A 57,671-nucleotide genomic window follows, 5' to 3' on the forward strand; every position below is an offset into this window, starting at 1 on the left:
GGTTCGGGGGGTGAGAGTAGGGGGAGGGGGAAGTTAAAGTGTTGGAGTAGGGGAAGAAGAGGGATAAAGAGCAAGGACAAGAGCAATGCGACGGCACTCCCTCCCGACCCCCACTTTTCATTCCCCAAGCCCCAGAATTGATGAATGTAGCAATGATTTAGGAGGGTACTTAGAAAAGGAGGGCAGTCAGTAACAACTTGGAAAAGTAGAGGGGTGGAGGGCGAGGAAAAATTTATCGGTTATTTTTCAGCAGAAAGGGGAGACAGCTTGATTTTTACAGGGGGTGAATACGCAATAAAGTCAGGTTTTAAGCGGGTTTTTCAAGTTCTTTTGGTCAGAGTGAAAAAAATTACAAGAAATTATTCATTTCCTCTTGAAATCCAATTTAGGATGCTGTATAGTAATAAATGTGATCGACGTCCGGTGCGATTGGGGCCCTTAGCTCAGTTGGTCAGAGCGGTCGGCTCATAACCGATTGGTCGTAGGTTCGAGTCCTACAGGGCCCACCATTAAGTGAGTACATACGTTTCACAAGGTCACATACATATCCCATGATCCGGTAGCTCAGTTGGGAGAGCACCATCTTGACAGGGTGGGGGTCGCTGGTTCGAACCCAGTCCGGATCACCATATAATGAATGCTGAAACCTCTTGGTAATCAAGGGGTTTTTCTTATTGTTGTCATTTGGTTGTTTCATTGGTTTTGATACGAATTTGTATTTTGATACGAACCTAGGCTATTTTCGGGTTTTGTAGAATATATTACCAAATCCATCCCGGGTGTCTCTCTGGAGATTAGGCAAAGGTTTCTATATGTATCTAATGTAATACGGACATTGGCCTGATCTAGCATTTCTAATACAACCTTTTCGAATTTACTCCTTGTTTCAATAGCAAGCTTGCATGAGGATGACGGATATCATGGAATCGAATTTTCCGCAAAGCTGTCTTCTGAGTGAGGATGCCAAAAGACCTATTCAACTTGCGTAGGGATAGTGAAGTGCCACCAGAGGTACAAATGACCCACCCAAAACCTCAATACAAAGGGCGGCGGTTAGCCACCATTTTCTGATAAGATCGATAAGTCGCCAACTGTTCGTTTCCCACCTGCTTTTCATTACTGTGATATAATGAAAATAAAAACAATGGGGTGTATTGTTGAAGAGACAATTTTTGATGATTGTAAGTGATGTAACCAAACCACAAATAGATAGCGCCAGCGAAGCAGTAAAAGATTTTAACGAATTTATTGACTTGATTCCAATTGAGTCTAAATCTGATGGAGGCTATAGCCTGTACCTCGATATTCAAAAAGGCGATGTTCCGATAACAGTTTCAGATACACGAAAATTCCTGAGAAATTGGTTTATGCCTTTAAAAATAGAATGTGATTCAAATCCACGAGACTTTTATTAAAAGTCTTTTTTTATACAAAGTAAGTAAAAGTAAGTAAGAGGTGTGGGGCGCTGGTTCGAACCCAGTGAAAACTTCTTTTGACTGTTCCTTGATGAAGCTGATTGTCGAGTGGCTCCCCGATTTATCCAATCGGCTGTTTTGTTATCACTTGCTACGTGGATTCAAATGTTGCATTCAAATCCTGTAAATATTTACGCTTAATTGGCCCGTTGTAAATCTCCTTTGTTATCCGTTGATGGAACGCCGTGTGTAATGTCCATCTAAGTGGATTGACTCCTGGCAATACCAACTACACTCTTGCTGAAGATGCAGCTCACAATGCTTCTTCGCCTATCGGTTTGCCTTTCTATACTGGTACTGCAGATTAGACAGCACTCTAATAGCCATTACTTTCGAAGTCGCTCAACCGAGCGGCTTTTTCTTTTGGAAAGGGGGAAGGAACACGGTTGTTCTAGAATCACTTGGAAGTTGGGTGCAAAATACGAGTAAAGTCTTGGATCAGGATCATTTTATTTACTTGTTCACTCATCCAGGCGCGGACTGTAACAGTGCACCTGTCACATTCTCACCAGACGGGCCAGTAATGGCAGCAGGACATGACGCTTCAACAACTTATGCATTGATTCCGCTAAGTGCTAGTAGAATTGTGTCACTTGGATCACTCAGCAGAAGCGTTTTCCAGAAGATATGGAAGACGGGTGACGTTGCTGACCCAGTGTACCCGCATAATTTGATCAAGTTTGATTGAGACGGATAGGCCAGATAAGTATGATGTTGATAAGCCTGACAATTTTATCGATAAAGAAACGTCTACGGCCTTGAAGCTGGAGGGCTGGAAACGTGAAGCCGGCTTGAAGGCAATTGACAGTGTTTGACTGCCAAAAGACTACTGAACAACTCGAACGCCTGGAAAAAGCGATTGACTAACGATCCAGCAGGCGGACTGAGCGAGTTGCCCCCTGGCTCATGTTTACGATGCCTGACCGGACGACAGAAAAAACAACGCGACAAAAACACAGCCCTCCGTCCGGGGGATAACCGGGGAGGGCTGTTGCCTGTTTGAACAACTCCATGAGCATTTCATCTATCTTTTGGCAACCATTGAAAACAACCCTAAATAACCTCAAAGTGGCAAGTGTAATGTATAAAATCAGGTATCTCAACCATAATAAAACAGCCTGAAAAGACTTATTTTCTATGAACAGAGGAGCAGATGAATATGAAAATCAAACGGATGCTTGCGTTACTGTTGACCTTGGCACTCGTTTTTAGCATGATGCAGGCAGTAGTATCCGTGCAAGCCAAAGAGGGGAAGGCCGCTGATTCAGTTTGCCTCAGTCCCAAAATGGTGCAGTTGAAGACAGATATGCAGAAAGTCTGGATCGACCATACAATATGGACGAGAAGCTACATTGTCAGTGCCATATCGAATCGTCCAGACCAGAAGGACGTTTTGGACCGACTTTTGCAGAACCAGCAGGATATCGGGAATCTGATCAAGCCTTATTATGGGGAAGCCGCCGGAAATAAGCTGGCTGATCTTCTCAGAGAGCATATTTTGATCGCTGGGAAAATTGTAGCGGCTGCCAAAGCGGGCAATCAGGCGGATGTGAAAAAGCTGGAGGCGGACTGGCATAGAAACGCTGACGATATTTCGAAATTTTTAAGTGCAGCGAATCCGAACTGGCAGTTTAAAACGCTGCAAGATATGCTTTATGCGCACCTTCAATTGATTACGGAAATAGTTCTGAACTGTCTCAAAGGAGATTGGAAAGCGGATATTGCAGCAACGGACAAAAACGAGATCCATATGATTCATTTGGCGGACATTTTGACAGAAGGCATCGTCAAGCAATTCCCTGAAAAATTTTAACCGGGTAGCTATAGGGCAGTTCGACGCTTCTGCAAAGCTCCACAAGTGTGGAGCTTTTTTTATTTGCATATTCGTATTATGTTCGCATATAATACAAACAAACGTTCCTATATGGAGGCGAACAGCATGAAAAGGCAACTGCAAAGAGCCATACAACAGCATCAGTACATCCGGATTATTTACCTTGGCAGTGACGGCCGCACTACACAGCGAACTTTGCGTCCCATCGAAATTTCAGACGACCGACTAAAAGCGTACTGCCTCACGAGAAAAGCGCCGCGTGTCTTTGTAATCGACAACATCCTTGCGGTACAGTCAGTGGCGAACCGCCATGCTGTCTGATCTCTTGTAACATATGGAAGGGTTGGTGTGTTGAGAGGGCATTCCAGATAGACAATCCGTTCTCGATCCGATTTGTTCTGCCGAAGCAACGAGAAGGGGTCCTTCAGCTGAAGAAAGACAAGAAACTGGTAAAATGCCTTCTTTAAGTGGGGTACTTCGCGTCAGCAAGGTTCATATTTTTTCGGATCTCGACCTGGTCGTTCCACTACGGGAGCGTCTCTGTGATGTACTTCTTATCTATGTAACGGCTGGACATTTTTGTGATGCTCTGAAAGTGGATTAGTTCCAGCTGTGTAACATCGCCGCTGAGGATGTTTCGCGCTGCGATTTTGAAAAAATTTTCCGCTCACGCTTCTTCATGCCTGTTACCGGTTACCTCTCGTCGTTTATTAAAATCTTTCTCCCGATGTCCTTACTTAGCGAAGGCGCTATTAAGCGCTAAACTAAGGAGGAGATTGTGATGATGAAAAAATTTCTGAATTGGGCCCGTCGTTATGGCAATTGAAATGATCATCCATTGGTTTAACTGATCTTCTGGCATGGGGCTGGGAGATTCAATTATCCCGCCATTCATCAAATCGCGCGGGTTGAAACGATAACTTTAGTTAGCTGCAAGATAAGCTTGCTCCCTTTACCCTAAATCTGCCCGTTGTAAATCGTTATCTTCTTATTTGTTGATGGAACGCCGTGTGCGATGAAAGTCGCTCGCACGGTGTAGGTCCAGGGCGACCTGGAAATAGCTTATCAGTAACAATCGAACAGACAGCACTAAGTGCGGAACAAGTCCAATTTAGATGGAGGTGGTCAGATAGCGACTATGCCGATTACATGGTGGCTTATGTAAATGGGCAGGAATACAGGGTCTTCAATTACGGAGAGACTTATGGATTTGGTGCTATTAAAACATTACGTGCGGATACAAGCTATGACATCACGCTTCATTTTTACAAGAATAATGTCAATATCGCCCAAGGCGAACTGCATATCGTTACACCGCACGATGATACAATTGCTCCAAACGTGAATGCAATGCTTGGAAATCACACATCGACCACGGCAGATTTTGAGGTTTGGTCAGATGAGCCCGGGACTATTTACTATATCTTCGTTAGGGACGCGGATTTTAACGTTATGCCTAATAAAAGTTTGATTATGGCCGGGAATGATCCGCGAATCGTACGATCTGGACAATTGAATGTAACAGCCGATCAACGGAAACAGGTGCTTTTGGATGGATTTACTATTACCGAGCCAGGATATTGGACACTTTATTTAGTATCGGAGGATTCGGCGGGTAATATTTCAAGTATCCAAGGAGCAGGGTTTTCTCTGTGAAAAACGTCGATACTTTTTTCAGCAAACGGGATGTGACTGTTTGCGGTCAACAAAACGGTCATGTCGTTTGTTGATCCAAACAAATTAGTCGTTGGCGGCTGATCCTTAGGATTTATCCTGGGGTTTTTTCTTGGAAAAGCTTGAGTAAAGTGCGGAAGAGTCGGTCAACCGAGCGGCTTTTTTGACAAGGAAGATGAATAAGGTAATGAGGACATTTGCCAATAACTGCCCTAATCACCAGAGGAGCAAGTCAGAGAGAGGCACAATCGAGCTGGGCTTCCTTCCTTTATGGCTTAGGCTCGCAACGATTTCGGTCGTGCCAAACATCCCAAATTGAACAGCCTGAAGTGGCTGAACGTCTAATCGAGTGTCAGCTAACGGGTAAAGATTTTGGCGAGAGAATTTTTACATTCGTACCGCAAACAAGGGGGCAGGAAACAGGGCAGGCAAGACAGCAAATGTTTTGGCAGAACGGAACAGCGGGTGTTGAGCATTCAACAACTTTTGCATTACGGCAAATCTAGATAGGTTCTTGATGCCCCTACCGAGTTATTTCATATTTGACTTCAGAATAATTGTGAATCATCAATTCTTCATGCAGAAGATTCCCGGTTCGTTTATCAATGACTCTCCTCCATATTTCGTTCTCTCTAAAATTTTTCCCGTCTATATGATGGAATTGATGATTTCTTTCTTCCAAATGGTAGGAAATGATGATGTCTCTCCGTGATTTCTAACGGTGTATGCAAGGCAAGCCAAAAAAGCAAGTTCGCTAACTGACACAACCCTCCCCCAACACCTGTTTTCACTTCACCTTGCGATAACAGCAATCCGTCAATATACCCTTTGCTCGATGTAGGTTTCCCAATTAAATGCCAAAACGAAAAGGTTTCACCTGGCTTCAAAACAATCCCGTCCATGGATTTTAGGGCAATGCGTAGATTAGTAATTTTATTTTCCTGTAACATCGGATCGGATGTACCCAATTTTCTCCTTAAAAGCGATTGATGTCGTTTGACTACATGGGGGAAGCGATCAACCATTCGCTCATTGGCAAAATTCACAAACAGATTGCGAGTCGTTCTCTTTAAACGAAGCTGAAGGATTCTGAGTTTGTAGACTAAAGGCATTTTAACTGCGAGCTGTTTTATCATTGAGCGGTCACCCATTACCAATTTGATTTTTGCGTGCGATGGAGTTGCGGACAACTTGAACGGACAACTTGAACGATTGCGAAGGTCGGGAGTAATCCCAGACTGCTCCTGCCAACCGGAAATTATACCATAATATGGATTCCTGATGTTTTCCATTTCGCGCTTCTTGCGATACAAAATTTTGAGCGCGGCGATCACTGACTAAAATGGGACTATCCGGACAGCAAACAAAAGGCAGCCGAGCTTGAAACGAGAATGAAAAGTCCGAAGCGCCAGCTGCCTTTTTGCAAAATACGCATGTCTTCCGGCTTGACGATCGTTGCTTATTGCGCGAACAGGCTCGGGCATTGCGGCGGGAATGCAATGGGCGGGCAACGGAAAGATGGGGGCGGGACGGGAACCGGGAACGAGTTCGGACGAGGTGCACAAAGTTTGGCGAGCACTTCCAGCTTCACATCCGTTTCCACCTGGATCTGCACGCAGATGACGATGTCCATGGCGATCCTGCCGTCCAACAGTACATGGCTGCTCGGCGTACACTCGCTGGCGACGATGTGGCAGCGGATGTTGGAGGCATTCAGTGGCTCGGGCAAACAAAGCGCGATTTCGCTGTCGAGCTGGGCAGGAGCCGAAAATTCGCACAGCAGCGCGCTGTCGGCAAATACGCGGATCAACTGCGTGGAGCGAAGCAGAAAGTGGACGATGCCCATGCGCACTGCGTTTCCGTAAACGAGACTGGTGTCGCGGTGGATGCTGATAATCGAGCAAGCAGCGTCTGAACAGCACGGTGGCTGGACGTGTCCGGATGATGGCGGAACAAGCGGCGTTGCACATTGGATATCGATACGCTGACCGGCCAGGATTGCGGCTTCCACCAGCGGGCGGCACTCGTCTGGAATCCGGACTTCGTTTCGGCCCGAGAGCGCAGTGTAGACCCAGTCGTATATTTTAGGGACGCGGATGCAGACTTCGAGGACGTTGATAGGGATCGGCGGAGCTGGCACGATGATTTTGACGATAAATGCGTCCAGATTCCCTCCAAATAAAGTCTGCGCTGCCCCTGGAGTAATGGGAAACGGAACCGGATCTGTTTCAGGAGTGGAAGTAATGCCTGTCACGTAGGCGTTTCCCGATCCATCTACGGAGATGCCGAAAGCTTGGTCGTCTTGCCCGCCTCCCAAGTAGGTGGAATAGCGGAGAGCGTTGCCTGCGGTGTTCAGGCTGGTCACGAATGCATCGTGGCTGCCGCCCCCGTAGTTGCGTTGAAAGGCATTCAGTGTGATCGGAAAAGGGACGGGTGCTGTTTGAGGTGTGTTGGTGATACCCGCCACGTAGACGTTTGGCAAGGAATCAAGTGCGATCCCGAAAGCCTGATCGTCCTGACTGCCGCCTAGATAGGTAGAAAACACAAGCGCGCTGCCTGTCGGGTTCAGCTTGGTGACAAACGCATCTAAGAGCCCCCCTCCGTAGACCGTCTGGAAGGCGCCCGGGGTGATTGGAAAAGGGGCGGGATCGGTCTGGGGGGTAGCGGTGCTTCCGGCCACGTATGCGTTGCCTGCCGTATCCACCGCGATGGCAGCTCCTGCATCGTTTTGCCCGCCGCCCAGGTAGGTAGAGTAGACAAGCGTGCTGCCAGTGGCGTTCAGTTTGGCAATAAACGCGTCAGAGCTGCCTCCCCCGTAAAGCGTTTGGAAGGAACCCGAGGTGATCGGGAAGGGAACGGGATCGGTCTCGGGAGTAGAGGTACTTCCCGTGACGTACGCGTTTCCCAAGGAATCGACCGCGATGGCGGCCCCGGAATCGAACGATCCTCCGCCCAGATAGGTAGAGTAGATGAGCGCGTTGCCCGCGGCATTCAATTGGGTGACAAACACATCTGTGTTCCCTCCAAACGACGTTTGAAACGCGCCGGGAGTAATGGGGAAAGGTGTGAAATCCAATTGAGAAGTTGCCGTAGTGCCGACGATATAGGCGTTTCCGGCGGCGTCGACGGTAATACCCGAGCCGAAATCGATGGAATCCCCGCCAAGGTAGGTGGAGTAAACGAGGGCGTTGCCCGCAGGGTTCAGTTTGGTGACAAATGCATCCAACGCTCCGCCAAAAGTCGTTTGAAAGGCCCCCGGAGTGATGGGAAATGGAACAGGATTCGTTTGAGAGCTGTTCGTGTTGCCTGTGATGTAGGCGTTTCCCAAGGAGTCGACGGCGATCGCCGAACCTTGGTCGATCCCCCCTCCACCAAGGTAAGTGGAGTACAGGAAAGTGTTTCCGGCGGGATTCAGTTTCGCGACGAATGCATCCGATGTCCCACCAAATGTTGTTTGAAAGGCTCCGGGAGTGATGGGAAAAGGAACTGCAGCCGTTTCGGGAGTGTTTGTAGAGCCTGTCACGTAGGCGTTCCCCGCTACATCGACCGCGATCGCAAAGCCGATCTCGAAATTCCCTCCGCCCAAATACGTGGAGTACTCCAGCTCAGGATCGATGACGAGCGGGTAATGCGGATCGTAGTCAGCTCCGATCCGAAAGCGAATGACGGGTGCGCCATCTAGTTGCTGTTCGAGCAAAAAGGAACTGCTGACGTTTGCCTTCCGCCCGCCGATCTGCTGGTAACTGAACGGACGTGCTTCGCGAAGCTCCCCGATTTCGGTGTGTATGAGGAGATTCCCTTGCTCATCCAGAGACAACGATTTTGCTCCGCGATAGGCAAAACGGATGTCTGCCACCTTCGCACCGGGCTGAACGACAAATTCGTATTTGATCCGGCCGTTATCACTGTGAAACACGAGGTCAATTCCCGGCCACAGCTTCGGATAGACGACGTGCTCATACGTAGGAATATTTGTATGCCATTTGGAAGAATCGTTGCCCTTCAAATAGTTGACTGTCCTTGTAGCGAGCTTGCGGCCTGTCGGCTTTGCTGCCGGATTGGAGTCCAAAAACGCCAAAGACAGCCGGACTCCGCGTACCTGCTTGTTCCATTTCTCCGCGGATTGAGGAAAAATAGAGCCGAGGGCTGCAGTGGGCGAAAAATCTCCGGCAGGCTTCTCTTGAAACGTCAGGAGAACTTCTCCCGGCATGAAGTACGCTTCATAATCGGCTCCTTTTACGTAATAATGAAGTCGGGAATCCGCCTGGCCGACATTCGGGACAAAAAAAGGACGACTTTTTCCGAATGTCTGCAAAACCTGCTGCCTGTTGTCATTCGCGATGGGCATCGAATCACTCCTTCCGTAAACGAGGTGCCTTATTGCTATACGTATGTACTGTTGTAGGTGTGTGGACTGGGCGAGTGTTTATTTTTGCCGCATGGATGATTTGTAACATCAGGGACTCTCTTTTTCAGCTTTGCCAAAAGGGCATGGGATGGAGTTTTTAATTTTCGAAATTCTCACCAATAAAGTAATTAAATCTTCCGTGTTTCTTACCCTCCATGAGAGAATGAATATAGCTACCCGTTCGTTCAGGGGGCATCATGATTGCATCACAAAAAAATCAAGCGAGGCGAGCATGGACCAAATCCAAATTTACGTTACAGATAATTCTGAGTGTCTTGAGTTTGAGGCGGAAAGCAGAGGTTGCCGATTTGATGTCTACGTTAAGTTCAGCGATGAGTTATTCAGTATTAAAATTTATGATATTGTGCGGCTAACCCAGGACTTTGAAAGCGAGGTTGCTTCAAAAGGCTTTTACTCTGTTGATCCTAATGTAGTATTAGTTCCAGCGGTGACTAATACGCATATTTGCACAACTGTAATGTCGCTTGCAAAACAGAAGTATTTCAGTCAAATCAAACCGCTTTGTGCTCAGGAAGTGGAAAAAATCATGAAGGATCTCTCACCGATATCTCTGCCAACGTCGTTTTACGATAATGGACGATCGGATAATCGGGAGGGGCAGACAGCGAAAGTGCCAAGCTGATTCAGGGAACGTGAATGCAAGCGAGCAGCCATCGGTACATACGTGTCAAAACATATGATTGTTGTGTGTGGCATTGCGGCTGAAGACGACGAGGAACGTAGATAGCTGCGATCAAATGGGGGGCAGTTCGGCATGAAAGCAATTACCATTCACCAGCCGTGGGCGACGCTGATCGCTTTGGGCGAAAAAAGGTTTGAGACTCGGAGCTGGAGCACAAAATACCGCGGCTCCATCGCGATCCATGCTGCCAAGAAGGTAGACAAGGAGATTTGCTTGCTGGAGCCTTTTCGTAGCGTACTAGCAAAGCACGAATATACGGCGGACAACCTGCCGACAGGCGTAGTGGTAGCGACAGCAAAACTTGAAGAATGCCTAAAGATTGTTACGCTTGGAACGGACAAAGTGGCAGCTATTCGTGAAGCGGATGAAGTAATGATACCAATCGAAGGAAACGAGATAAGCTTCGGGTGGTTTGAACGAGGAAGGTTTGCTTGGCAGTTGACGGAGGTAAAACGGATTGCTCCGGTGCCCGCAATAGGCAAACAAGGGCTTTGGAATTGGGAAGGAGAATAAGGTCAAGGCGTAGTAGTCGATTGGGTAAAGACATACCGCTTCACTAAGGTACGTATAGTCGATGAAAAGTGGCTTATTTTGCTTTCGCCGTTTGCGACAAAAGCTGACGTCGTTACAAGCGAAAATGGTAATATTTTCATTAATCAACATGTAAGGGGTGTCTCAAATGAAGTTAAATCCTTATAACTAAAAAATGGAAAGTGAGGGATTGCATGTCATTTGAGATGATAGAACGTCCACCTACTCTTGAAGAGTTTCAGCAGTTGTGCGTTTCTGTCGGTTGGGAAAAGATGATGAATTTCAAAGTGATCAACCACTCACTTGAAAATTCTTTGCATGCAGTTGTTGTTCGCTTCGAAAGCAAAATAATTGGTATGGGCCGAATTATTGGCGATGGGCACGTTTATTTTTATGTGCAAGATATTGTTGTGCGTCCGGAGTTTCAAAAAATGGGGATAGGGACAATGATTATGGACAATCTCATGCTCTATCTAAAAGAGAATACTCCCGACCAAGCTTTTATCGGTCTCTTTTCGTCTAACGAAGGCAAGAAACTGTATGAAAAATACGGCTTTCAGCAGTACCCTGCTTTAACCGGAATGTTTCGAGTAGCGCCAATTTAGCTAGTTGTAGGCTCCTCCAAGGTTGGGGGAGTCTTCGTTTTTATCTGTTTTATCATAGTCGTGAGGCTGCTGCGTGGGAAATATTCCCCGAAGTCGCACTTGTTTATCTATGGTTAACATCCTACATCGTCTGCGGAATAATTCATGATCAGCCGCTAAAACTTTGTGCAATGTTGAGTGAATTGATCGAATCGATAGGAACTTCAACTGTTAAATGATGAGGAAATCTAGTGAATATCCATGAATCATATAATAGCTGTAAAGGCGTAAGTACATAAACGGCGCCCTCATGGAGGGTGCCGTTTATGTTATTTGCTATATTCCATGACTTCAAAGGATTGGATTTTGTTGAAGGCTACGTAATCTTTTCGTGATGTAAACGGCCCCTTATTAAAGTTCTTTTCAAATATGTATGTTTCGTTGCCGCGTCCATCTGCACGATTATTATACCAATTAATGAAACTTTCTACTTCAGTTGAAGATAAATCAAATTCTTTTTCAAGACCACTAATCATTTTAATAACAAGTAATGCACGCTCTCCAGCTGGCGTAGGATCGGGAGTTGGATCAGGATCAGTGTTTATGAGTGTGTCTCCGATCATTTCCAATTCCATAATTCCTACAGAACTCCCAGTCGGATCATAATAACTATTTAAAACGTTGATACGATAGTATCTAAAGTATTTCTTATTATTCGTTTCTACTGTTACTGGAATTCTATCATTTTCTAACTTCCCTTCGGTAACAAGGGCCCATGTTGTATTATCATTTGACCCATATAATTTCCAGTCCTTGATAAGTGACTTTACGGAGTCATTGTGGAACAAAGGGGTTATAGTAATTTGATTAACCTTCTTTTTTTCAGTTGAACCGAAATCAACTTTTAAAAAATGGCCGCCTTCAGGCGGTGTTGTTGCATAAACGTACCAAAAATCTAAGTGATTAAAATCAACAGAATCATCAAATGCTTTCCATCCATAATCATTACGTCCACCAGACCCATAATGGGCGCTTTCACTAATGACGATGGGAGCAGGTTTATCGAAGTCAGTCATTGCTGGAACAAGATCTTTAGTAGGCTGTTGATCTTCTGCTAAAGCAATGTTTTGTCCCGAAAATAAGATAGAAAATGCCAGTACAAGACTTACTAAAATTGAGTTATACCCTTTTGCAAGACGCACAAGAACCCTTCTTATTTTTCAAAAAAAGATAATAGGAACCAATAAAAATATAGAGCACTGAGTTAGTTTTTGCAAAACAAAATATGGAAATTTTTTGAGCCTAAGGTAGAGAGTTTTTCTTAGTTAAGTCTAAGCAACATTGTTGCCGAGATGATTTTATGGACGGACGATTACAATCAAAGTCAGGGGCGGATCAGGCAACTGAATAGGGCCTTATTGCATCATCGTCACAAGATGAGAAATGCTGAGCGGATTCACTGATCTAGCAAGTAACCCACTTAGCAGTAATTAAGAGAAAAGAAGCCCCAAAGGGACTTCTAACGATGCCCTCATCTTCTAGCTACATGCTTTGCATTTGCTATACAAGCAGAAGAGGGGGACACTAAATAAGTAGGTTTAATATTCTCGCTATTATTACGAGTGCTCCAATAGCAAACATCAAGAATCCAATGATTTTAAATAACCAATAATCAAATTGGCTATGAGGATCGCTTGCTGATCCAATTATTCTAGAACGTAATTTTTGGACGTCCTTGGTTCTGAACGCAGTGAAAAAACCTATAGTGGAAAGGATTACAAGTGCGATTAATATCCAAGGCGAGTCATTCAAGAAATATACACTCCTACTATTGATGATTTAATTTGATTAACCAAAAATAGATCGAATTACTCTTTCGACAATATTTCTATCGTTACTCTCCTTTTCTTCTCGGTCTCTTGATCTTTTTTCTCTAAATAGGTCCTTTACGTCCTCAACAATGTCTTTAACAGGCTCTACAATGTCCCTTTTAATATCGAGAATTTCTTTAGTTCCTCCGTAAGTAATACTGCCACCAATTGGTACTTTTCCTGCTACACCAACTTCGAGTCCCGTTGGAGAACTACCTGTAGAACTGTAAGGTTTAGTGAGCCCTCCTGAAATTGGTCCAAGTTGTATGCTTTCATTTATTGCAGTTCCTGAGATGAAATCTTCTGGTTTAATATCATCAGGTATGTAACCAGCTTTACCACTGAATCCGACGTCAAAGCCAATCCCGATATTTCCTCCTATGTATACCTTTCCGTTTTTGTCAATTGTGATTGCGGCACCACCACCACCGCCTGCAATTGCACTTCCACCAAATGAAATATAATCAATTTCTCCAACAGGACCTTCAAAAGTATTTGTTGAGACCTTTTTCTCTTGTTTTATGTATTCAGACTTAGAATTTGTTATAGAAGGCTGAGAAGGTTGATTGCTAAGTATTTTGATTAGATTCTTATTGGGGAGCGTAGTCTGTGCTTTCAGCTTAAGTATGGCATAGGGGTCATAGGTGTCTTTGTTAGATTTCGGTTTAGTATTGGTATAACCATGTAAATCTTTATCCTTATCTCTATGGTCTTTCACAACAACACCATGTGCTTCTTTATCTTTGTCAATACGTTCTTTTACAACAGGCTCTTGTTTTGAGGATTTATTATCGGTGGTTATTGAGCCTGAGTTCCCGCTATGAGTGCCTTCTGGAATGGATTTGGCGATTACTGTTGATTTCGGTTGGACAGTCGGATTTTTTTCATTTTGGGGAGTGGACAGGGCTGGTGTGACTTGACTGCTCTTATAAGCTTGTTGTGCTGCTGGACTAATTTGAACGGAGTCACTTTTTGGATTTGTGGTTGTTACGGCTACTTCTTTAGGCGGAGAGGCTGGTTTAGTTGGAACTGTAACTTTTGTAGTTTGCGAAGTGTTACTTTTGCTAGGTGTGTAATCACGAATAGATATATTTTTTGCCATAAATGCCTCACTCCTATATCATTATTCAGAATATATTAGGAGTATCGGAGAAAAAACCAAAATTGTTAATATTTAGTTATTGGTTGGTTTGAGATGCTTTAACTGATAAGCTAAGCAGAAGATATTATCCTTTTGCAAGGCAACTATGGTTTCCGTCAGATAAGACGGTTCTTCATTTCAAACAAACAAGGAAATCTGTTCGGCGATTTAACCAATCTATATATACCTGTGTTATTGGAACCAAAACTACTCGTTGGTGATGTTCCAAGATTGAAGGCTACAAAAACGACCCGCTGTGTTCTCAACCCCTAAACTACAATGAAAAGTAGAAGAGGTTGAGAGTGCTTCTATGATGAGTGGTTCCTTGACCGATTGCAGTATCGATAGCAACTTGCACCTACGACATCGACGGCTCTCTAAAGTACTGCAAGGGATTTTTGTCCTCAGGCTCTACACCGCCAAGCCTTCGCAACACTTCCTCCGCAAAATCAAGATAATTGGAGCCTGTAGCTGTAATCACGTTCTTATCGATGACAAGCCGTTCATTTCGCTTGTTTTCCCAATTCATCACGTGCTCGTATTCCAGATCGCTCGGTTCAATAGAGGCAGTATAGGCAATTTCATTGAGAATGGCGGCTGCGCCGAGCAAGGAAGGCCCACCACAAATCGCTGCGATTAATTTGTTTTGTTCGTAAAATGACCGAATAACTTGTATCAATTTTTGGGCGTGCAGAAACGGATGGGGGGCGCCGCCCGGAATAACCAGGGCTGCAAATTCGTCAACATCGATATCTTGAACGGATCGGGCAGGAAGGTAACATAGCGTAGATAAGGCTGTAACAGCCTCTCCTTTCGGCTTGGTCGAAAAAGTAACAAGCGTGTAGTCGGTTCTCTTGAGTGCCGTGACTAATGTAATTACTTCAAATTCTGCGAATGAGTCGTAGAGGAACAGCAGCAGTTTTTTCAATCCAATCATCCTTTTGCGGTTTGTGGCGCTTCTTTTGTTCGTTGAATTGTGAATAGTATAACATTTGGGTGCGTCTACGACTTGCTTTTGCATGGAAGTGCTGAAAAAGAAAAAAAGCCCCAAAAGAACTGTTAACGATGGCCAAGCCTTCTTGCTGTGCGCTTCGATTTCATTACCAAGAGGTTAATGGTACAATCGATGCAGATAGCGATAGAAGAAGACGCCGGAAAACGACGAGGAAACGGGGGAACAGCGTGTCTTTTGTATTATTTTTGCCAATTGGGTTTATCGCGGTGGTTGTTGCCATTGTCATGGCTTTTGTCGGGATGAGGAAGGACGCGCAGAAGCAAAAGAATGAAGCCAAACGAATTTTTAAGAGAATGAACATCATTTCGGCTGTAGGATTTGTTTCCATCGCGCTGGGGCTTTTTGCTCCGAGTGGACAGAATGAATCGACGGAAAAGGCAGTTCCGGCCAAGGGGGCGGAGGAGTCCGCGGTCCTTCCGGCTGAAAAATTGGCCGAGCTTGAAAAAGTGATGCTAAAGGACTATCACGAAAACTTCTCGATGACATCGTGGTACCAAAAAGAGCTGAAACTGGCGATCGCGAAGGGCGAGCAAGGTTTTTACAAGCTTGGCCTTTACACCGGATTGACGGAATCAGAAGAAAGCAAGAAAATCGCTGATCAGCTGACGCATCCGTTTTTGGGCATGGTCAATGAAAACGGAGCCGTGCTCCAGGGGCACGTGCAGACGATCGATGTTTTTGGAAAAGAAGATAAGCTGTTACTGAGCGTCAAAAATCCGATAGTGAATTAGCGAACGAGGCGGCTGCGATTGCGCCTCTTTTTTGTTGGCAGAGTGCGCCCCCAATCAGAGAAAAGCGCTTTTTCATGGACTGTAAGAACGTGTATCAAGCCAAAGAATGTTATCTTTTTGGGGAAAAGATGAGACGAATCAAAAGTATTGTTGCGAGTAGTGTTAAAAAAAGCTCGAAATGTTGGTCAATAAAGATGCCTTTGTATGAACAGACGATTTGAACCGTGAAGTAAAGCGATAACATCAAAACTAGCGCCAAAAAGTAGCCCCGCTGATTTCGCCAGTAGTACAAATAAATGCCCTCCTTTTGCTTGAAATTGAAATTCGAATTGATTTCGTTTATTGTAAATTATACCAATTTATGAGCGCTCAACAAACAAACTCCCCCAATTTTACAAACGGAAGTGAACATACGATGATCCCCTTGAAAGACTACCCGCACACGAAAGAAAGCCTGCTCCACTTGCTAAAGCAATCATGTGCCCAAGCAAACTCGCACACCGCGGCGGAACTGGCGGAATGGTGCTGGCTTTTTTGGTCGCGCTGGAGAGCAGATGAGGATGACTTGTTTCAGCAGACAGACGAATTGACCATAGACATCGTCATGGAGATTGCGGAAAAGTGGGTAAGCCAAGAAGGAGCACACGCTGCCCACGATGTGCAGTTCTCCAAGAAACAACTCGCAAAGTGGCTGGAGCGATTGGGGGAACATTAACCAGAGCAGGGAGAGTGCAGATGATTCCCGATGATGTAAAAGAACGGTTGAAAAAGAAATACAATCTGGAGGAACCAACGCCATTCAACTCGGAGCAACGACTCCCACCTCCGAGAAATAGGACAGAATATCCGGCAACTACAGAGTTTCATATAGACCCATACAAAGGGGCGGGAGAGCTGTTGCTTGGCATGACTCCCGACGAAGTGCAGGCCGCGCTGAATTTTCAACCTCGTGCGGGGCGCAGGTTCCATTATGGTACGGATACATGTGACAAAATGGATGATTACCGTTGTTGTTTTGTGTATTTTAAAAATGATACCAATAAATGTCATTTTGTGGAGTTTTATTCGGAGCGGATTTCGGTCATGTTTCATGGAAAAAACCTCATGAATATTCCTTACGAGGAAGCAGAAACGTTTGTCAGGCAATATGATCCTGACATCCAAACGAACGGAACGGGTTTTATTTCATTAGCGTTGGGCTTTGGTGTTTATGCCGAATTTGCCTTCGAGAACACAAGTCTTCCGGTTGAAACCGTGTGTGTATTTGAAAAAGGGTATTTTGCTAAGAACAATAAATAAAGGTGATGCCGTCTTCAAGCCTAAAAAACGGTCAGCATGTCGAGGGGATGGATCAGAGGGGCGTAACCGTGGTAAGACAAGATGCCTACTCGTAGTGCGGCGCTGAAGGATGCATATAGTCCAGCAACTCGGTCAGCCCCCACAAAAACAGGAGCATGACAACGAGACACATCCATTTTACCGGCAGCGACCTGACCTGTACGATTATACCCCAGGCAAGGAGAAAGATGACGACAAACATGGCAGAGAAAAAGTCATACATACCGAGCGCTCCTTTCGCCATGAAGTACGTGTTTGGATGAGATTGGTTACAGGCAGCGGCAGGTGAACAACCAGGCGAAGCGGGCAAGAGACGCGAGAGCAAGTTTAATCGGCAGCGAAAAGCTGTTTTTATGACAAACAAGCATCCACATGAAAAGGCACTAATCTTCGCGGAGGCGCTTATGGCTTATACATACGACCAATTTATGCTTGATTTGTTCCAAGGCAGAGAAGTGGAATTTACGTATAAAGAAAAGCGCTACTCCATCACGAATACTCCAAACGGCCGCTGTTTTTGCCAATATGGCGCGGAGGATGCCGCATGCTTTGCCAACCCGCAAGAACTCATTGCCAGGGTCAGGATTGAGGAAAAGTCGTTGGAAATGCTGTTTCGATCGAATGAATTTGTTTTGGAAGTTCTCTATTAAGGAAGCCGGATTGGTAAATACACCATTTCGCAGCCGTTTTTCAGTACATCCGTCAACAGCCTCCGGGATATCCGGGGGTTTTTTCAGGTATGCGGGACTTGGTCCATTTCATGAGGACAGAAAGAGCGGATCGGCCATGGCAGAAACGGCAGGCGAGGGGAGCGGAGCAGAGCAGGGAGTGGGCAAAGGGCGATTGGACAGGGGGAAAAAGCTGGGACAGGCCAGAAACAAACAGACCAAAGACAAACAGACAAAAGAAAAAACCAGGGAGCTGCTCCACTGGCATTAGAAGCGTTATGCACGCACAAAATCCGCAAGCCAAAAAGAATAAACAACAATCCCGAAGAACAAAGCGACAATGCCTTGCGTGCGATTCCCGTATTTCAAGTGAAACACACCCATCGCCAAAAAAGAGAAGAGCAGCCCGGAAATCGCCCAAAGCACTCGCGGCTCGTTGCGAAGCTTTGCTTCTCTGTACAGTCAGATGCTCATTAAGATACTGATAATGGGGGAAAACATAGCTTGCACCTCTTGAAAATGAAAGTAAGTGGCACTCCGGCTGCATGTGTGCTGGTTGGGAAATAGTGAGTGCCCCATCGCCTTTTGGCTTGACGCCTTTGATCGTCCGCAGTCTAATTCGTACCGTTGCCGCTCATAAGAAAACGCTTTCTTTCGATGTTTGTGAAGTGAATCCGCTGTTGGATGAAAACGGGAAAACGGTGAAGCTAGGTGCTTATTTGACGAACGAGGCCATCGCGGGATTTTTAGGAGGAGACAACAATGACACTCGCACTTAATCAGGTCAGTACCATTTTTCTGTCTGTCGCTTTGCTCGTTTTGGGAAGCTTTCTGGTGAAAAAAGCAAGCTTGCTGCAACGATTTTGCATTCCGGCGCCCGTGGTCGGCGGGCTGTTGTTTGCGATTGTCGCTACAGTGTTGAAAGCGAGCGGGGCAGCGGAGATTTCCCTGGACACGTCTTTGCAAAGCTTGTTCATGCTCACGTTTTTCACTACGGTGGGACTGGGAGCGAGTTTCAAGCTGATCAAGCTGGGCGGGAAGCTGCTCGTCATTTACTGGATTGCCTGTGGCTTTTTGGCTTTGGCGCAAAATGTGATCGGTGTTTCGCTGGCCTCGCTGTTCGGTATTCACCCGCTCATCGGCATGATGGCTGGCGCCGTTTCCATGGAAGGCGGTCACGGTGCTGCGACGGCTTTTGGTCAAACGGTGGAAGATTTGGGGATTCCATCTGCACTCGCGATCGGGATTGCTGCCGCTACGTTCGGTCTTGTAGCCGGGGGATTGGTCGGCGGGCCGACCGTGAAGTATTTGATTGCGAAGCACAATCTGAAGCCGACGGAAGTGGAGGACACAGCGAAAAACGTGGAAGAGGCGGCGCAGCCTATCGTCACGAACGCTTTTTTCACGCAAGTATTGCTGATCACGTTTTGTATGGCGGTGGGCACATACTTGGGCGGACTGTTTTCCACGGCGACGGGATTTGTTTTGCCTGGTTATGTGGGAGCGATGTTCGTTGCTGTCATCGTTCGCAATGTCGTTGACAAATTCAAACCGGATGCGATTGATATGAAAAGCATCAACCTGATCAGCGATGTGACACTCGGAATCTTTTTGTCCATGGCGCTGATGAGCATCAAGCTGTGGGAAGTAGCTGCCCTGGCGCTTCCGATGCTGGTGATCGTGTTCGTGCAAGTGGTCTTCATCGTCTTGTTCGGCATCTTCGTTTTGTTCCGTTTGCTCGGCAAAAACTACGATGCGGCTGTAATGGTGGCGGGCTTTACGGGTCATGGCCTCGGTGCCACGCCGAATGCGATGGCGAATATGGCGGCAGTGACGGAGCGCTTCGGCCCATCGCGAAAAGCTTATCTGGTCGTGCCGATTGTCGGGGCCTTCCTGATCGACGTGTTTGCGATGCCGATTATTATTACGACGATAAACTTGTTGAAGTAAGACGAGAAAATCCCTGTCCATGGTGTGATCCGCGGACAGGGATTTTTACGTGGGGCTTGCTTATTGCAGCAGCATCAACCGTTTGCGCTTGTGAAAGCGGGAAATACCCGTTGGTAGCGCATGCTTTGCTCGCCGACGACGTAGTAAAAGAGGTTGACGGCTCGGCATGCGTAATTGTAGCACTGAGCTCGGGCGCTCAGGTACAGCTGCTTTTCCTCTCCCCCCTCCACTTTGTTCAAAAGCCTCACCTCAGCGATTGTGCCGAACGTAGATGAGTTTCCGACCGGGCGAATGTGCACGTTTATTTTGATGGCTTGATTGCAGGAAAAACATTTTGGAGCATCCGTGAATTTCACGAACAATCCCCCCTCGATTCGTTTTGAAACAGTATACAATTCATCCTTTTTTTCTCAAATAGTTCCAAAGAAGCAGTTCGGTTTGCAAGCCAGCCGATTCTTGAACAATCCGTGACCAATGCGGTTCTTGTGTTGAAAGAAATTGGAAGTTGATATACATTTGTATCGAATGATAGATAAAACTATCAAAAACAAGCATGAATGTGCGACCATGAGCATGAGAAAGTAGGGCTGCCGAGTGAACCATCCCCGATCTGCCATAAAAGAAGCGCGGCTTCGCGCCATTTTGGATGCCGCTACCGAGTTGTTGATTCAAAAGCCGACAGCGTCGCTGAACGAAATCGCCGAATATGCGGGGATTGGCATCGCTACGCTGCATCGGTACATCGAGAGCAGGGAGCAGCTGATGCTTCAGTTGGGGCTGCGTGCCCTTCAAGTTGTGGGGGAGAGCATGCGACAAATCCCGCTCGATGAGGAAAAGCTGGAGGACTACATCCCGGCGCTGATCGAGGCGCTGATTCCGCTTGGCGACAAAATTTACTTCCTGACGCACGACGCGACGCTTTATTACAGCGAGGAAATTATCGCGGCCGAGCACAAGCTCAAAGAGCCGGTTTGCTACGCGATCCGCCTGTTGCAGGAAAAAGGGATCGTGCGCCAGGATATGAGCGTGGATTGGGTCTGGAATGCGCTGTACATGCTTGTTTTCATTGCGTGGCAGCAGGTGCAGGATGGGCGTCTCGCCAAAAGGCCGGCAGCGCAACTGGTCACGGATACATTGTTTCACGGGGTAAGCGCCAGGTAACGAAGTCATCGCCGTCCGGCAGGAAGCAAGGCCATTTCATTGCGAGAGGATGTTGCATGTGAGCGAAGCAGTCATGATTCCGCAACCGAAAACGTACGGTCCACTTGGCAATTTGCCGTCTATCGACCAAAGTCAACCGATTTTGTCCATGGGCGATCTGGCGAAGGAATACGGCCCGATCTACCGTCTTACGCTTCCCGGTTTCACTACTTTGATCGTCACAGGGCACAAGCTGGTGGCAGAAGTATGTGACATTACCCGCTTTGACAAGGAAGTCAGCGGAGTGCTGGAAAATGTGCGCGTATTTGCAGGGGATGGCTTGTTTACGAGCCGGACAACCGAGCCGAACTGGCGAAAGGCACACAACATTTTGCTGCCGACGTTCAGCCAGCAAGCGATGAAGGGCTACCACGACATGATGGTCGATATCGCTTCGCAACTGGTGCAAAAGTGGGCGCGACTCAATCCAAACGAGACGATTGACGTGGCCGACGACATGACCCGGCTCACCCTCGACACGATCGGGATATGCGGCTTTAACTACCGCTTCAACAGTTTTTACAAAGAAAAGCACAGCCCGTTTATCGAGAGCATGGTGCGCGCGCTGAACGAAGCGATGCACAAAAGCTCGCGGCTCGCGATCCAGAATATGTTGATGGTGAAGACGCGCCAGCAGTTCCAGGAAGATATCCAGACGATGTTTTCCTTGGTCGACAAAATCATCGAGGAAAGAAAGCGGAACGGAGATCGCGGTGAAGCCGATTTGCTGGCACGCATGCTCCATGGCAAAGATCCGGAGACAGGCGAAGGGCTGGACGACGAGAATATTCGTTACCAGATCATTACGTTTTTGATCGCCGGACACGAGACGACGAGCGGACTGCTTTCCTTTGCGCTGTACTACTTGCTGAAAAACGAGAGCGTGCTGCAAAAGGCATACGAGGAAGTGGATCGGGTGATGACGACGCCGATCCCGCAATACGAGCAAGTGCAAAAGCTCAAATACATCCGGCTGGTGCTGAACGAAGCTTTGCGCCTGTGGCCGACCGCGCCCGGATTCGATTTGTTCGCCAGGGAAGATACGGTAATCGGCGGGATGTATCCGGTCAAAAAAGGTGAGACGGTCAGCGTCATTTTGCCGCAGCTTCATCGGGACAAGGATGCGTGGGGCGAGGATGCGGAAGAGTTCCGTCCCGAGCGGTTCAGCGATCCGGCAAAAGTGCCGCATCATGCCTACAAGCCGTTTGGAAACGGCGAGCGTGCGTGCATCGGCATGCAGTTTGCGCTGTATGAGGCGACGCTCGTGCTCGGGATGATTTTGCAAAATTTCCGGTTGGTCGACTACGCCAACTACCAGTTGAAAGTAGCGCAGACGCTCACGATCAAGCCGGATGGCTTTACGATTCGCGTCCGGCAGCGCACAGACAGAAGCGCAGTGAGCGTACCTGCCGACAAGCACCGCGAGCAGGCAACAGGAAACGCACAAGCTCCCGTGAAGCCGCAAGCAGCGAAAACGCCAGTAGGTGCCACGGCTATTCCGCTGCTCGTCCTGTACGGATCGAATCTCGGAACGGCCGAAGGCAAAGCGCGCGAGCTGGCGGATGCGGCGCGCCAGTACGGTTTTGCCAGTGAAGTAGGCGTTCTCAACGACTGGGCGGGAAAGCTGCCGACAAAAGGAGCTGTTCTGATCGTAACCGCGTCCTACAACGGCAGACCTCCGCGAAATGCGGCCGGCTTCGTCAAGTGGCTGGAGCAGGTGCAGCCGGGGGAGCTTGCGGGCGTGCAGTTCGCTGTGCTCGGATGCGGGGATCGGAACTGGTCGAATACGTATCAAAGTGTCCCAGTGTTCATTGACGAGCAGCTCGCGAAAAAGGGCGGCACGCGACTGTCCGGGCGCGGGGAAGCCGATGCGGGCGGAGATTTTGAAAAACAGGTGGACGATTGGCGCGAGACGATGTGGAACGACTTGACGGACGCTTTCGGCCTGCAACGGGAAGAGCAGGCAGAAGGCGAGCAGCCGGAGCTGCAAGTCCAGTTTGTGGCAGGACATCCAACCGTTCCGCTGGCGGAGGCGTATGATTGCGTCCAGGCGACTGTGCTGGCGAACCGCGAACTGCAACAGCCAGGCAGCGGTCGCAGCACGCGGCACATCGAGCTTGCCTTGCCAGCGGGAGTCATCTATCAGGAGGGCGACCACATCGGCATCTTGCCGAACAATCGTCCGGAGATCGTCGAGCGGATTTTGCGCCGATTCCGTTTGCAAGGCACGGAGCAGTTGATTTTGCGCGTTCACGGGCGAAGCGCCGTCCATCTCCCTTTGGATCGTCCCGTCAGCTTGCGCGATCTGCTGTCGACGAGCGTCGAGGTGCAGGAAGCAGCTACCCGCGCCCAGTTGCGAGCGCTGGCCGCCTGCACGGTGTGCCCTCCGCACAAGCGGGAGCTGGAAGCGCTGCTGGATGAGACGGTCTACGCCGAGCAGGTGTTGAAAAAGCGGCTCACGATGCTCGAATTGCTCGAAAAGTACGAGGCTTGCGAATTGCCTTTTGCCAAGTTCCTGGATTTGCTGCCGCCGCTAAGGCCCAGGTATTACTCGATCTCCAGCTCTCCGATGCACTGGGAAGATCAGGCCAGCTTGACAGTGGCAGTAGTGAACGGGCCTGCCTGGAGCGGCCAGGGGCAATACCACGGAGTAGCTTCTACCTTTTTGGCAGAGCGCAGCGCCGGAGAAAAAATATGGATGTTCGTCCGTACTCCCGAGTCGGGCTTCCAGCTGCCAGAAAATCCGCTGCTGCCGATCGTCATGGTCGGTCCGGGAACCGGGATCGCACCGTTTCGCGGGTTTTTGCAAGCGAGAGCTGCTTTGAAAGAACAAGGAGTGCCGCTTGGCGAAGCCCACCTTTATTTTGGCTGCCGAAACGAACTGGACTTTTTGTACCGCGAGGAGCTGGAGCAATACCAAAGAGACGGCATCGTCACCTTGCATACGGCTTTTTCCCGCTCTTCCGGCATGGTCAAAACGTACGTCCAGCACCTGCTCGAACAAGATGACGTGTACTTGGTCGACTTGCTCGATAACAGAGGGCGCTTGTATGTGTGCGGGGATGGTACGCATATGGCGCCGGATGTGGAAGCGACTGTGTTGCGGATTTACCAGCGCGTCCGTGGCGCGGACCCGGCGGAGGCGCAAGCGTGGCTTGAGCAGCTGCAAGCGGAAGGCCGATACGCCAAAGATGTCTGGTCGCGGATGTAAACGAGTCGTTGCGGCCAGGAGCTTTGGGGGAAGGCAAAAGCATAAAAACCGACCTGCCGTTAAAACTGGGTCGGTTTTTTCGTGTTTACGTTTGCCGGGCGGTCAACTGGCTGGTCGCCACTGCTTTTGCTTTCGTTTTGCCATATGAAAACAGAAAGCATCCCGCAATCACGATGCTGCTGCCCACTCCTTGAATCCACGTCATCTGCTCGCCGAGAAACAGGAACGCCAAGATTGAAGTGAAGATCGGATTGAAATTGAGGAAAAGGCCGGAAGTAGTCGCGCCCAGCTTTTGCACTCCGATGTTCCACAGCACCATGCACACGACCGTGGAGATGACCCCGGTATACAAAAGCGAGCCGACAAACGAGCCATTCCAATCAGATACGGCGAAGTCAGCCAGGTTAAAAGGCAGGAGGATCACCAGGCCGAAAACAGCCGAGTAAAGAATCGACATCATCGGAGTCGTCTTCGTCATGGCCCATTTGCTGCAAATCGAGTACACGCCCCAGACGCCAACAGCGGCCAGCATCCACAAATCACCCGAGTTGAACCGCAGGGAGAGCAAGTAGTCGGCATTGCCTTTGGACAAGACGAGCAGCACGCCTGCGAGCAAGAAAACCATGCAACCGATTTGGAACATGTTGATTCGTTCCTTCAGAAAGAGAAAAGAAAACAGCGCAATCGAGATCATGTTTAACGTCGAAATCAGTCCGACATTCGTCGCAGTTGTCCTCTCCAGCGCAAGAAATTGAAACAGATTGAAGAGGACGACACCTGTAACCCCCATCAGTACGAGCGGCAGCACGGCTGCTTTTGGCGGCAAAAGCTTTTTTTCTTTCCACCAGACCATTGGCAACAGACACACGATCGCAATTAGCCAGCGCAGGCTGGTCAACGTAAGCGGGGAAGCGTGCCCGACGAGCGATTTTCCCAGGACGAAGTTTCCGCCCCACAACAGGCTGGTGAGCAATAGCAACAGTACATAACGATTTGGCATAGCAAATAGCCCCTTTTTCATGAACGGTGTCGTTTGGAATCAGCTTGTTAATGAACATAACATTTTTGTTGAACATTCAAAATAAGATTCTGTATAATAAGGAAAATTCGAAATAAAACTCACGTAAAGTATCTGTACAGGAAATTTCATTCGTTACAGACAAGGAATCTTTGGCGTTTTTGGAAGAATGAAAAGAGGGTGGTAACCGCATGGAAGCATTTGTAAGCAAGGTGCTGGATCAGGTCGACATTCACATCCTGGATGTGTTGCAAAAAGATGCGACGATCAGCAATGCCGAACTGGCGCGGAGAGTGAGTTTGTCGCCTCCCGCGACGCATACCCGGGTGAAGCGTCTGGAAGCGGAAGGCTATATCAATCGGCAAGTGGCGATTTTGGATCAGGAGAAGCTCGGCTTCGACCTTTTGTGCTTCGTGTTTATCAGCACGAACATTCACCAGGAAAAGGAGCTGGAGACGCTGGAGAGCGCCCTGCGTTCCATGCCGGAGGTGCTGGAATGCCACTGTTTAACCGGGGAGTACGATTACTTGCTCAAGGTCGCCATCAAGGATCGCAAAGGGTTGGACAGCTTCATCCGCAAGCTGAACCGACTGGGCATTTCCCGGTTGCAGACGAACCTGTCGCTGCGAGAGATCAAATCTTCGACCGTCTTGCCGATTGCGGCGGAGGAACAGGAACAGCCTGACAGCTTGTAGGAAGCTTCGGCTGATTTTTCGCAGAAGTCTGTTGATAAAACAGCCGATTTCCGTAATCATAGAGGGAGAGACAGATGACGAGCAGGAGAAGGAGACCGAGAGAAATGGCAATCAAAGCGGTTTTATTTGATCTGGACGATACGTTACTGTGGGATGAGCGCAGTGTAAAAGAGGCGTTTCAGGCGACTTGCGCGGAAGCTGCCAAGCATTACGAGCTGGACGGGGAACGTCTGGAAGCGGCCGTGCGCCAGGAAGCACGGGCGATGTACGAAGCGTTTGAATCATTTCCTTTTACGAAAATGATTGGCATTAACCCGTTCGAAGGGCTGTGGGCGCAATTTGCAGAAGGCAAGCAGCAGGAATTTCGCCAACTGCAATCGTTCGTTCCGACGTATCGGAAGGAAGCCTGGACGCGCGGCCTGCGTGCGCTTGGCATAGAAGACGAGGCGCTTGGACACAAACTGGGAGAGCTGTTCGTCGCTGAGCGGAGAAGCCGCCCGATCGTCTATGAAGAAACGTTCGAAGTGCTGGACCAGTTGAAAGCGAAGTACAAGCTGTTGCTGCTCACAAACGGTTCGCCTGACTTGCAAAAGGAAAAGCTGGCTGGCGTGCCAAACCTCGCCGCTTATTTCGACCATATCGTCATCTCCGGCGATTTTGGACGAGGCAAGCCCGCGGCGGAAATTTTTGAACATGCGATGAGCCTGCTGGGCATTACAGCGGAAGAGGGCGTCATGATCGGCGACAAGCTGACGACGGATATTCAAGGCTCGAATGCAGTCGGCATGCGCAACATGTGGATCAATCGGCACGGCGCGACTTTGGCGGGGGATATCGCCCCTGTGCACGAAATCGTGAGCTTGCGCGAGATTCAGACGATTCTCGATACAGTGGAGTAACACGGCTCCATTCACGTGGAAAAGACAAGCCCGCCAAACGCTTTGGCGGGTTTTTGTCGTGAAGAAGCTGATTTTTTCAAAGCATCCGAAAGTGTGATGTTTATCACCACGCCCAAGTCGCAGCCGCCGTATGATCAAGAGGAAGATCAGCCAACACAGAGGAGGAAATAAAGATGTTTTGTTATCAATGTGAGCAAACACCGACGGGCGGCTGCAAGGTAATCGGCGTATGTGGCAAAAACGAGGAATTGGCGAGCATCCAGGACACGATCATTTTTGCCCTGAAAGGAATCGCCGCCTATGCGACACATGCGAGACAATTGGGGTACATCGATCCGGAAGTGGATGGGATCACGCAGGAAGCTTTATATTTCACGCTGACAAACGTTAACTTTAACTTAGAGGAACACTTGCAAATGGCAATGAAAGTCGGGGGCGCAGCCATCAAAGTGATGGAATTGCTGGACAAGGCGCACACAGATCGCTTTGGCATTCCAGAGCCGATTACCGTCTCCCAGAACAAAATCGAGGGACACTGCATCGTTGTGACCGGGCACAATCTGTTTGCGCTGCGGGAATTGTTGGAGCAGACCGCAGGCAAAGGCATCAATATATACACCCACTCGGAGATGCTGCCAGCGCACGGTTATCCCGAACTGAAGAAGTACCCGCATCTGAAAGGCAATATCGGCAAAGCGTGGTTTGACCAACGGAGATTGTTTGAAGAGTTTCCGGGGGCGATCCTGGCGACGACCAACTGTGTGATGCCGATCAAAGGCACTTATGCGGACCGCTTCTTCTCCTACGATATTACGGGGCTTGAGGGCGTGACCAAAATTGAACACGACGATTTTACGCCACTCATCGAACGCGCGCTTGCCTTGCCAAAAGCCCATATCGAATCGGAGCAGACGCTGACGACCGGGTTTCATCACGAGACGGTATTGGGAATCGCGCCGGAAATCATCGATGCCGTCAAGGCTGGGCAGATCAAACGCTTTTTCGTCATCGCCGGATGTGATGCGCCAGGCAAAGGCGGCGACTACTATCGGGAATTGGCTACTTCCTTGCCGCCAGAAACCGTCATCCTGACGACTTCCTGTGGCAAGTTCCGCTTCAACGATGTGGATTACGGCGTCGTTCCGGGCACCAATATTCCGCGCTACATCGACCTGGGGCAGTGCAACAATTCCGGTTCTACAGTCAAGATCGCGACAGCGCTGGCAGAAGCGTTTGGCTGCGGGGTCAATGAATTGCCTGTGAGCATCGTCCTCTCCTGGTTTGAGCAAAAGGCCGTCGCAATTTTGCTCGGATTGTTCAGCCTGGGCATTCAAGATATCCGAATCGGTCCCAAGCTGCCGGAGTTTATCCAGCCAGGCGTGCTCAACGTCCTTCAAGATTTGTTCCGGATCAAATTGATTGGCGATGCGCAAGAAGACATGAAAGAAATGCTCGGCGTGCATTAATGGCAGGAAAAGATGGCTGTCCCTTGTGGGGCGGTCATTTTTCTTTGTTTGCCGAAAAAAGGAGGGGGCGCAAGGGGGAAGGTGTGACGTACTTAACAGCGTCTCTCCCTCTTTTCCATTACAGTAGATTTGTGAAAAGAAAAGGGAGGGGAAGCATGATGCCGTTTGGATGTTCCATGGGAATGACTCCGGAAGAAAACGCTCTTTGTGCCGCTTTAACCCAACTGAAAACAGAACACGGTCCGCTCGTGGAAAAAATGGTGGAACTTCAGCGACTTGCCACACAGTTTGTGGCTGCCGACGCGATTCGCAAAGAAGAATTGCTAACGGAACTGCAAACGAACGCAAACGCCTTTATTGCCGAGCTTGAGCCTCACTCCGCGAAGGAAGAAGACGTATTGTTTACGATGATGGCCAAGTATGTCGGGAGGGAGGCGGGGCCTATTGCCGTGATGGAATACGAGCACGAACAGGCGAAACGCTTTCTGAACCGCTTTTTGGAGGATGGGTTCCCTGACTATTTGCAAAGCGCTGTCGAGGTTTTGCTCCAGCATTTTCAAAAAGAAGAGCAAGTGCTGTTTCCCATGGCTCAAAAGCTGCTGAATGAAGAGGAAAAACAGGAGCTTCTGGAAAAAATCGCGCCGCAACACCCAGAGCGCTTGTGAGCACAGCGAAGGCAAGCCCTCTAGTCAACCAAGCTGTGCTCGATGAATTGCTCTTCAAGTGCTTTCAAATCGTGCGCCCAAAACTTGATGACTTCCAGGGCAATCTGGTGTTGAAGCTCCGCCTTGCTTGTCAGCTGGAGAACCACCTTTTTCCGATAGTCGGAATGGATGCTGTAAAACGTACAGTCTGCCTGCTGTCCCTGGATCGACAGCTGCTTGTAATAGGGAAAGCCGCATAGAAAAAAGACATCTTGTATATCGGCAATTGTCATCATCTCATGTCACCTCGAACTCAGTCGTGCCCCAAGCATAGGTCAAGACAAGCTGGATTGACTGTGCGTACGATCACACGGTTCCAAACGATTTTGTGAATGAGCGCGATTGTGATTTTCCTCACAACGAAGCGTCGAGGATGAGGATAAGGTAAAAAGGGGGATGAGCATTGGGAGTTCGGCCTGACACAGAAACATCCTCGTCTGGCCGACTCCGTTTTTTTCCTAACGAAAAGGAGTGGTGATAGATGGTTCGCAAAATTCAGCTACCCTTGCAAACATTCAGCCTCGTTGCTGGATTCATGGTCTGGGTCATCTTGTCTTCTTTGATGCCGTTTATGAAAGAGGAATTGCAATTGTCAGCAGGACAAATCGCCTGGATTACGGCGATACCTGTCTTGCTAGGCTCCTTGTTGCGTATTCCGATTGGCTATTATACGAATCGCTTCGGGGCGAGACTGCTGTTTACCGTCAGCTTTCTTCTGCTGCTCGTGCCTGTGTACTACATAAGTGAAGCACGTTCGGCGGCGGATTTGATGATCGGAGGGTTTTTTCTGGGGATTGGCGGCGCGATCTTCTCGGTAGGCGTGACTTCCTTGCCCAAATATTATCCGAAGGAAAAGCACGGCTTCGTCAACGGCATTTACGGAGTAGGCAATGCCGGGACCGCGCTCTCCACGTTTTTCGCGCCCATCGTGGCGAAGCAGATTGGCTGGTCGGGCACTGTGAAGCTTTATCTGGGGTTGCTCGTGCTGTTTGCACTCCTTAACTTCGTCTGGGGCGACCGTAAAGAAACGCGGGTTAAGACTCCCGTGATGGAGCAGATCAAAGGGGTTTACCGAAATGAAAAGCTGTGGTTTCTCAGCCTGTTTTACTTTATTACGTTTGGCTCGTTCGTCGCTTTTACCGTCTATTTGCCAAACTTTCTCGTCAGCAGCTTCGGGTTGGATAAAATAGACGCGGGCATGCGGACAGCCGGATTCATTGCGCTGGCCACCATCGCCCGGCCGCTGGGAGGCTGGCTCGGAGATCGCTTCAATGCTTTGAAGGTGTTAATGGTGGTCTTTGCCGGACTGAGCTTGTTCGGGGTCGTTCTGTCGTTCTCGCCGTCGTTGCAGCTGTATTCGATCGGGTGCCTGGCGATTGCTGTCTGCGCGGGAATCGGGAACGGGACGATTTTCAAAATGGTTCCGTACTACTTTTCCAAGCAAGCCGGGATCGTCAACGGGATCGTTTCCGCGATGGGCGGGCTTGGCGGATTTTTCCCGCCATTGATTCTCTCGCTATTATTTAGCCTTACAGGTCACTACGCTATCGGGTTCATGGCCTTGTCCGAGGTAGCGTTAGCCAGTCTGATCCTCGTCTTCTGGATGTACTATCAGGAAAAAATGCAGTTGGCCAAAACGATCGTCGACAACACGGGAGAAGCCATCGTCATCACCGATACGAAAGGGATCATCCGCGATGTAAATCCCGCTTTTTCTGCGGTGACGGGCTACGAGCGTCATGAAGTGGTCGGCAAAAATCCGAAGCTGTTAAAATCCGGGATGCAGGAACCTGGCTTCTACCAGCAGATGTGGCAGCAGATTGCCGCCACAGGCTTTTGGCAGGGCGAAATCTGGAACAGGCGCAAGAGCGGCGAGGTTTATCGCCAATGGCTGACGATCAGCTCGATCCGGGATGAAGCGGGAGACGTCCAGTATTACGCAGGCATGTTTACCGAGTTGACACCACAACAGCTTCAACCAGGCAATCCGGCAGTTTCTGCGACCAGCTAGAAAAAAAGGCAGCCATGTTCGCGTGGCTGTCTTTTTTATACAAAAAAACGCTGCACGCGCTCTCCTGCTTGGAGGAGACAAACGGTGCAGCGTTCGTTGTTACATTTGGCAAATTTCCGGCGGGCAATCGTCACAACAGATTGCTTCTTTCAAATACTCCACATCTTTGATCAACAGGTATCCGTGCGGCATGATCTCGATGACATCCAGCTTTTTCAAATCGGCGAGCATCCGGTTGACGCTTTCGCGGGTGAGGCCGATGAATTGGGCAAGATCGCGATTGGTGAGAGAAAGCTTGATGAGAATGCCGTCCTCTCGTTCTTCTCCGTACGTATTGCTCATGCGGATCAGCGTGGAGTAAAAGGCTCCGATTTTGCCGTTCAACAGCAAGTCGCGGAACTTGGATTGGATTCTCCGGTTCATGATGGCCATCCAGCGCAAAAAGTCGACGCAAAACTCACCGTTTTCCAAGAGCAGCTTCTCCAGTGCGCTCCGCTGGATGACGTTGACCTCGCCCGGCTCGTGCATGGTCGCTGTAGACGTATAAGTAACGCCTGACTCAAAAAGCCCGACCATTCCGACCAGCTCGCCTGGCCCAAATACTTGCAAGGTCAATTCCTTGCCGTCGGCTGTCGCTTTGGTCAGCTTGATTTGTCCTGATTCCAGCAAGTACAACTTATCTGCAACTTCCCCATCGATAAACAGGACGGACTCTGTAGGGGACATTTTTTTCTTCGTGCCGATTTGTGCCAATTGATGAACAAAAGCAGGAGAAACCTGCTCAATAAACGTGAGACTTTTCATGAATCGTTGCACCTCTGCTTTCCTTGCCGCTCTGCTCTCGCATAACCTGCTGCCCCATTATAGCACGGAGATTTTGACAAAGGCGTGTCATCTTCTGGGCGATCGCATGCAGGTGTGAGGTATGTCACTTTGGAGCGCCAGCGGCCTTGTTACAATAAAGCCAACGATCGACAAAGCTTTGTACCAGAGGAGGTTGTTCGCATGGAGCGGGCATTTGCGTCCAAAGTGGCCAGAAGGGCTTTCTATACAGTCTGTGTGTTGTTTTTGGCTTCGTACCTAGGTTCTCGTTTTTTTACCCACATGGATTTTGCCTTGTACGGTTACATGGTGGGAACAGTCGTGTTCATCGGCGGGTTTCTTTATCGGTTCTCGGCTTGGGCTGACCGACCGCCAACGAACATTATCCTGAAAAAAGGGTTGCGGCTGTTGCTGCGCAAAAGCACACCGCAAACGGCAGTGGATCATCTGGCGACCTACCGCTTTATCTGGAATCGCGGCTGGTATCGCTGGACCCAGCACATCCTGCTTGGCTGGGGCTGCATTCTCTCGGCACTGGTGACATTTCCGCTCGTCTTCGGCTGGATGTACTTCACCATGGGGGATAACGGCACCTACACCGTCGTCGGGATGGGCATTGATCTTTTGCAAGTCAAAGCGGATGGCTGGATTGCCTTTTTGTTCTACAACGCGCTTAACATTACGGCGTTCATGGTGATCGCAGGAGTGTGCATGGCGCTGTACCGCCGCTTGAAAAACTGGCAGGCCCGTGCGGAGCAAAGTTTTCTGTACGATTTCTTGCCGCTCTATCTGCTTCTGTTCATCAGCATCACCGGCTTGCTTTTGACGGTGAGCAACCTGTTTCTCCACGGCTTCGGCCATCCGGTGATGAGCATGATCCATCAGTTTTCCGTCATCGTCACCTTGATTTATTTGCCCTTTGGCAAGCTGGCGCACATTCCGTTCCGGCCGATGAGCGTCTTCGCCCGCAATTATCGCGAGCATTATGCCGAGCAGGAAATGAAGCATTGCAAGGTGTGCGGAGAGCAGTTTGTGTCCGCCGAGCAGTCTGGTGACGTGATCGACGTCTTGCAGGAAAACCAGATTCGCTTCGAAACGGCAGAAGGCTTCCATCTTGCGGAGTTGTGCCTGCCTTGTCGCAGAAAATATCGCATCTTCCGTTTTACCGGGATTCCTACCCATCACCGATCGGAGAAAGAGGCGAACCAGCATGCAAAAGGATAAATTTTTCAAGGAGATCCAAAACAAGCTCCATCCGGGAGAAAAGCTGGTCAGCACGCATTGCAGCTATTGCGGCATGCAGTGCGGGATGAACCTGCGTGTCGATACGAGAACGAATACGATTATCGGGGTAGAGCCGCGTTACGACTTCCCCGTCAATTTAGGCAAAATGTGCCCAAAAGGGGTTACCGCTTATCAGCAGGTCAACCATCCTGACAGGATCAAAAGGCCGCTCATCCGCCGCAATCCGGCATGGAAAGGAACGGCGGAAGGCTTCGAAGAGGTGTCCTGGGACGAAGCGCTCACTTTCATTGCAAGCCGATTCACGGAATTGCAGGAAGCATACGGCAAAGATACGCTGTCAGTCTACTCCGGAGTTTCGATGACGAACGAAAAATGTTACTTGACAGGCAAATTCGCCCGCGTGGGGCTGCAAACGCGATATATCGATTACAACGGGCGGTTTTGCATGTCGTCAGCAGCTGCCGGGTTTAACCGCAGCTTTGGCATCGACCGTGGCTCAACCGTCCCGTGGACAGATATTCACCAAACCGATTGTTTGCTGATTGCCGGTTCCAATGCGGCGGAATGCCATCCGACCAGCATGTTTCGGATTTGGGAAGTGCAAAATCGCGGCGGCTACTTGATTGTAGTGGACCCGCGTGAGACACCGCTTGCCCGCCGCGCTGACGTCCACCTCGATTTGCGGCCAGGGACAGACCTCGCATTGGCGAACGGACTGCTGCACCTTTTGATCGAAAATGGCGCTATCGACGAGGCATTTATTCACAATCACACCAATGGCTTTGCCGAAACAAAAGCGTTAGTCGAAATGTATACACCTGAGGTCGTCAGCGAGATTACAGGAATTGCGCAGGAAAAAATCATTCGCGCAGCCGAGATTTACGGCAAGGCACCTGAGGCAATCGTGATGTTTTGTCGGGGTGTCGAACAGCAATCCAAAGGAACGGATAACGTATCGGCCTATACAAATCTGGCGCTTGCGACGGGCAAGATCGGCCGTCCGAAATCAGGCGTGGCGACCTTTACCGGGCAGGGCAACGGCCAGGGAGGACGGGAACACGGTCAAAAGGCAGATCAGCTGCCTGGCTATCGGAAAATGGATAATCCGCAGCACGTGCAGGAAGTGGCTTGCGCCTGGGGGATTCCCGTGGCGGAGATGCCGCAAAAAGGCGTATCTGCCTACGAAATGTTTGAACTGATGCACAACAAGACGATTCGCGGGATGTACTTGCTCTGTTCCAACCCGGCGGTCAGTGCCCCCAATCTGAACTACGTCCGGGAAGCTCTGAAAAGCCTCGATTTTATGGTCTGTTCGGACTTTTACCTATCGGAATCGGCTGAGTATGCGGATGTCGTGCTGCCGACGACAAGCTGGGCGGAGGACGATGGCACCACGACGAATCTGGAAGGGCGCGTCATCCGCCATCGCCAGGCCCAAAGCTGGTATGCCGAGTCCAGGCCGGATTGGTGGATACAGATTGAAATTGCCAAGCGGATGGGCCGCGGTCAATATTTCGAGCATCTGAGCGGGCCGCGTGAAATTTTCGATGAACTGCGCCGCGTTTCCCAAGGCGGCACCGCTGACTACTACGGAATTACTTACGAGAAAATCGAAGAGCGGCAAGGCGTGTTCTGGCCGTGCAGGGATGAACAAGACCCGGGACAGCCGCATTTGTTTCTCGACAAAACGTTTTACCATCCGGACGGCAAGGCGAAAATTTGTGCGCTGCCTTATCGTCCGCCAGCCGAAGAACCGGATGAAGAGTATCCGCTGCGCCTGACGACAGGCCGCGTCGTCTATCACTACCTGTCAGGGAACCAGACAAGGCGAATCCCGTTTTTGCGTGACATGTACCCGGACCCGCTGTTGGAAGTGCATCCTGATACCGCGCAAAAATACGGAATCGCCCACGGCGAAAAGGTTTTGCTGAAGACAAGACGGGGCGAAGCGGTATACCAAGTAAAAGTCATCGCGGCGATCCGGCCGGATACAGTGTTTGTCCCGTACCACTGGGGCAAGCATGAATCGATCAATTTGCTCACGAACCCTGCCCTTGATCCGTACAGCAAAATGCCGGAATTTAAGGCGTGCGCAGCCGAGATCGTCAAGCTCGAAGAGGAGGAACGGCAGCATGGCTAAACAACTGCTCTACATCGAAATGGACAACTGCATCGGCTGTCGCAGTTGCCTGGCTGCCTGCACGCAATGCGGCGGACACGACAGCCGAAATCGCAACTACGTCATGGATGTCGATCCGATGCAAACGCGTCAGACGATCCCGCTCATGTGCCTGCACTGTGTCAATCCCGCTTGTGCGCGAAGCTGTCCGGCGCAAGCGATCCAAATCGCCGACACTGGTGCAGTGCTCTCGGCGCTCGTAGAGAAGTGCATTGGCTGTCAAAACTGCACGATTGCTTGCCCGTACGGGATTCCCAAGTTTGATCAGGAGCAAAACCTGATGTACAAATGCGATCTGTGCTACGACCGGACCAAAGATGGAATCCCGCCGATGTGCGCTTCGGTTTGTCCGACCAATACGCTCCAGTGGCTAACGGAGAGCGAGCTTGCCGAGAAACAATCCGCGCATCGGCTCGCAGGCGGCAAATGGATCGCCAGTCAAAGCCTGGAGCCGCTGGAGAGCGAGACGAACGTAAAAATCAGTCTGCCCGGTATTTTGCAAGGGGTGCAGAAGCTTTTCTAGTCGAAGGAGGTCTGCAGCATGAACGAAGAGAAACAACCACGATCCGATCGGAATGATACGTATACCCACAACATCGTCAAGTCGAACGAGCGGAGTCTCGATCGGCGGGGCTTTATGAAAACGCTGGTCGGTGCTGCCGGATTGTTCGCCGTCTCCACTCTCCCGTGGGGAGCGATGGCGGCCCAGAAGCTGCTGCATGGGGAAGCAGGCGAGCAGCCGAGGCAAAAAATTGCGGAAGTGGCTGCATTGCGAGCAGGGGATGCCAAGGAGTTTGCCTATCCGGGAACGCATGACAGCGCCCTTCTCGTCTGTGTTCGGGAAGGCGAGTACAAAGCTTATCAAAACGCTTGCACCCATCTGAAATGCCCGGTGTTCTGGAGCAAGGAAAATCATGAGCTGCTCTGCCCGTGCCATCATGGCAAATTTGATGTCGAGACAGGAAATCCGCTGGCGGGCCCGCCGCGCCGACCGCTTCCGGAAATCGAGCTGGCGGTTGAACATGGCGTGATATACGCGATTGGGGTGAAGCCGTATGAAGCGTAGCTATCGCGGGGTACTGCTGCTTTGTCTCGTGCTGTTTGCCAACCTGATCTGCACCCAATATACCGTCAACCTGTTTTACTTTGCGCGATATGAAGAAGTGATTGGGCTTTCCGTCGTCAATCTGCTGCTGTTTCCGCTGGCGGTATTTCTTTATCGAAAAGAGGGGCGCAGCCATGAATAAGTTGATGCTCGACCAGCAGCTGTCACAGCTGACAAACGCTCGCATGCGAATCGGCATTACAGACTTGGCGGAAGATGCAGAGCTTCAACCAGCCCCGATCATCGAGAGACATTTGGCGAAATGGGAGTTTACAGAAGAAGGTGAGCATGTTCGCCTGTATTTTAACCATTGCCAGTTTCTCGCTGTTCCGGTTCAAGAAGAAGTTGGATTCGCGCTGGAAAAGGACGCGATCGTGCTCACCGCACTTGATCGCAGGGGAAAACTCAAGTACACGATCACTTTTGCCAAATGAAGTCAACCGTTGCATGATAGGTTGGCTTTTTTTTCCTAGCGTCTTATACTCCAATTGTAAGGGTGTTCACAGCTTGTAAGGCACTTAAAAGAGGTCTTTGAGAAAGCGGCGGGGGAGGGACCCGTATGAACGGTCAACAAACGGATGGAGAAGAGCGGCTTGGTCATTTGTTTTCTTCGGAGCACGCAAGCTTGGAGCAATCGATGGAAAAGCTGAAACAGCTCGTCTATCAAAGCCGAATCATGAGCGCGCAAACGGTGGAAGAGTTTCGGCTGACAATCGCACAGCTGGTGGACAGCTTGCAGGAGCATCACAGACGGGAAGAGGAGCTATTGTTTGTCGCCTTGACGGAGTCGCTGGGGTACACGGCGCAGCCTGTCCAGATGATGATGGAGGAGCACCGCCAGCTTGTCAGCCAGCTGAGCAAATTGCGCGAAGAAACCGTATGTTGCCAATGTGCCGGGCGCGAAACGACGAGACTGCGCGAAGTCACGACGACGCTGTACCGACTTTTGCACGATCATTTTCATAAAGAAGAAAAGCTGCTGTTTCCGATGGCAGAGCATGTGCTGGATCAGGCGAAAAAAGCGGCGATCATGGAAGCCGTGAAAGAAACAGGAAGAGGGGTGTAACAAAGGTGGCGAACGGAAAAAGAGGCGGGGCTTCCCTGGTAATGCCCCGCGAACACGGTGTCTGGGCCATGTTTGTCGTGCCGTACTTGTTCGGCGTATTTCTGGTGGAAAACAATGTTTTGCATTTGCTGGCCGGACCGGGCTTGCTCTGCGGCTTTATCGCGGTCAACGCGGCACTGGTCTTGATGCGGCAGCCAAAGCTCGCGCGTCAAGTGCTGCGCACCTTGCTCGTATTCGGAGGAGTGGCCGCCATATGTTTGGCCTATCCGCTGCTGCATAACGCGCTGGCCTTTTGGCCGCTCGTCGTGATGGGAATCTGCGCCGCGGGCAGCATCTGGTTTATCCGCAGCAAGCAGGAGCGGCATTTTCTCAACGATTTGCTCGGAATCGTCGGATTGACGATGCTGCTGCCTGTCTCCGCTGCGCTTGGCGGAGGCGCTCCCATGCAGGAACTGCTCACAGCGATGGCGTTGAACGTGGCGTATTTCACAGGGAGCGTCTTTTTCGTGAAAGCCGTGTTCCGCGAAAAGAACAACCGGATGTTTCAAAGCGTCGGCATCGTCTATCATCTGCTTTTGCTCGCACTGCCCTTGGTGTTGCCAGTTCCTGCGCTTTTCAGCCTGATTTTTGTTCCAGGCATCGTCAAAATGGCGATCGCGGCGAAAAAAGTCAAACTGCCTGTCAAAACAGTCGGGATCATGGAAATCGTCAACGTTCTCTGGTTTTTGGCAGGAGGCTATGTAGTGCTCGGTACGAAACTCTTCTGAGATCCTGTTTTCAAAATGTGTTCGCTAGTAAACATAGGGAAAATCGGCTAAAGTGAAAATCGAGCAACAGAACTCATCCCTTTTATGCTCATGCGAGGACAGGGAACCACTATGAATGAATAGTGGTTCTTTATGGTAAATCGGGAGGTCAGCATGTCCAAACTAACGCTATCGCAACTGGAGTCTCACCTGTGGGAGTCAGCCAATATTTTGCGCGGAAGCATCGACTCCGCTGACTATAAAAACTATATTTTCGGACTGCTTTTTCTGAAGCGTCTGAACGATGTGTTTGAGGAAAGCCAGGTGCATATTGCGCCAACAACAGGCGAGGAGGCGCGGCAGGCAGAGCATGACACTCACCAGTTTGTCGTTCCGGCAAGCTCTCGCTGGCAGCGAATCCAGAGCGTGACGGAAGGGATCGGCGAGGCAATCAACGAAGCGCTGGCGGCATTGGAACAGGAAAACGCCACGCTTTCCGGGGTGCTGGCGACGATCGATTACAACGATTCCGAACGTTTGCCCGACCGGCTGTTGCAGCAGCTGATCAAGCACTTTTCTGCGATTTCTTTAGGAAACGCCAGTCTGACCGAGCCGGATATGCTGGGACGGGCGTACGAATATTTGATCAGACAGTTTGCAGACGATGCGGGAAAAAAGGGCGGGGAGTTTTACACGCCGAGCAAAGTGGTAGAGTTGATCGTCAAGCTGATCAAACCGGAGGAAGGCATGCGCGTGTGTGACCCGACGGCAGGGTCTGGCGGGATGCTGATTCAAACGGCCGACTACATCCGGGCAAAAGGCGGCAATCCGCGCCGTATCGCGCTGCATGGACAAGAGCGCAATCTGAAGACGTGGGCGATTGGCAAGATGAATTTGCTGTTGCATGGCTTGTGCGACCACCGGATTGAAAAAGGCGATACGATTCGCGAGCCGAAGCTGCTTGCAGACGGAGAGCTGATTTTATACGACCGGGTGATCGCCAACCCGCCGTTTAGCCTGAGCAACTGGGGGCAGGAAGAAGCGAAGGCAGATAAACTGTCCCGCTTTCGCTTCGGGATTCCGCCCAAAGACAAAGGCGATCTCGCCTTCGTCCAGCACATGGTCGCAACGCTCAACCCAAACGGCAAGGCAGGCGTCGTCGTGCCAAACGGGGTGTTGTTTCGCAGCGGTGCAGAAGCGGCCATCCGCAAAGGACTTTTGGCAGAAGACCTGGTGGAAGCGGTGATCGCCCTTCCGCCGAATTTGTTTTACGGCACGGGAATCCCGGCTTGCATTTTGCTGTTGAACAAGAACAAAGAAGCGGCGAAAAGGCAGCATGTCTTTTTCCTGAATGCCACCGGAGGCTATCACGAAGGAAAAAACCAAAACTTTTTGCGCGATTCCGACGTGGAGAGCATCGTGTCTGCTTACGAACGCGGGGTGGACATCGAGAAGTATTGCAGGCTGGTCCACGACAGCGAAATTCAGGCAAATGACTATAATTTGAATTTGGCACGCTACATCGATTCGTCCGAGCAGGAGGCGCAGATTGATGTGGGGGCAGCGCTTGTCAAGCTGCGCAGGCTGGAGGAAGAACGCAGCGAGATCGAGGGCAGAATGCTCGGCTTTTTAAAGGAGTTGGGATATGATGCCTGAGTGGAAAAAAGGGCCGCTCGGCTGGGCTGTGCATGTCCAGGGCGGTTATCCTTTCCCCTCCGCTGCGTTCGTGGACGAAGGGGTTCCCGTCGTGCGGATGAGCAACATGAAGAACGGCCGCCTGGACTTGACACAGGCCAAATGTATGGACGAGACTGCTCTGGCTGGGCACTCGGCGTATTTGCTGAAACCGGGTGATCTGCTGCTCGGCATGTCAGGCAGTATCGAAAACTTTGCCGAGGTCAAAGCGACCGACCTCCCCGCGCTATTGAACCAGCGGGTGGGCAGGTTGCAAATAAAAGACAGCTCGTTGCTGCACAGCGAATATTTGAAATACGTGGTGACCTCCAAGTGGTTTCGCGATCAAGTGTGGACGATGGCGGCTGGCGTGGCCCAGCTCAATATCAGCACGAAGCAGCTTGAATCCATTCCGGTTTGGTATCCGCCGTTGGCTGAACAGCAAAAAATCGCCTCCATTCTCGCCGCAGTAGATGGGGTGATCGAGAAGACAGAAGCGATGATCGAACAAGTCGAGGTCGTGAAAAGAGGGCTGATGCAGCAGCTGTTTACGCGTGGAATCGGTCACACTTCTTTCCGGCAAACCGAGTTGGGAACGATCCCGGCGGACTGGTCGCTGGTCAAGCTCCAGGAGATTGCCAGAGTCAAGGGCGGGAAAAGAGTGCCCAAAGGCTACAGCCTGCTGGAAGAGCAGACTCCGTATCCGTACATCCGCGTGTCCGATTTTCGCGATTATACCGTGAGCCAAAAACAGCTCAAATACGTGAGCGAAGAAATTTACGGCAAAATCAAGCGCTACACGATCTCCAAGCAAGATATGTACTTGTCGATCGCGGGCATTTACCTCGGAGTGGCGGGCCGTGTTCCCGACTGTCTGGACGGCGCTCTTTTGACAGAAAATGCGGCCAAGATCACCCCGACCTCCGACCGGATCGACCTTGATTTTTTGATGTTTGCCCTTGGCTCGGAGCTTTGCCAGAAACAGATTGCCGCGTTAAAAGGCGTGACGGGAGTGCCCAAGCTCGGTCTGAAACGGGTGGAGACGCTCCTGATTCCTTTGCCGAACCTCACCGAACAGCACAAAATCGTGGCCGGGATCAAAAGCGTGCTCGCAAAGCTTGCGATGGAAAAGGCCAAACAAACACAGCTCATCGCGATCAAAAAAGAGCTGATGCAAAAGCTTTTGACGGGCAGTGTGCGAGTGCAGGTGGATGAACGGCAGAAGGAAATGGTCTGATCGAGCTTTTCGTCTCAGACATTTAGAAATCGCCGATGCGCGAGTGATGTCCCTGCACAGCCGCGCGCACTCCCGACTCGATCGCGCCTTGAATCCAGCCGTGATAAGCGGGCGAAGTATGCTCTCCGGCGAAAATGATCGGTCCTTCCATCGAGGTCAAGGCTGCCGACAGCTCCGTCTCCTGAAACGGCTTGAACAGGGCGAAGCCGCCACCCGCGTAAGGTTGCAGCAGCCAATGATGGGTAACTCCGGTCACAAACGTCTTGTAGACTTGCTCGCCGAACAGGACCGCAAGCTGGCGCAGCGCTTGCCAAATTTTTTCGTCATGGGACAGACAAAGCCAGGGGAGCGCATCGTCTTCCCACGTGTAGCTCGCCAGAACGACTCCGCCAGACTGGTCAAATCCATGGCTTGGAAAGTAGGAAAAGCGCAAAGGCAGGTCTGAGATCGCTTGCCCGCCGTACAGACCAGCCTCTTCCCAAAAGCGGCGGGAAAATTGCAAGGCGATCTTCGTCGACGAGACGTAGTGCAACTGGTGGATGGCTTTCCATTTGCCAAAAGAAAACAGGTTCGACGGCTCGACGTCGATAAATTGCAGGACCGGAAACGGAATCGTAATAATCGCGATGTCGCCTGTCAGCTCAAACGGCGTTCGTGTGGCGGTGTCCACCCCGGAAAAGGCGATTTGCTGCCCTTTTTGGCTGATTCGGTCCACTTTGTGATGGAAGCGGATACGTTCGTTCAGGGAGGGGGCAAACGATTGGGGAAGCAAGTCGAATCCACCCGTGATCTCATAAAAGCGGGTGGGCGTATCGAACAGGATGAAATCGCGGAAAATCTCCAGAAAAGACAGCTCCGGGAATCCTTCGAAGCCGCTCATCACTTTGATTTTGTCGACGGCAGCGGCTGAGAGCGACGTGCTGATCGGATTGTGGCGCAAAAAGTATTCCATCGAGTAGCGGTCGTATTCCTTGATGACGATGGGCCAATGCTTGGCGGGATGTTTTTTGATGAAATCGATAAGCGGCCGGATGGCCATGAGGGCAAGGGCATCGGCTGACTTGCCTTTTTCGTGCGGAGCGACGGGAAAGTGCAACAGATCAGGATTTTGCTCGTACAGACGGCGGCGTGTTTTGATCCCGTTTACGTAAATGAGATCGTTCGGCGTACTGTTGATGAACTCGTTGAGTGGCAGGCCGAATTTGGCTATATACGCCATCGTCAACAAGTGAGTGTTCGGAATGCGCATCGCTCCTGCTTCCACGTAGTGCCCGTCTGTAAAAGGGGCGCGCAGCGTAAGCACTCTCCCTCCTACTCGTTCCGAGGCTTCCACGATCGTGACATGATGCCCGGCTTGTTTCAGCAGCGAGCCGGCTACCAGACCGGCGATGCCAGCGCCTGCGATCAAAACCTTTTTCGGTTGTGTTGTCCGAGGCAGGCCATCGCGAATGATCGATAGCATCTGCGCTTCGCTCAAGGGTGATGAAGTCTTTTCCATGCGGCTTCTCCTTTTTCTGCTTGTGAAAATAGCGTATTCTGCGCTGGGCGCAATTGTGTTTGCTAGATTCCAATTCCATCCAATGCGTGGTAAACTGGGGATGGAAAGAAATGAGAACGTGTGATCGGGGGTATAGGCATGCTGCCTGCTAATGTGATTTGGAAGCCGCATAGCGGATTGGGCTTCGAGCATCTGGAAATTAGCGAGAGCAATGAGCGGTTGATTTTTGACAGCCTTGTAATGGGGATGAACGAACAGGGCGAATGGGTGAGAACCCACTATGTCATTGAACTGGATAGCAAGTGGGCGACGAGAAAAGTAACGATTCGTCACCTGGGAAAAACAGACGGACTGTGCCTTTTGTCAGATGGGCAGGGGGAGTGGACAAATGCGGAAGGTGAGCCAATCCCCGAACTGGCGGGCTGTGTGGATATTGACATTTCCTGCACGCCGTTTACGAATACGCTGCCGATCAGAAGGCTGTCATTTGCCCCGCATGTGCCGCAGGAGATTGACGTCGTGTACTTTTCGGCTTACGAGTTGACCTGGCGGCGAGTGAGGCAGCAATATACGCTGCTTTCGGCTGATGCGGGTTCGTCTGTCTTTGAGTATCGGGCGGGTTCATTTGTGGAAAACATCACGGTCGATGAGCAGGGGCTTGTGCTGGCGTATCCGGACTTGTTTGTGCGCGAAAATCTTGCGATGGCGGAAGCGGGCAAGGCATAGGAAGGAGGAATGTTTCGTCATGGCAGACCGTTTTATAGCCGCTATGATGACCAGCTTCCTGTTTACGCTCGGTGCCGCACTCGTCTTTTTTCACGATCGCTTCATGATGTTGCCTACAGCCATGATTACCTTTCCGCTGGTTTTTGCGTGTGGCATCCCTGCTTCCCTCGTGATCGATCGGTTGATGCGATTGCTGCGTCTGAACAGGAGTGCCGGAGCGGTTTTCGTGGAGCTGGCTCTTTACGGTGCAGCCGGAATAGGCGTGACCGTCTTGTTGTTCTGGAAGGTCGGCGGGGTATTTTTTAGCGCAGGTTCGCCTATGTATTACATGGGCGTGGCAGCTTCTGTGTTGTACGGACTGTGTCTGTTTGCCCTCAGAAGAAAAAGGCGGTCTGAGGTGGAGCGCTGCTCATAGAAGGACAAGGGCTTATTAGTGTCAAGGAGGCGAGGAAGATGGGAACGGTGGAAAAAGCAATTGCACTTGCGGCTCAAGCGCATGCGGGCCAAACCGACAAAGGCAATCACCCGTACATCCTGCATCCGTTGCGGGTCATGCTGAAAATGCCGACGGACGAGACGCGAATCGCGGCGGTTTTGCACGACGTTTTGGAAGACACGGCGATCACGGAGGAAGATTTGCGGGCAGCAGGTTTTTCCCAAGCGATTGTTTCAGCCGTGATTGCCCTGACCAGACGCGAAGGCGAAAGCTATCCAGACTTTATCAGGCGGGCCAGCGAAGACCCGATTGCCCGAGTGGTGAAGCTGGGCGACATCGAGGACAATCTCGACTTGTCGCGGATTGCAGTGCCTACCGAGCAAGACCGGGAAAGGCAGAAGCGCTACGAGGAAGCCGCGAAGCTTTTGCGGCTGCGCTCCTAGTGCGAAGCGAAACAGCCAGTCAAGAGCGATGGGTCGCTGTCATTCTTGACGGCTGCCGGAACGGTGCGCTATAGTGAAACTAACCTTATCAAGGGAGAGATGTTGATGTCGGCGGTAGTTCTTAACTAGATCAATTCCATATCGAAGGCAAGGAGTAATCCCACCAAAATTTTGCGCTGTTTGCAAAGTTTATTTGCGTTGGCCCATTTCCTGCCTTGGAATTAGTTAAGAACAACGGATATCATCACTGCTCCAGGTTTTCAACCTATCATTGCGCCCAAATCCGTGCTGTGTTCAGCGCGGTTTTTTTATTCCCTTTTTGGATCGTTTGCCTGCTTTTTGATCAAGCGGCTGGCGGTCTTGTTAGGGTACGGTTTGCGTGCGCATCGGTAGGGATGGACCCAAAAAGAGGGCGGAGAATGACGTTTGTTCATTCTCCGCCCTTTTTTTCGTTGAGGGGCATACACGATAAAAGCAAAAGGAGCGATTTACTTTGAACGAAAAAGCATTGCAACGACTGGAATACGACAAAATCAAAGCAACATTGATGGAGTACGCCGTATCGTACGCCGGGAGGCAGCACGTCGAACAGCTGCAGCCGCTCGATTCAGCCAAAGTGCTGCGCAAAAAACTGGACGAAACCGCCGAGGCCAAAGCGCTGTTGCAGCAAGGGGCGAGCGTTCCTGTTCCTTCGCTGGAAGGAATGGAGATGATTTTGTCCCTGCTGGGAACGGGGTATGTGTTCACGGAACAAGACTTTTCCCATCTGCATCAGTTTCTCGTGAGCTGCGCCCAGCTTTCCAAGTACATGGCGAGCAAAGCGGAAGCGGCGCCGCGTGTCAGCTCTTACGCGACGACGATGTACACGCTGAGTCGGTTGAAGACGGAAATCGAGCAGTGCATCCGGCACGGTCAGGTGGTGGATACGGCGAGCAAAGATTTGCTGAAAACACGCAAGCGAATCGTCGTCTTTGAAGAGCGGCTCAAACGGCAGCTCGATACGCTGATGAACAAATACCGTTCGATTTTGCAAGAAAACATGATCAGCATGCGCAACGGAAGATACGTGCTGCCGATTAAAAAAGAGCATCGCCGACAAGTGGCAGGCAGTGTGCTGGACGAATCGGCGAGCGGGCAAACGGTCTATATGGAGCCTGCGGAGATCGGAGCGGTGCAGTTCGAGCTGTCCGCGCTGAAAGCAGAAGAGGCGCGGGAAGTGACGAAAGTGCTGATGCAGTTGTCGGCAGTGGCCGAAGAATTTTCGCAAGAGCTGCATGTGAACGTGGACACAGTCGGGATGTACGACTTTTTGTTCGCCAAAGCGAAGTACGCCTTGGCGTTGGGCGCAGTGAATGTGGAGTTGAATGAACAGGGACGGATTGACGTCAAGGAAGCGCGTCATCCGTTAATGGGGCGGCAGATGGTTCCGCTCGATATTCAGATTGGCAAAAGCTTTCAAACGCTGGTCATTACCGGGCCGAATACGGGCGGAAAAACGTTGACGCTCAAAACGGTCGGCCTTTTGACCGCGATGGTGCAATCGGGCTTGCTGGTGCCTGTGAAGGAAGGCAGCCAGTTTGCCATTTTCCGCAACATCGCCGTCGATATTGGCGACGGGCAGAGCATCGAGCATGCGTTGAGTACGTTTTCCGCGCACATTCGCAACGTCATCGAAATTTTGCAGGTCACCGATCATTCGACTCTCGTGCTGATTGACGAGATGGCTTCCGGCACCGATCCGGGGGAAGGGGTGGCTTTGTCGATTGCCATTTTGGAGGAGCTACACAAGCGGGGCGCAACGGTGATCGCGACGACTCATTTTAACGAGATCAAAAATTTTGCAAGTGCGACCGCAGGCTTCCAAAATGCGCGCATGGAGTTTGACGAAGAGACGTTGCAGCCGCTCTATCGCTTGCGGATTGGCGAGGCGGGCCACAGCTATGCCTTTTTAATCGCGATGAAGCTGGGGATTCCGCGAGCCATGATCGAGCGTTCGCGGGAGATTAACCAGCATGGTTTTGCCCGGACGCAAGCGGGGATGGCTTCCGAGGTGGGGCAAGCAGGAGGGGAGGATTTTGTTCATCGGGTCGAGGAGAAGGAAGAGGAGAGGGAGGCAGGGCGAGGGCAAGGCTTCTTGGGGGGAGCTTTGGTGGAGCAGATGGGTTCTGCCGAACAGGTGGTTGCGGTAGAATCGGAGTTGTTGGGTAGCTCAGAGTGGCTGGGTAACGCGGAACGGTCAGGTGGTGGAGAACGACTGGATAGCGGAGAACGGCATGGTGACGGAGAACGGTCAAGTAGCGAAAAAAGGTCTGATAGCTCAGCTCGATCAGCCAGCACAGAACTAGCAAAGCAAGAGTCACAGGCAGACTCCCCCACCCCCGCGCTCAGCGGCAGAAAGCGTTTTGCCATCGGAGATTGCGTCTTCGTGTCTTCGTTAGGCCGGACGGGTATCGTGTGCACGGTGGAGGATGGCAAAGGGAACGTGGGCGTGCTGATTCAAAATCAGAAATTCAAAATCAACCAAAAGCGTCTCACCTTGCACATTGAGGGCAAGGAGCTGTACCCGGACGATTACGACATGGACATCGTGTTTGAAACAAAAGAAAACCGTAAAAAACGCAAACTGATGGCGCGCAAGCATGTGGACGGACTTTCTATCGAAACGAAGCGGGAAGAATAAGCGCTCAAAGCGATAGGGATAGCTTTAAAAGGTTGTTTGAAAAAACTGGGAGAGAGACTGAATCGGAGGTCAAGACGGAAAGGCGTAGCCCCCGAAGGTTGTTTGAAAGAATCGGGAGAAAAGAGCGGTCAAGGCGAAAGGCATAGCCCCCGAAGATATTTGAAAGAATCAGGAGGAAAGAGCAGTCAAGACGGAAAGGCGTAGCCTCGAAGGTTGTTTGAAAGAATGGTAAGGTAAAAATTATAAATAAGACAATCACAGCTTCGTTAAGCTATTTGAAAGAACCGGGAGGAATAGGCGGGTCAGAACGACAGTCACACTCTCCCGTAGATCGTCCATAAAACCAGGCTGAACCAAAGACAAGGTGGAGAAAAAACGCGCGCGCCGTTCCATCGCTCCACCTGCCTTCAGCCGGAGAGAAGCCCGCTGGCGATCTACAGGAAAAACAACTCAAATGCCGCTCGCATCTGACGTATAATGGAAAAGCTTTGGCACGTGGCTATTAGCAGCAAGTGAGACTATTTTGCCTGCGGGATGCCATGTTGCCAGTTTATTCAACCAAAAAAGAGGTGAGAAAAATGACACAGGCAAATCCGTGGAAAGCGGAGTGGGACGTCACGCAGGAGCTGGCGCAAGCATTGATCTACAGCCAGTTTCCCGCGCTTTCGTCCATGCGGGTAAAGCGGCTGGGAGACGGATGGGACAATACGGTTTATCTGGTTGGAGCAAAATACGTCTTTCGCTTCCCGCGCAGAAAACTCGCCGTGGAGCTGATCGGACGAGAAGGCCGACTTTTGCCCAAGCTTGCTCCGTACGTAACACTCCCGTATGCAAAGCCGCTTTTTTACGGGGAAGGGACGCCCGAGTATCCCGTGCCGTTTTTGGGGTACGTGTATGTGCAGGGAGAGTTTCCAGTAGGGCTGACTGACGAGCAACGGGCGTCATCCGGGCCGCTCCTGGCGCGATTTTTAAAGCGGCTGCATGCCTTCCCAGTAGCAATTGCCAAAGAGAACGGCGTGCTTGCTGATCACCGGGCCTTGCTGGATGTTGCAGCACGAAAAGCAAAAATGGTCCAGCTGCTGGCTGATCCGCACTTGCCTTTCGAGGAAAGCGACCGATCGCTCCTTATGGATTACTTGCACGACCTGAATGCGAAACGTCTGCAGCCGAAGGAAGTGTTCATGCATGGCGATCTGCACTTCAAAAATATGCTGGTGACTCCAAACGGGCAGATCGCAGGAATCGTTGATTGGGGAGACATGTGCATCGGACATCCCGGCTGTGATCTGAACATCGCCTACAGCTTTTTGCCGCCAGAGGCGCGGGATGATTTTTTCCGTGAATACGGCGAAGTAGACGAGGAAACGAAGCTGTTGGCTCGTCTGATGGCTGTGTACATTCCGATGTTGATTTACAGGCAGGCAAAAGACACGGGCGATACACGGGTGGCACAAGAGGCGAGGGACATAATCAAGCGCGCCCTGGCCGAATCTTGCTAAGGCTTGCGGGCGCGCCATGTATGGAAAAGACGTTTTCAGGCTCGGCTATCGCTAAGCTGTCCGATCCCTAGCTCGCCCATTTTTCGATACAGGGTGCTGCGGGCGATGCCGAGCTTTTTCGCTGCGGCGCTCATGGAAGGAGCATCCTGAATCGCCTGGAGAATGGTTTGCTTCTCCAACGTCCGCAGCAACGGAGACGGATCGTCTGCCTGCGGTGCTTGCTCAGTGCTGGTCGTCCAAGCCCACTCTGGCGGCAGGTGTTGGACGGAAATCCTTGCTTCGGAAAAGGCGTGCAAAAAGGCGCGTTCCATCACATTACGCAACTCGCGGATATTGCCCGGCCAGGAGTGCTGATGCAGGGCGAGCAGGGCCGTTTCGCAAAGGGCGTTTGGCCCGCCTTTGTATTGTTCATGCAGTTGCCCGAGAAACTCCTTTGCCAAAGCGGCGATGTCTTCCTTTCGCTCGCGCAGCGGCGGGATGCGAATCGGCAGGACGTTTAACCGATAGAACAGGTCAGCGCGGAACAACCCGTTTCGCACATCCTCCTCCAAAAGTCGATTGGTCGCGGCGATGATCCGCACATCCAGCTCTTTTTCCGTATGGGAGCCAAGCCGCGTGACTTTTTTCTCTTCCAGCACGCGCAACAGCAGCACCTGATGTTCAAGCGTCATTTCTCCGATTTCATCGAGAAACAAGGTGCCGTGGTTTGCCGCTTCGAATTTTCCGATTTGCCCGCCCTTTTTTGCCCCCGTAAAGGCACCATCTGCATAGCCGAACAGCTCGCTCGCCAGCAAATCTTTGGGGAGCGAAGCGATATTGACCGCGATGAACGGCCCGTCTTTGCGTGGGCTGGAATCGTGGATCGCTTTGGCTAACACTTCTTTGCCGCAACCTGTTTCGCCCAATAACAGCGTATGGGAAAGCGAAGCCGCGGCAATCCGCGCTGTTTGCAACTGCTTGCGGTATAGCGGACTGTTCGTGGCGATCGCCGGGAAAACATGCGGTTCTGTGCGGGCAGGCAAGGGAGCGGTTCGCGTGCGCAACAAATAAAGCCGCGTCCCGGCAGCATCCTCCAAGGACTGTTCTTCGATGCTCCAGTCTTTTTCCAAGGAAGTCCACCATTGTTCTTCCAACGTCATTCCGGTGTGAAGACCGCATTGCTCACGAGCCGTGCGGGAGGCGAACACGACCGTGCGGGCTGCATCCAGCGCAAGGATCGGCTCGCGGCTTTTTTCTCCCCATAAAAAGAGCAAGCGGCGCCAATCGGGCTGCGGATGGATGGACAAGCTTGAGGCAGTGTCAGTGTGCTGCGCGACATGCAAGCTAGTAGCTGACTCGGACAGATTGCTTGCTTGAGAAGGTGTGTTGGGACGAGAGGCAGGGCAAAAGCTTGAACCTGGTGTGAACAAGAACGGCAGCGGTGTTTTGGAGCAAGCAGGGATGTGCCATTCTTCCATTCGCTGTAAGCGGTGTATAGGGCAAAGGCTGTCTGGCATGGCGGAGGAAGAGCAGGCAGGAGCCGTGCATGACAAAAGAATCGTTTGTACATGTGAATGGTGGTGCAATCTGTGCTGGTAAAAGGAATCAGGAGGGTGATAGAGTGCGTGAGAGACAGCGCGATGATGCGAACGCCCGATGACGGATGAAGCTCCGATTAACGAGAGTAGCACGCCGGCTTCAGTAATGGTACTCGCATCCCTTCTTGGTAAAATGGTTGATTGTGGCTGTCCGATTGTGGGACAAGTGTACGAAAAGAAAACAAGCATGGGCAGTCGCAAGCTGACCTGTTTTGCGACAGGCTCTCCACTTAGTATACAGGAAAATATAGGCAAAAGAATCGCGGATGGTTAATTTTTTAGAATTTTCCGTCATTGGCATGCATGTTGCTTCCATCCTTCACTGAGCAGCACTCATTCTACAGCAGATAAAGGAGGATGCAGCATGCCAGAAGTATTATTTCGCGTCGACTTGAACAAACCGATGGAGGAACAGGATACACCCGGACACAATCGATGGCATCCTGACATTCCCGCGACAGTATCCGTCAATCCCGGAGCGGTTTTCCGCATCGAATGCAAAGACTGGACGGATGGACAAATCAGCAACAACGACGATCCGTCAGATATACGCGACGTCAACCTCAATCGCGTGCACGTGCTGAGCGGGCCGATTTGGGTCAACGGAGCACAGCCTGGCGATCTTTTGGTCGTCGATATTTTGGATATTGGAGCGTTGCCGCAATCGGAATGGGGCTTCAACGGCATTTTCGCCAGGGAGAATGGCGGCAGCTTCCTCGTCGATCACTACCCGACAGCCGCGAAATCGATCTGGGATTTTCACGGCATCTACACCTCTTCCCGCCACTTGCCGGGAGTCAAATTTCCGGGGATTCTCCATCCCGGCCTGATCGGAACGGCGCCGTCTCATCAGCTGCTGGATCGCTGGAACCGCAGAGAACGCGATCTGGTCTTGACCGATCCGGAGCGCGTGCCGCCGTTGGCGAATCTGCCCACCCCGCACAGTGCTGTTTTGGGCAGCTTGAAGGGAGCCGAGTTTGAGCGAATTGCGCGGGAAGCGGCTCGTACCGTGCCTCCCCGCGAGCACGGCGGCAACTGCGATATCAAGAACTTGTCCAAAGGGACGAGAATTTACTTCCCTGTCTATGTGGAAGGCGCGAAGCTGTCCATGGGCGACCTGCACTTTTCGCAAGGGGATGGAGAAATTACGTTTTGCGGCGGCATCGAGATGGCGGGCTGGCTCGACTTGCATGTCGACGTGATCAAGGGCGGCATGGCGAAGTACAACATCATCAACAATCCGGTGTTCAAGCCAGGCCCGGTAGAGCCGCACTTCACGGAATACCTCGTGTTTGAAGGAATTTCCGTACACGAGACGACCGGACAGCAATTGTACATGGACGCGCATGTCGCCTATCGCAACGCTTGCCTGAACGCGATTGAGTATTTGAAAACCGTGATGGGCTTTACGGGCGAGCAGGCGTACATGCTGCTGGGAACCGCGCCAGTGGAGGGACGGATCGCCGGAATCGTCGACATTCCGAACGCTTGCTGCACGATTTCGATCCCGACCAGCATCTTCGACCGCGATATTTTGCCGAGGTAAAAGGCGACCACAGAGCGGAAAAATTGCCGAAAAAGGAGCAGAGACGATGCCGAGATACGACTATTTGTGCGAACAATGCGGCCCGTTCATCCAATGGTTGAAAATAAGCGAAGTGACTGATTCCGTCGACTGCCCGGAATGCCAAAAGCAGTCAAAGCGGCTGTATTCCGCTCCGGGACTGATTTTTACGCCACAAGCACTGCGGCAAAGAATCGAGCGCGGCGTGGAACCGAAAGTGGTGCAAAAAGAGTCGCATGGACATCACGGAGCGGGATGCAGCCACGGACATGCCCACGGGCAGCACGCACCTGCTCGCCAGCACGGGAGCAAGCGGCCTTGGATGGTGGGGCATTAGTTCGTCAGTTCGACAAGTGACGCCTGTAGCTTGCGATGGATGATGGCATCTGTAAACATGAAGCAACCTGAGTTCGACGAATGCTGAGCTCAGGTTGCTTCATGAATTTTTATTTCCTGTCTTCCTGACAAATTAATTTTTGATCCATAGACTGTTAAGTAGTAAAAAGTGGTAGTAAAGAATTGAGGGAATGATATAAATAAAGAATCCTTCAAAATCGAGTAATCTCAACAGGATGTTTCCTTTCGAGAGCAAAGAGAAAAATAAGGCTACCATAATCCCCGATAGGATATATAGACCGACATTAAACCAATACCTTTTGACAAGAGAGGTAAATGCTATTCTACTTTCCATTTTCTCAATGAAGATGGAGAAAGGTATCCCGACGATTATCAAAAACGGAACCGAGTATGTGAGATATATAAGCAGTAAACTAAAGTATGAAAAGTAATATGTATTTGCTTCGCGCATATTCATTGGAGTGTATTCTATAAAAGCCAACAAGGCACAATAAAAAATAGCAGTAAATAGGGCTGATAATAGTTTGTTCACCTTTATTTCCCCCTTGAACCTACAACCGTAAGCGTTTCTAGTAAAAATGAAGTAACCTGAGTTCGTGATTCATACAGACGGACAGACTCAGGTTACTTAACGTGTTTTTTTATTTCCTGTCTATTTTACAGAGGGCAGTTCAGAAGCGAGACTCTCGCTTTTTTTCATAGCAAATCAACCATGACAGGCACACCAACCACACTAACGGGCAGGCGAAAGCAACTGACTCATCCGCTGCTCGACTTGCACCTCCAGCAGCCCGTACACTTCGATCGCGAGACAGACGTCCATGAAGTGCTTGTTGACAGCCAGCGAGATACCGAGTATTTCCTCGATGCGTCTGATCCGGTAGATAAGGGTGTTCAGATGGATGTTCAAGCTTTGCGCCGTTTCTTTCATTTTCAGGCTGTTGGCTACATAGGCGGCAAGCGTTTGCAAAAATTCCCGTTTGCGCGATTTTTCATAGGAAAGGAGCGGCCCCAATACTTCCAGCACGTAGTCGGTCAGCTCGTCCGCACTGTTTTGCAAGAGCAGGCGTTTGCCTCCCAACTCGCTGTAGCTGATGTAGGACGAGCCTGTTTTGTAATTTTTCAAAAATTGCAGGCACTTGACCGCTTCTTCCGACGATTTGTACACCTCGGAAAGCCCGCGCTTGACGCTGCCGATTCCAAAGGCTGCACGCAGCCCCCACTTTTTGTTCGCCACGTAGTCGGCAAACATTTGGCACTGTTCCTTCAAGTAGCGTTGAGCCTCTGCTTCGGCAACCGATTGCGGATAGGACAGCAGCAAAATGAGGTGATCGTGTCTGGCTACGATCAAGCCGTGCGGGAAGCGCTTCAGGAACAAGTCTGCCGCCAGCTGTGTCAAGTGTCTGCGTACCGTCAAAATCAAAGAGTACAGCTCGGCAAAGTCGAGCTTGTCTGCTTCGAAATGAATCGTCAGTACCTGATAAAACCGACTCGCATCCAGCTGCAAATGCTTCGCCTGCTCAGTCAGCTGCTCGCTCATCCTGCCCGCAAACAATTCCTCGATAAACTGCCCTTTCAAGTTTTGCTCGGTTTCAAAAATCGCCTGTTTCTTCACCAGCTCAAAGGAAATGACGGTGCTGGCATGCTCCAAAGCTGCGCGATCGACTTCTTCCAGCGCTTCCGTGGTGACGATGACGAGATAGCCGAGAAAATTCGCTTTCGCCCCGATCGGGAACAGGACGCAATCGATCAAGGTATGGGGCGCTTCCGGCAGCGGGAGCGAGGTCGCCTTGACGAGCAGCGGGTGGAGAAAAGCGCGGAGGTTGGCAAGCTGATTTTGCGTAGCTGCTGGAAGCGGCTCGACCGAAGCGACAATCAGTTCACCCGTCTGATCCAGCAACAGGCACGTTTTTCCCAGCAACTGATGCAAATACGTAAAGATCGCCTGCAAGCCTTCTCCGTGCAACACAAGTCGCGCCAGGTGCTGATGAATTTCCAGCGAGCGGTTCAGCAGCTGGTTTTGCCGATTCATTTGCACGTTCAGTTCTTCCAGCAAGGAAATCGAGTTTTCTTGCGCCCGGTACAGATTGGCTTTTTCCAGCGCGACAGCGGCTTGATGGGAGATCGCTTCCAAAAGCTGCAAATCTTCCGGCTGAAACGATTTGTGCGGGTGGAAGCAGTCCAGCGTGATGACTCCGATGCACTCGCCGTTGGTCATGATCGGGGCACAGGCGGCTGAGTACGGAAAAATCGGATCGGCTGCCGTGAGCCTGGCCTGGTTGCCCGGTGACATGGTGCGCGTAGCCTGATAGACACTGTCCCGGTCAGGGAAATGCGTGCAAGCCTTGTTCAAAAAAGTGATGCCGGTCATCGATTCTCCCGGCTTGAGGCGGACGACGGAGAGAATGTCGTTGCTGCGCAAGAAAATGCTTTTGGCGACGAGCATGTCTTCCTCTGGATCGTACAAAAACAAATAGCCTTCATCCGCAGCTTCGATGACGGCCAGCGTCTCTCGCATAATCGTGTTGAAGACCATATCGAGATTCAGGGTAGAGTTGATCGCGTTGGACACTTGAATCAGCATTTGCAACTGTCTGTGACTCAGCTCTCGTTTCATAGGGCCACCCTTTTGTTTGCAAAATTTTGATAATCGCTTATGGAAGCTTCATCCAACTTTCATTATAGAAAATCCCGGGGGCAATGACTATGGCGGTCTCGCTTTTTTCGTTAAAATTTACAAGTTTTCCTCGCGAAATTCATAGAAACATACGTAGCAAGAAACAGTCACTTTGTTAAAATGTAAGTTAATTCGGAATTTTTCGTTATATCACTCCGAAATACAAGACGAGGGGGATGAAAATGTTACGAAAAAATCATTTGTTTCTGCTCTTGTTCATCTGTTTTACCGTTTTGCTCGCCGCCTGCACACCGGAGACGGCGGGCACCACGCCTACTGCGCCAGCCACTCCACAGCCTGCAGGCGGAACCGAAAACACAGCGGCCCCCGCTTCCGTTCCCGAAGAGCTGGTGATCGGCTTCGAGGCAGATGCTGCCACGATGCTGGCGAATACGGACGTGAACTACGTGACAGATATTCAAATTCGCAACATATACGATCCGCTCATCGACCGAGATGCAAAAGGCGCGTTGATTCCGGTCCTTGCAACGGAATGGAAAAACATCGACCCGCTCACATGGGAGTTCAAGCTGCGCCAAGGGGTGAAATTTACGAACGGCGAGCCGTTCAATGCCGAGGCGGTCAAATTCAATATCGACTACATTTTGGATGAAAAAAACAATTCGTTTTACCGCTCCAGATGGAAGGACGTCAAGGAAGTCAAAGTCATCGACGACCAGACTGTTCAAGTGATTACATCGCAGCCATTCCCGACGCTTTTGCTCAGGATCGCCGATGATTTGTTGATCATGGCCCCGAAGCATACAAAGGAAGTCGGCCTGGAAAAAGCGGCTACAGACCCGGTTGGCACAGGCGCTTACAAATTTGACAAATGGACGCGGGACGATTCGCTCAAGCTGGTCGCCAATGAAGAATACTGGCAAGGAGCGCCGTCGATCAAGCGGGTAACCTTCCGGATTATTCCCGAGTTTAGCGCGCGGCTGTCCGCTTTTCTCGGCGGGGAAATTCACTTGTTCAAAAACGTGCCGGTCGACTCGGTCGAGCGCGTAAAAAGCAGCGAAAACGGCAAGATCGAGCTGGTCGGATCTTCGCGAATCAACTATTTGGCGCTGAACACTTTTTATGAGGGGCCGCTGAAAGACAAGCGTGTGCGTCAGGCGCTGAACTACGCGATTGATGTGGACGAACTGCTGAAATCCGTGCTGAACGGAAACGGGACGAAGATGACAGGCCCGCTCTCCAAAGTCAATGCCGACTATACGGAGACGAAAGATTACGGCTACGATCCGGACAAGGCGGTTGCTCTGCTCAAAGAAGCGGGCATCGATCCGAAGACGTTGAAGCTGACTCTTGATACGCCGAACGGCCGCTATCCGATGGATACGCACGTCGCGCAAGCCATCGCTTCGCAATTGCAACGGATCGGGATTCAAGTAACCGTGCAGGCGAACGAGTGGGGGAACCATCTCGCGAAAATTCGCCAGCATGAAATGAAAGACATGTTCATTCTCGGCTGGGGACCTGCTTTTGACGCGCAGGGAACGATTGAAAACTTGTTTACGGAAAAAGCACCGTACAGCGGCTTTTACGACAAAGACGTGGAAGCGATGATTCAAAAAGCGTTGCCGATTTTCGATCCGGCAGAGCGCAAGAAGGCGTTTGACGAGCTGCAGCATCGTCTGGTGGAAGAAGCGGCTTGGGTGCCGCTCTGGCAGCAGGGCGACCTGTACGCGGTGGCCAAAAACTTGCAGTTTGCGCCAAGACCGGACGAGAAGTTCCTCGTGTTTGAAATGAAGTGGGGGCAGTAAGCGAAAGCCGTCTCATGGAAGGGAGGATACGATGCTCGATTATGTCATCAAACGAACGGGTCAAGTCGTAGTCGTCTTGTTCCTGGCACTGACTGCTGTCTTTTTCATCATTCGGCTGTCAGGCGATCCTACGGCGCTCTTCCTGCCGCCTGATGCCCCGCGCGAGCAGCTGGAACAGTTTCGCAAGCAGCTCGGATTCGATCGGCCTTTGCATGTGCAGTACACCGAGTTTATGACCAAAGCAGTCCAGGGAGATTTCGGAACGTCGTTGCGGACGCGCGAGGATGCGCTGCAAATGGTGATCAACCGGATTCCGGCGACGTTTCAGCTTGCCTTTACCTCGCTCGGGCTGTCGCTTTTGATCGCGATCCCGATCGGCATCCAGTCCGCTTACAGGCGCAATACGTGGTTCGATCAGGCTGGAGTGGCCGCGACCGTGCTCGGTCAAGCGCTGCCAAGCTTTTGGCTCGGACTGATTCTGATTTACTTGTTTGCGGTCCAACTGCAATGGCTGCCGACAGGCGGGGGCGGCTCCCTGGTTCATTTGATTCTCCCGGCGCTGACTTTGGCGGCGTACAGCGTGGCGAGGTTTGCCCGGTTTACACGCTCCACGATGCTCGATGTATTGCGCAAAGACTACATCCGTACAGCCAAGGCGTCCGGTGTGCCGACCTACAAAATTCTCTCGGTGTACGCGCTGAAAAACACGCTCATCCCGATTATTACACTCGTTGCACTCGATTTGGGCGTGTTGCTCGGCGGGGCGGTGATTGTCGAGGTCGTCTTTTCCTGGCCGGGAATGGGGCGGTTATTGATGCAGTCTTTGTTGAACCGCGATTTTCCTGTCGTCATGGCCGGGGTCTTTTTGATCGCCTTTATTTACGCCGTCATCAATTTTGTCGTGGATCTGCTCTACGCTTACGTCAACCCGCAAATTCGCTTCAAATAGGGGGTGCCGCATGAATCAATCGACGCTGACAGAAGCCGCTGTGAATCCACGCCCTGCCCCACTTTCCCGAAAAAGGGAGCCAGCGTGGCGAACCTACATGCGGCGGCTGGTCAAAAGTCCGACAGGGCTGGCTGGCTTTCTCATCATTTTCGTAGTGGTCATCCTCGGCATTTTCGGCCCGTGGCTTGCTCCTTACGATCCGAACCAGGCTGAATTTGCCAAAAAGCTGCTGCCGCCGCTGACGGATGGTCACCTGCTCGGGACGGATCAGTTGGGACGGGACATCTTTTCCCGG

Annotated in this window: 53 protein-coding genes, 2 tRNA genes and 1 pseudogene (1 of these 56 running past the window's edge); 43 read left to right on the forward strand and 13 right to left on the reverse strand. The window is 50.8% G+C overall.

The genetic code is table 11. The features are described from left to right. Positions 1–432 precede the first annotated feature (432 nt). The 6 genes from EDM60_RS15805 to EDM60_RS15830 all read left to right on the forward strand — a co-directional run bounded on the left by EDM60_RS15805 (position 433) and on the right by EDM60_RS15830 (position 4,965). Positions 433–509 (forward strand) — tRNA-Ile (locus EDM60_RS15805). Positions 510–553: 44 nt separating this feature from the next. After that, positions 554–629 (forward strand) — tRNA-Val (locus EDM60_RS15810). A 546-nt stretch (positions 630–1,175) separates the two neighbouring features. Beyond that, entirely contained in the window at positions 1,176–1,415 is a 240-nt protein-coding gene (locus EDM60_RS15815) for a hypothetical protein (protein WP_122964845.1), read from the forward strand. A 1,219-nt stretch (positions 1,416–2,634) separates the two neighbouring features. Then, on the forward strand, positions 2,635–3,288 hold the full coding sequence (locus tag EDM60_RS15820) for a glycosyltransferase (RefSeq protein WP_174769219.1): 654 nt from the start codon (positions 2,635–2,637) through the stop codon (positions 3,286–3,288). Between the two features lie 126 nt (positions 3,289–3,414). Beyond that, the gene (locus tag EDM60_RS15825) at positions 3,415–3,630 is read left to right on the forward strand and encodes a WYL domain-containing protein (RefSeq protein ID WP_122964847.1); all 216 of its coding nucleotides are present in this window, start codon (positions 3,415–3,417) and stop codon (positions 3,628–3,630) included. A 687-nt stretch (positions 3,631–4,317) separates the two neighbouring features. Continuing rightward, positions 4,318–4,965: a hypothetical protein gene (locus EDM60_RS15830; protein WP_141254226.1), complete on the forward strand. Its 648-nt coding sequence runs from the start codon at positions 4,318–4,320 to the stop codon at positions 4,963–4,965. A 650-nt stretch (positions 4,966–5,615) separates the two neighbouring features. Here EDM60_RS15830 and EDM60_RS15835 read toward each other — a convergent pair. Further along, entirely contained in the window at positions 5,616–6,119 is a 504-nt protein-coding gene (locus tag EDM60_RS15835; protein WP_233454162.1) for a VanW family protein, read from the reverse strand. 323 nt (positions 6,120–6,442) lie between these two features. Next, a complete protein-coding gene (locus EDM60_RS15840) occupies positions 6,443–9,331 on the reverse strand; it encodes a BMQ_0737 family morphogenetic spore coat protein (protein WP_122964849.1) in 2,889 nt (962 codons plus the stop codon). A gap of 148 nt (positions 9,332–9,479) precedes the next feature. Between EDM60_RS15840 and EDM60_RS15845 the strand changes: the two genes are divergently transcribed. The 3 genes from EDM60_RS15845 to EDM60_RS15855 all read left to right on the forward strand — a co-directional run bounded on the left by EDM60_RS15845 (position 9,480) and on the right by EDM60_RS15855 (position 11,230). Further along, positions 9,480–10,034 (forward strand): hypothetical protein, encoded by a 555-nt coding sequence (locus EDM60_RS15845; RefSeq protein WP_122964850.1) that lies wholly within the window; start codon positions 9,480–9,482, stop codon positions 10,032–10,034. Between the two features lie 132 nt (positions 10,035–10,166). Beyond that, the gene (locus EDM60_RS15850) at positions 10,167–10,607 is read left to right on the forward strand and encodes an ASCH domain-containing protein (protein WP_122964851.1); all 441 of its coding nucleotides are present in this window, start codon (positions 10,167–10,169) and stop codon (positions 10,605–10,607) included. Positions 10,608–10,819: 212 nt separating this feature from the next. After that, positions 10,820–11,230: a GNAT family N-acetyltransferase gene (locus tag EDM60_RS15855; RefSeq protein ID WP_122964852.1), complete on the forward strand. Its 411-nt coding sequence runs from the start codon at positions 10,820–10,822 to the stop codon at positions 11,228–11,230. 308 nt (positions 11,231–11,538) lie between these two features. Here EDM60_RS15855 and EDM60_RS15860 read toward each other — a convergent pair whose 3' ends face one another. From EDM60_RS15860 to EDM60_RS15875, 3 genes are all read right to left on the reverse strand, one after another. Further along, positions 11,539–12,411 (reverse strand): discoidin domain-containing protein, encoded by an 873-nt coding sequence (locus EDM60_RS15860; RefSeq protein WP_122964853.1) that lies wholly within the window; start codon positions 12,409–12,411, stop codon positions 11,539–11,541. Between the two features lie 646 nt (positions 12,412–13,057). Next, a complete protein-coding gene (locus EDM60_RS28940; RefSeq protein WP_173599833.1) occupies positions 13,058–14,182 on the reverse strand; it encodes a hypothetical protein in 1,125 nt (374 codons plus the stop codon). 397 nt (positions 14,183–14,579) lie between these two features. After that, a complete protein-coding gene (locus EDM60_RS15875; RefSeq protein WP_167470314.1) occupies positions 14,580–15,149 on the reverse strand; it encodes a DJ-1/PfpI family protein in 570 nt (189 codons plus the stop codon). 254 nt (positions 15,150–15,403) lie between these two features. On the opposite strand from EDM60_RS15875, the gene EDM60_RS15880 reads away from it, so the two are divergent. From EDM60_RS15880 to EDM60_RS15895, 3 genes are all read left to right on the forward strand, one after another. Beyond that, entirely contained in the window at positions 15,404–15,967 is a 564-nt protein-coding gene (locus EDM60_RS15880) for a hypothetical protein (protein ID WP_122964856.1), read from the forward strand. A 415-nt stretch (positions 15,968–16,382) separates the two neighbouring features. Then, positions 16,383–16,682, forward strand: a complete 300-nt coding sequence (locus EDM60_RS15890) for a hypothetical protein (protein WP_122964858.1) — start codon at positions 16,383–16,385, stop codon at positions 16,680–16,682. A 20-nt stretch (positions 16,683–16,702) separates the two neighbouring features. Further along, positions 16,703–17,266, forward strand: a complete 564-nt coding sequence (locus EDM60_RS15895) for a hypothetical protein (protein WP_122964859.1) — start codon at positions 16,703–16,705, stop codon at positions 17,264–17,266. 85 nt (positions 17,267–17,351) lie between these two features. Here EDM60_RS15895 and EDM60_RS28685 read toward each other — a convergent pair whose 3' ends face one another. Next, positions 17,352–17,528: a hypothetical protein gene (locus EDM60_RS28685; protein ID WP_167470315.1), complete on the reverse strand. Its 177-nt coding sequence runs from the start codon at positions 17,526–17,528 to the stop codon at positions 17,352–17,354. Between the two features lie 181 nt (positions 17,529–17,709). On the opposite strand from EDM60_RS28685, the gene EDM60_RS15900 reads away from it, so the two are divergent. The 4 genes and pseudogenes from EDM60_RS15900 to gltS all read left to right on the forward strand — a co-directional run bounded on the left by EDM60_RS15900 (position 17,710) and on the right by gltS (position 19,923). After that, the gene (locus EDM60_RS15900; RefSeq protein WP_122964860.1) at positions 17,710–17,955 is read left to right on the forward strand and encodes a hypothetical protein; all 246 of its coding nucleotides are present in this window, start codon (positions 17,710–17,712) and stop codon (positions 17,953–17,955) included. Positions 17,956–18,091: 136 nt separating this feature from the next. Further along, the gene (locus EDM60_RS28690; protein WP_167470316.1) at positions 18,092–18,244 is read left to right on the forward strand and encodes a hypothetical protein; all 153 of its coding nucleotides are present in this window, start codon (positions 18,092–18,094) and stop codon (positions 18,242–18,244) included. Positions 18,245–18,539: 295 nt separating this feature from the next. Further along, positions 18,540–18,752 (forward strand): annotated as a pseudogene (locus tag EDM60_RS15910) (arginase family protein); the annotation flags it as partial. Then, the gene (gltS, locus tag EDM60_RS15915) at positions 18,736–19,923 is read left to right on the forward strand and encodes a sodium/glutamate symporter (protein ID WP_122964861.1); all 1,188 of its coding nucleotides are present in this window, start codon (positions 18,736–18,738) and stop codon (positions 19,921–19,923) included. The pseudogene EDM60_RS15910 and the gene gltS, both read left to right, overlap by 17 nt. 74 nt (positions 19,924–19,997) lie before the next feature. Here the strand turns inward: gltS and EDM60_RS15920 are convergent, their stop codons facing one another. After that, positions 19,998–20,279 carry a hypothetical protein gene (locus EDM60_RS15920; RefSeq protein WP_122964862.1) on the reverse strand — a complete coding sequence of 94 codons (282 nt, stop codon included), beginning with the start codon at positions 20,277–20,279 and terminating at the stop codon, positions 19,998–20,000. A 238-nt stretch (positions 20,280–20,517) separates the two neighbouring features. On the opposite strand from EDM60_RS15920, the gene EDM60_RS15925 reads away from it, so the two are divergent. Next, on the forward strand, positions 20,518–21,084 hold the full coding sequence (locus EDM60_RS15925) for a TetR/AcrR family transcriptional regulator (RefSeq protein WP_122964863.1): 567 nt from the start codon (positions 20,518–20,520) through the stop codon (positions 21,082–21,084). A 49-nt stretch (positions 21,085–21,133) separates the two neighbouring features. Then, positions 21,134–24,334, forward strand: coding sequence for a bifunctional cytochrome P450/NADPH--P450 reductase (locus EDM60_RS15930; RefSeq protein ID WP_208715216.1), 3,201 nt, complete (start codon positions 21,134–21,136; stop codon positions 24,332–24,334). A gap of 85 nt (positions 24,335–24,419) precedes the next feature. Here EDM60_RS15930 and EDM60_RS15935 read toward each other — a convergent pair whose 3' ends face one another. Continuing rightward, entirely contained in the window at positions 24,420–25,334 is a 915-nt protein-coding gene (locus tag EDM60_RS15935) for a DMT family transporter (protein ID WP_122964864.1), read from the reverse strand. A gap of 209 nt (positions 25,335–25,543) precedes the next feature. Between EDM60_RS15935 and EDM60_RS15940 the strand changes: the two genes are divergently transcribed. The 4 genes from EDM60_RS15940 (at position 25,544) to EDM60_RS15955 (ending at position 29,077) form a co-directional block, all read left to right on the forward strand. Continuing rightward, on the forward strand, positions 25,544–26,047 hold the full coding sequence (locus EDM60_RS15940) for an Lrp/AsnC family transcriptional regulator (protein WP_122964865.1): 504 nt from the start codon (positions 25,544–25,546) through the stop codon (positions 26,045–26,047). A gap of 104 nt (positions 26,048–26,151) precedes the next feature. Continuing rightward, entirely contained in the window at positions 26,152–26,946 is a 795-nt protein-coding gene (locus tag EDM60_RS15945) for an HAD family hydrolase (protein ID WP_122964866.1), read from the forward strand. A gap of 173 nt (positions 26,947–27,119) precedes the next feature. Then, positions 27,120–28,412, forward strand: a complete 1,293-nt coding sequence (gene hcp / locus EDM60_RS15950; protein WP_122964867.1) for a hydroxylamine reductase — start codon at positions 27,120–27,122, stop codon at positions 28,410–28,412. Positions 28,413–28,570: 158 nt separating this feature from the next. After that, positions 28,571–29,077, forward strand: a complete 507-nt coding sequence (locus tag EDM60_RS15955; protein WP_122965462.1) for a hemerythrin domain-containing protein — start codon at positions 28,571–28,573, stop codon at positions 29,075–29,077. Positions 29,078–29,097: 20 nt separating this feature from the next. On the opposite strand, the gene EDM60_RS15960 is transcribed toward EDM60_RS15955, so the two are convergent. Next, positions 29,098–29,352 (reverse strand): hypothetical protein, encoded by a 255-nt coding sequence (locus tag EDM60_RS15960; protein WP_122964868.1) that lies wholly within the window; start codon positions 29,350–29,352, stop codon positions 29,098–29,100. Positions 29,353–29,597: 245 nt separating this feature from the next. On the opposite strand from EDM60_RS15960, the gene EDM60_RS15965 reads away from it, so the two are divergent. Continuing rightward, the gene (locus tag EDM60_RS15965) at positions 29,598–31,127 is read left to right on the forward strand and encodes a nitrate/nitrite transporter (protein WP_122964869.1); all 1,530 of its coding nucleotides are present in this window, start codon (positions 29,598–29,600) and stop codon (positions 31,125–31,127) included. A 99-nt stretch (positions 31,128–31,226) separates the two neighbouring features. Here the strand turns inward: EDM60_RS15965 and EDM60_RS15970 are convergent, their stop codons facing one another. Next, entirely contained in the window at positions 31,227–31,931 is a 705-nt protein-coding gene (locus tag EDM60_RS15970; RefSeq protein ID WP_122964870.1) for a Crp/Fnr family transcriptional regulator, read from the reverse strand. 201 nt (positions 31,932–32,132) lie between these two features. Here EDM60_RS15970 and EDM60_RS15975 point away from each other — a divergent pair, with 201 nt between their 5' ends. The 10 genes from EDM60_RS15975 to EDM60_RS16020 all read left to right on the forward strand — a co-directional run bounded on the left by EDM60_RS15975 (position 32,133) and on the right by EDM60_RS16020 (position 41,201). Continuing rightward, positions 32,133–33,173 (forward strand): hypothetical protein, encoded by a 1,041-nt coding sequence (locus EDM60_RS15975; protein WP_122964871.1) that lies wholly within the window; start codon positions 32,133–32,135, stop codon positions 33,171–33,173. Further along, on the forward strand, positions 33,160–35,334 hold the full coding sequence (locus tag EDM60_RS15980; RefSeq protein ID WP_122964872.1) for a molybdopterin oxidoreductase family protein: 2,175 nt from the start codon (positions 33,160–33,162) through the stop codon (positions 35,332–35,334). Before EDM60_RS15975 ends, EDM60_RS15980 begins: the two co-directional genes overlap by 14 nt. Next, positions 35,327–35,896 (forward strand): 4Fe-4S dicluster domain-containing protein, encoded by a 570-nt coding sequence (locus tag EDM60_RS15985; RefSeq protein WP_122964873.1) that lies wholly within the window; start codon positions 35,327–35,329, stop codon positions 35,894–35,896. The genes EDM60_RS15980 and EDM60_RS15985 overlap by 8 nt, the downstream gene beginning before the upstream one ends. A gap of 18 nt (positions 35,897–35,914) precedes the next feature. Next, positions 35,915–36,439, forward strand: coding sequence for a Rieske (2Fe-2S) protein (locus EDM60_RS15990; protein WP_122964874.1), 525 nt, complete (start codon positions 35,915–35,917; stop codon positions 36,437–36,439). Then, positions 36,429–36,620, forward strand: a complete 192-nt coding sequence (locus EDM60_RS15995; RefSeq protein WP_122964875.1) for a hypothetical protein — start codon at positions 36,429–36,431, stop codon at positions 36,618–36,620. The genes EDM60_RS15990 and EDM60_RS15995 overlap by 11 nt, the downstream gene beginning before the upstream one ends. Further along, positions 36,613–36,912 (forward strand): hypothetical protein, encoded by a 300-nt coding sequence (locus EDM60_RS16000; protein WP_122964876.1) that lies wholly within the window; start codon positions 36,613–36,615, stop codon positions 36,910–36,912. Before EDM60_RS15995 ends, EDM60_RS16000 begins: the two co-directional genes overlap by 8 nt. Positions 36,913–37,037: 125 nt before the next feature. Further along, positions 37,038–37,544 (forward strand): hemerythrin domain-containing protein, encoded by a 507-nt coding sequence (locus EDM60_RS16005; protein WP_122964877.1) that lies wholly within the window; start codon positions 37,038–37,040, stop codon positions 37,542–37,544. Between the two features lie 5 nt (positions 37,545–37,549). After that, positions 37,550–38,311 carry a YwiC-like family protein gene (locus EDM60_RS16010; protein WP_122964878.1) on the forward strand — a complete coding sequence of 254 codons (762 nt, stop codon included), beginning with the start codon at positions 37,550–37,552 and terminating at the stop codon, positions 38,309–38,311. A gap of 153 nt (positions 38,312–38,464) precedes the next feature. Then, positions 38,465–39,946 carry a type I restriction-modification system subunit M gene (locus EDM60_RS16015; RefSeq protein WP_122964879.1) on the forward strand — a complete coding sequence of 494 codons (1,482 nt, stop codon included), beginning with the start codon at positions 38,465–38,467 and terminating at the stop codon, positions 39,944–39,946. After that, complete coding sequence (locus tag EDM60_RS16020; protein ID WP_229049709.1) at positions 39,936–41,201, forward strand: restriction endonuclease subunit S; 1,266 nt, start codon at positions 39,936–39,938, stop codon at positions 41,199–41,201. The genes EDM60_RS16015 and EDM60_RS16020 overlap by 11 nt, the downstream gene beginning before the upstream one ends. 22 nt (positions 41,202–41,223) lie before the next feature. Here the strand turns inward: EDM60_RS16020 and EDM60_RS16025 are convergent, their stop codons facing one another. Beyond that, positions 41,224–42,699, reverse strand: coding sequence for a flavin monoamine oxidase family protein (locus tag EDM60_RS16025; RefSeq protein ID WP_122964880.1), 1,476 nt, complete (start codon positions 42,697–42,699; stop codon positions 41,224–41,226). Between the two features lie 138 nt (positions 42,700–42,837). Here EDM60_RS16025 and EDM60_RS16030 point away from each other — a divergent pair, with 138 nt between their 5' ends. The 5 genes from EDM60_RS16030 to EDM60_RS16050 all read left to right on the forward strand — a co-directional run bounded on the left by EDM60_RS16030 (position 42,838) and on the right by EDM60_RS16050 (position 48,483). After that, entirely contained in the window at positions 42,838–43,425 is a 588-nt protein-coding gene (locus EDM60_RS16030; protein ID WP_122964881.1) for a putative glycolipid-binding domain-containing protein, read from the forward strand. A gap of 19 nt (positions 43,426–43,444) precedes the next feature. Next, a complete protein-coding gene (locus EDM60_RS16035; protein ID WP_122964882.1) occupies positions 43,445–43,840 on the forward strand; it encodes a hypothetical protein in 396 nt (131 codons plus the stop codon). A gap of 38 nt (positions 43,841–43,878) precedes the next feature. Then, positions 43,879–44,304 (forward strand): HD domain-containing protein, encoded by a 426-nt coding sequence (locus EDM60_RS16040; RefSeq protein WP_122964883.1) that lies wholly within the window; start codon positions 43,879–43,881, stop codon positions 44,302–44,304. Positions 44,305–44,797: 493 nt separating this feature from the next. Next, positions 44,798–46,984 carry an endonuclease MutS2 gene (locus EDM60_RS16045; protein WP_122964884.1) on the forward strand — a complete coding sequence of 729 codons (2,187 nt, stop codon included), beginning with the start codon at positions 44,798–44,800 and terminating at the stop codon, positions 46,982–46,984. Between the two features lie 578 nt (positions 46,985–47,562). Continuing rightward, a complete protein-coding gene (locus tag EDM60_RS16050) occupies positions 47,563–48,483 on the forward strand; it encodes a phosphotransferase (RefSeq protein ID WP_122964885.1) in 921 nt (306 codons plus the stop codon). A 35-nt stretch (positions 48,484–48,518) separates the two neighbouring features. On the opposite strand, the gene EDM60_RS16055 is transcribed toward EDM60_RS16050, so the two are convergent. Beyond that, entirely contained in the window at positions 48,519–49,805 is a 1,287-nt protein-coding gene (locus EDM60_RS16055) for a sigma-54 interaction domain-containing protein (protein ID WP_229049708.1), read from the reverse strand. 619 nt (positions 49,806–50,424) lie between these two features. On the opposite strand from EDM60_RS16055, the gene fmdA reads away from it, so the two are divergent. Both fmdA and EDM60_RS16065 read left to right on the forward strand, forming a co-directional pair. Continuing rightward, the gene (gene fmdA, locus EDM60_RS16060; RefSeq protein ID WP_122964887.1) at positions 50,425–51,606 is read left to right on the forward strand and encodes a formamidase; all 1,182 of its coding nucleotides are present in this window, start codon (positions 50,425–50,427) and stop codon (positions 51,604–51,606) included. A gap of 46 nt (positions 51,607–51,652) precedes the next feature. After that, positions 51,653–51,961 carry an FmdB family zinc ribbon protein gene (locus EDM60_RS16065; protein WP_122964888.1) on the forward strand — a complete coding sequence of 103 codons (309 nt, stop codon included), beginning with the start codon at positions 51,653–51,655 and terminating at the stop codon, positions 51,959–51,961. A gap of 753 nt (positions 51,962–52,714) precedes the next feature. Here the strand turns inward: EDM60_RS16065 and EDM60_RS16075 are convergent. Next, a complete protein-coding gene (locus tag EDM60_RS16075; RefSeq protein WP_122964890.1) occupies positions 52,715–54,598 on the reverse strand; it encodes a helix-turn-helix domain-containing protein in 1,884 nt (627 codons plus the stop codon). A gap of 242 nt (positions 54,599–54,840) precedes the next feature. On the opposite strand from EDM60_RS16075, the gene EDM60_RS16080 reads away from it, so the two are divergent. The 3 genes in view from EDM60_RS16080 to EDM60_RS16090 are tightly spaced (at most 31 nt apart) and all read left to right on the forward strand, a layout consistent with a single transcriptional unit that may run on beyond the window. Continuing rightward, on the forward strand, positions 54,841–56,427 hold the full coding sequence (locus tag EDM60_RS16080) for an ABC transporter substrate-binding protein (protein WP_167470317.1): 1,587 nt from the start codon (positions 54,841–54,843) through the stop codon (positions 56,425–56,427). Between the two features lie 31 nt (positions 56,428–56,458). Beyond that, entirely contained in the window at positions 56,459–57,376 is a 918-nt protein-coding gene (locus EDM60_RS16085) for an ABC transporter permease (protein ID WP_122964892.1), read from the forward strand. A gap of 10 nt (positions 57,377–57,386) precedes the next feature. After that, positions 57,387–57,671: the start of an ABC transporter permease gene (locus EDM60_RS16090; protein WP_173596982.1), read on the forward strand. 627 nt of this gene lie beyond the right edge of the window; only the first 285 of its 912 coding nucleotides appear in the window; it begins with the start codon at positions 57,387–57,389; its stop codon lies off the right edge, out of view.

The sequence above is a fragment of the Brevibacillus parabrevis genome (assembly GCF_003710905.1).
Lineage (GTDB): Bacteria > Bacillota > Bacilli > Brevibacillales > Brevibacillaceae > Brevibacillus > Brevibacillus parabrevis.

What these genes read in the sequence shown, in the direction of transcription:
- EDM60_RS15815 (WP_122964845.1), top strand. Translation starts at nt 1,176, where the DNA reads ATGATTGTAAGTGATGTAACCAAACCACAAATAGATAGCGCCAGCGAA.
- EDM60_RS15820 (WP_174769219.1), top strand. Translation starts at nt 2,635, where the DNA reads ATGAAAATCAAACGGATGCTTGCGTTACTGTTGACCTTGGCACTCGTT.
- EDM60_RS15825 (WP_122964847.1), top strand. Translation starts at nt 3,415, where the DNA reads ATGAAAAGGCAACTGCAAAGAGCCATACAACAGCATCAGTACATCCGG.
- EDM60_RS15835 (WP_233454162.1), bottom strand. Translation starts at nt 6,119, where the DNA reads ATGATAAAACAGCTCGCAGTTAAAATGCCTTTAGTCTACAAACTCAGA.
- EDM60_RS15840 (WP_122964849.1), bottom strand. Translation starts at nt 9,331, where the DNA reads ATGCCCATCGCGAATGACAACAGGCAGCAGGTTTTGCAGACATTCGGA.
- EDM60_RS15845 (WP_122964850.1), top strand. Translation starts at nt 9,480, where the DNA reads ATGGAGTTTTTAATTTTCGAAATTCTCACCAATAAAGTAATTAAATCT.
- EDM60_RS15850 (WP_122964851.1), top strand. Translation starts at nt 10,167, where the DNA reads ATGAAAGCAATTACCATTCACCAGCCGTGGGCGACGCTGATCGCTTTG.
- EDM60_RS15855 (WP_122964852.1), top strand. Translation starts at nt 10,820, where the DNA reads ATGTCATTTGAGATGATAGAACGTCCACCTACTCTTGAAGAGTTTCAG.
- EDM60_RS28940 (WP_173599833.1), bottom strand. Translation starts at nt 14,182, where the DNA reads ATGGCAAAAAATATATCTATTCGTGATTACACACCTAGCAAAAGTAAC.
- EDM60_RS15890 (WP_122964858.1), top strand. Translation starts at nt 16,383, where the DNA reads ATGATCCCCTTGAAAGACTACCCGCACACGAAAGAAAGCCTGCTCCAC.
- EDM60_RS15895 (WP_122964859.1), top strand. Translation starts at nt 16,703, where the DNA reads ATGATTCCCGATGATGTAAAAGAACGGTTGAAAAAGAAATACAATCTG.
- EDM60_RS28685 (WP_167470315.1), bottom strand. Translation starts at nt 17,528, where the DNA reads ATGTATGACTTTTTCTCTGCCATGTTTGTCGTCATCTTTCTCCTTGCC.
- EDM60_RS15900 (WP_122964860.1), top strand. Translation starts at nt 17,710, where the DNA reads ATGGCTTATACATACGACCAATTTATGCTTGATTTGTTCCAAGGCAGA.
- EDM60_RS28690 (WP_167470316.1), top strand. Translation starts at nt 18,092, where the DNA reads ATGGCAGAAACGGCAGGCGAGGGGAGCGGAGCAGAGCAGGGAGTGGGC.
- gltS (WP_122964861.1), top strand. Translation starts at nt 18,736, where the DNA reads ATGACACTCGCACTTAATCAGGTCAGTACCATTTTTCTGTCTGTCGCT.
- EDM60_RS15930 (WP_208715216.1), top strand. Translation starts at nt 21,134, where the DNA reads ATGTTGCATGTGAGCGAAGCAGTCATGATTCCGCAACCGAAAACGTAC.
- EDM60_RS15935 (WP_122964864.1), bottom strand. Translation starts at nt 25,334, where the DNA reads ATGCCAAATCGTTATGTACTGTTGCTATTGCTCACCAGCCTGTTGTGG.
- EDM60_RS15940 (WP_122964865.1), top strand. Translation starts at nt 25,544, where the DNA reads ATGGAAGCATTTGTAAGCAAGGTGCTGGATCAGGTCGACATTCACATC.
- EDM60_RS15945 (WP_122964866.1), top strand. Translation starts at nt 26,152, where the DNA reads ATGGCAATCAAAGCGGTTTTATTTGATCTGGACGATACGTTACTGTGG.
- hcp (WP_122964867.1), top strand. Translation starts at nt 27,120, where the DNA reads ATGTTTTGTTATCAATGTGAGCAAACACCGACGGGCGGCTGCAAGGTA.
- EDM60_RS15955 (WP_122965462.1), top strand. Translation starts at nt 28,571, where the DNA reads ATGCCGTTTGGATGTTCCATGGGAATGACTCCGGAAGAAAACGCTCTT.
- EDM60_RS15960 (WP_122964868.1), bottom strand. Translation starts at nt 29,352, where the DNA reads ATGATGACAATTGCCGATATACAAGATGTCTTTTTTCTATGCGGCTTT.
- EDM60_RS15965 (WP_122964869.1), top strand. Translation starts at nt 29,598, where the DNA reads ATGGTTCGCAAAATTCAGCTACCCTTGCAAACATTCAGCCTCGTTGCT.
- EDM60_RS15970 (WP_122964870.1), bottom strand. Translation starts at nt 31,931, where the DNA reads ATGAAAAGTCTCACGTTTATTGAGCAGGTTTCTCCTGCTTTTGTTCAT.
- EDM60_RS15975 (WP_122964871.1), top strand. Translation starts at nt 32,133, where the DNA reads ATGGAGCGGGCATTTGCGTCCAAAGTGGCCAGAAGGGCTTTCTATACA.
- EDM60_RS15980 (WP_122964872.1), top strand. Translation starts at nt 33,160, where the DNA reads ATGCAAAAGGATAAATTTTTCAAGGAGATCCAAAACAAGCTCCATCCG.
- EDM60_RS15985 (WP_122964873.1), top strand. Translation starts at nt 35,327, where the DNA reads ATGGCTAAACAACTGCTCTACATCGAAATGGACAACTGCATCGGCTGT.
- EDM60_RS15990 (WP_122964874.1), top strand. Translation starts at nt 35,915, where the DNA reads ATGAACGAAGAGAAACAACCACGATCCGATCGGAATGATACGTATACC.
- EDM60_RS15995 (WP_122964875.1), top strand. Translation starts at nt 36,429, where the DNA reads ATGAAGCGTAGCTATCGCGGGGTACTGCTGCTTTGTCTCGTGCTGTTT.
- EDM60_RS16000 (WP_122964876.1), top strand. Translation starts at nt 36,613, where the DNA reads ATGAATAAGTTGATGCTCGACCAGCAGCTGTCACAGCTGACAAACGCT.
- EDM60_RS16005 (WP_122964877.1), top strand. Translation starts at nt 37,038, where the DNA reads ATGAACGGTCAACAAACGGATGGAGAAGAGCGGCTTGGTCATTTGTTT.
- EDM60_RS16015 (WP_122964879.1), top strand. Translation starts at nt 38,465, where the DNA reads ATGTCCAAACTAACGCTATCGCAACTGGAGTCTCACCTGTGGGAGTCA.
- EDM60_RS16020 (WP_229049709.1), top strand. Translation starts at nt 39,936, where the DNA reads ATGATGCCTGAGTGGAAAAAAGGGCCGCTCGGCTGGGCTGTGCATGTC.
- EDM60_RS16025 (WP_122964880.1), bottom strand. Translation starts at nt 42,699, where the DNA reads ATGGAAAAGACTTCATCACCCTTGAGCGAAGCGCAGATGCTATCGATC.
- EDM60_RS16030 (WP_122964881.1), top strand. Translation starts at nt 42,838, where the DNA reads ATGCTGCCTGCTAATGTGATTTGGAAGCCGCATAGCGGATTGGGCTTC.
- EDM60_RS16035 (WP_122964882.1), top strand. Translation starts at nt 43,445, where the DNA reads ATGGCAGACCGTTTTATAGCCGCTATGATGACCAGCTTCCTGTTTACG.
- EDM60_RS16040 (WP_122964883.1), top strand. Translation starts at nt 43,879, where the DNA reads ATGGGAACGGTGGAAAAAGCAATTGCACTTGCGGCTCAAGCGCATGCG.
- EDM60_RS16050 (WP_122964885.1), top strand. Translation starts at nt 47,563, where the DNA reads ATGACACAGGCAAATCCGTGGAAAGCGGAGTGGGACGTCACGCAGGAG.
- fmdA (WP_122964887.1), top strand. Translation starts at nt 50,425, where the DNA reads ATGCCAGAAGTATTATTTCGCGTCGACTTGAACAAACCGATGGAGGAA.
- EDM60_RS16065 (WP_122964888.1), top strand. Translation starts at nt 51,653, where the DNA reads ATGCCGAGATACGACTATTTGTGCGAACAATGCGGCCCGTTCATCCAA.
- EDM60_RS16075 (WP_122964890.1), bottom strand. Translation starts at nt 54,598, where the DNA reads ATGAAACGAGAGCTGAGTCACAGACAGTTGCAAATGCTGATTCAAGTG.
- EDM60_RS16080 (WP_167470317.1), top strand. Translation starts at nt 54,841, where the DNA reads ATGTTACGAAAAAATCATTTGTTTCTGCTCTTGTTCATCTGTTTTACC.
- EDM60_RS16085 (WP_122964892.1), top strand. Translation starts at nt 56,459, where the DNA reads ATGCTCGATTATGTCATCAAACGAACGGGTCAAGTCGTAGTCGTCTTG.